The organism is Janthinobacterium sp. GW458P, assembly GCF_002127585.1.
Lineage (GTDB): Bacteria > Pseudomonadota > Gammaproteobacteria > Burkholderiales > Burkholderiaceae_D > Janthinobacterium.
On sequence record NZ_NEGZ01000002.1, the window covers coordinates 1 to 57671 of the forward strand.

Here is a 57671-nt window from a genome sequence, read left to right on the forward strand (position 1 = left end):
GGCAGGGGCGGCAGGCGCGGCGCCGGAGCCGGCGGAGCTGCTGCGCGCGCTGCGCTGCACGTAGGCGTTCGCCAGCGACAGGGCCTGGTCGGCCTTCACGGCATCGCTGACCATGCCCGACAGGATCAGGGTGTCGCCTGCCACGGTGATGTGGATATTCTTTTCATTCGGCAGCAATTCGCTCATGCGCGCCTGCAGGCTGCTGCTGTCGATGCCGACGGCCAGGTCGATGATGGTGGCGTCGTTGTTCTTGTTCCACAGGATCAGGTTGGTCGTGCCGACGGAGCGTCCCAGCAGGTAGACTTCGCTGGGGTTGAGCAGGATCACGTCGGCGATGCGCGGGTCGCCGACGGACATGCGGCTGGCCGCAAACGGCAGGCGCATCAGGGTCGACTTGCCTTCGGCCAGGCTCATTTGCGGCGCCATCTCGGTACGTCCGGCCCGCGATTCGCTTTGCGGCGGCGTGGCCTTGGGACGGGCGGCGGCGCGGCTGCTCCTGGCGGCGCCGGCTTCGGCGGCAACGGCGGTGGCGGTAGCGGCGACTGGTTCGCTGTGCGCCTGGGGCGCCAGGGCGCCGATCATGGCGAGGGCAAGCGCCAGGCTCAGTACCCGGCTTCCGCTTGCTGTGCAATTTGTGCTCATGGCATGACTCCTCTGGTGCAGGTTAGAATTGTTGGGAGCTGCGTTCCAGCCCCTTGATGACATCGATGCGGGGGCCGGCCTGCGGCGCTGGCGCGGCGACAGGACGGCGGCGTGGCGCCGGTTTGGCTTGCACCATGGCGGCGGGGGCCGCGGCGGCGACTTTTTCGTCGAGCAAGCTGGTCTTGGTGGCGCCATCCGTGTTGACGGGCTTGTCCTCGACCTGGTTGCGCAGCACCAGCGACAGGGTGCCCACGCTGCGCGCCAGGTCGAGTTTTTCCGCCTGCTCCGGCGTCAGTTCCAGGGTCACGGCGTTGACCACCTTGGGCTTGGTGTCGTCGCGGTTCGATTCCTGGGCGATGGCCAGCACGAGTATGCGTTCGAGCACGATCTTGGAAATGTTCGGATCGCGGTCCGGCGTCTTGCGGGCGCCTTCGCCCTGGGTGTTGACGAGGATGTCGACGAAGTTGCCGGGCAGGGCGAAGCCGGCCACGCCTACCACATCATTGACGCGCACGGTCATGGCGCGCTTGCCTTCGGCGACGACGGCGGACAGGCCGCCCTGGGTGCCCGGAGGCGCCAGCTTGCCTTCCATGATCGGTTCGCCATGCTGGATGCTGGTGCGCGTGACGCGCGTTTCCAGCAGTTTCGGATCGTTGATGGCGCCAGGCGGCAGCGCATTCGACGGCCAGTCCACCATGCGTACCATGTCGGGCGTGATGCGTGCCCCCAGGCTGATGTCGACCTGGGCCACGGCCACCTTGTTGATGTTGCCCGAGGCTTGGGCATTGATCCAGCGCGCGGCCACGATGACCGCGGCGAACGCCAGGATGACCGCAATGGCCATCATCGTCAGAGCGCGTGCGTTTCTCATTTTGCTTCCCCTTTGTGCTGGACCGCTGCCGGTCCGGTGTGTGTGCTTGCAAGGTCGTCATCGCTGCCGAAATAGTTTTCCCATGCCCAGAACAGGACTTCCGGGGACAGGCGTGCCGGGTGGTCTTCATAACGTGCCTGGTCGCAGACCTGCGCGAGGATGTCGCGCGGATAGCAGGCCAGCAGGGGCCGCTTGTAGAGGCTGTGCAGGTGCAGCAGATAGGTGTACGAGGCTTCGTCGTAATTGATGCCCAGCTGTGCGCAGGTGTTGCGGAACACGGCCAGGTAGTGGTAGGCGCTCAACGGACCCACATGGATCTTGTAGCCGATGCGGCGCAGGAAGGAGTCGTCGGCCAGCTGCTGCGGCGCCAGATTCGACGAAAACACCACGATCACGTCGAAGGGCACGGGGAATTTGTAGCCCGTGTGCAGCGACAGGTAATCGATGTGGCGCGCCATCGGCACGATCCAGCGGTTCATCAATTCCACCGGCGAGCAGCGCTGGCGGCCCAGGTCGTCGATGATGAAGATGCCGTTGTTGGCCTTCAGGTGCGGCGGCGCCTGGTACAGGCGGGCGCCCTGGTCGAATTGCAGGTCCAGCATGTCGAGCGTCAGTTCGCCGCCCGTCAGCACGGCGGGGCGCTGCGTGCGCACCCAGCGCGGGTCGGACGGTACGGAGCCCTTGTTCGACAGGGTGTGCAGCATGGGGTCGAGGAAGGGCAGGACTTCGCCGTCGACCATCACGGCATGCGGCAGGGCGATGGCGCCGCTGAGCAGGCCGTTCAGGCGCTCGGCCAGATAGCTCTTGCCGCTGCCGGCCGGGCCGTGGAAGAACAGGGCGCGTCCGGAGTTCATGGCCGCGCCCAGCTGGTCGAGCACCGCCGAACTGGCCACCACGTCGCGAAATTCGCGCAGCACGTCGTCGCGGGTGACATGCATGTGCGCCACGCTTTGCGCCAGCACCTGGTTGCTGTAGTCGGCCAGGGTGACGGGGGCGGGCCCGCTGTAGGCATTGCGGCGCATGTACTCGGCGGCGCGCAGGCGGCCCTGGTCGCCCAGCTGGTAGTACAGGTCGGCGTCGGTGCCGCTGCTGCCGTTGCGGCGCGCTTCGCACAGCTTTTCGGCACGCATGAAGGCGAGCAGCGGTTCGAGCACGCCGGCGCCCAGCTTCACGTGGGTCGACAACGCCGGCAGGCCAACCTGGCCGCGCAGGAAGAGTATTTTGACCAGCAGTTCGACCAGGAACAGGAACGGCAGTCCCGTTTCCTCGACCGTGCGTGGCGCGCGCCTGGCCGCCGGCTCGATGCCGCCGCCGTCGCTGCGTTCTGGGTAGGTGTCAGGCATGATGTGTACTCCTCTTGCTCGGATGGACGGATATCAGAAAATGAAGGGCAGCAGGCGGTACTTCACCTGGCGCATGTAGACGCGGTAGCGCACGTCGGTGGCCAGGAAGCGCTCTTCGCGCAGCAGGCGCGCCACCAGCATCGAGATCGTCGCGACATAGGTCACGGTATTGGCGGCCGAGGTATTGGCCAGCAGGTAGCCGCTCAGGGAAATCAGGTAGCTGGCATACAGCGGATGGCGGATGACGCGGTAGACGCCGCCCGTCTTGATGTCGCGCTGCGCCGCGACCAGGCCGAAGCTGCGGTTCAGCGACAGCAGGCCGGCGATCTGCAGCAGGCTGCCGACGGCCAGCAGGTAACGCGCGCCGGGCCAGATGGCCATGTCGGATGGCGCGAAGAGGAAGGGGGCGAAGGTGGCGCCGATGGCCAGCAGCCAGTCGCCCGCATCGGTGGAGACGCTGACGGGGGCCGAGCGCACGATGAAGAACAGGGCTGCCAGGGTTTCGGCGGCGCAGAACAGCAGATAGCTCCAGTCGCCGCTGTGCAGGTAGCCCACCACGTGGGCAGTGGCAAAGATCGTCCACAGGCCGGCCATGGTGATGCTGGTGAGCAGGCTGGCGCGTCGGGAGTGGCACAGGGTGGCGAGGGTATCCATGATCATGTCCTTTAGTGGGGGTGACCGGAGCGGCGCTTGTCAGCGCAAGCTCCACAGGTGCGTGTAATGCAGGAGTATCTGCAAGCCGGTGCCGCTGGCGATGGCAAAGGCGTAGGCCAGCTTGCCGGTCGCCGCCGGCGGCTCGGCGATCGTGGCGGCGCCGCCGGCCAGGCTGTGCAGCAGCGCGCCCAGCATCATGTGATAGGTGTTCTTCAGCACCTGGCGCAGTCGCTGGCCGGCCAGCGCGGCGGCCAGCGCCAGTACGCCGCCGCACAGGAAGGTCAGCAGGGCCGCTTCCAGCACGGCATCGGGGCCGAGGAAGGCGCCGCACATGGCCATCAGCTTGACGTCGCCGGCACCCAGGGCACGCAGCAGATACATGGGCAGCAGCAGGGCCAGTCCGGCGCCGGCGCCGGCCAGCGCCTGCAGCAGGCCCAGGCCGCCGAACGGGGTGTCGAACAGGCCGGCGCCGGACGGCACGAAGCTGTTCAGGACCAGTCCCGCCAGCGTGCCCCACAGCACCAGCCGGTTGGGGATGCGGCGCGTGCGCAGGTCGTGCCACAGCGCGGCGGCGAGCAGGGTGGCCAGCACGGCCAGGCACAGCAGCATGGGGAGGGGGGCGTTCATGATGTGAGCCCTCCCTTGCTCATGCAGGGCACCGTGGCCATGCTCACTGCGGGCGCCGCCGCCCGGCTGCCCAGCATGCGTCCCACCAGGCGCCATACCAGCGCGGCGCCGGCCGCGCCCACATAGCCGTCAACGGCGTAGTGCCAGCCCAGGTGGATGGAGCCGAGCAGGATCAGCACGGCGAAGGCGGACAGGGCGATCCCGGTGGCGCGGTTGACCCGCCAGCCCATCATGGCCATCAGCACGGCCGTGGCCACATGCATGCTGGGCATGGCGGAGATGCCCAGATCGCCGTTCGCTCCCTTGCTTTGATAGCCTTGCCACAGCATGTCCTGCACCTGCAGGGCCCAGACAGGGATGTGCTGGTTGGCTTCATGCAGGTAGGCCATCAGCGGCGCATACGGGTCGCTGCTGTGCAGGTGGCCGTAGTAGCAGGGGCCGACGGAGGCGAACAGCACGGCCATGATGCTGCCCAGCACGATCCAGGTCAGTGCAAAGCTGAGCAGGAACTGCATGCGCAGCAGCGGACGGCGGGTATCGAGGATGAGCCAGTACAGCACGGCGTAGAACAGGAAAAACCAGAAATGGTAGGAAAAGTTCAGCAGGGCCGTCACCAGCGGATGGCCCAGCAGCGGCTGCAGCCTTTCCCATGGGGCCACGCCGCCATGCAGGGCCATGTCCCAGCCGGACAGGGTGGCATCCCAGGTATAGGGGTGCAGGCGCGGGATGGCGGCCTTGAAGACGGTAAAGCTCGACGCGAAGATGGGAATCAGCAGCATGGCCGGCAGCGCGTGCAGCAGGCGCTCGTTGCTCAGGTAGCGGCGCAGGTCATGGTACAGGTAGTGGCACAGGCGGTGCGGGCGCTGCACCACCATGACGCGAATGGTGTAGCCGCACAGGATGAAGACGGGACCCGTGAGGATGGCGACGAGGAAGCCGGCCAGCACGTTGAGGATGTCCGATGGGCTGGGCAGGCTGCCGGCCAGCACGGTGGCCGCGGCGGCGTACAGCAGCACGATCAGCAGCAGGGCGCGGTGGGTGCGCAGCGAGGCGCGCAGGGTGTTCATGACAGGGCCAGGACCACTTGGTCCTTGACGTAGACAAACAGCAGCTTGACCTGGTCGCCGACCAGGGTGATCGTGATTACCAGCACTGCCGCGATCAGGCCCGCCAGCAGCGCGTATTCGATCGCTGTGACTGCCGACTCGTCGGATAAACGGCTGAAGAAAGATTTCACGATGGGCCTCGCTATGCGTTCGTCAAGGTGGGCGTGCCGGGGAATGCGGGGAAAAGTTGTCCGGGCCGCGCCTGGGCCGGCCCGGACAGTACCGCCTCAATTCGCGGCGGTGAGCTTGGTACCGATGGTGCTGAAGGTCTTTTTCAGCTGCGTGCCGACGATGGTGACGGCGGCGATGATCACGACGGCAATCAGGGCAGCGATCAGGCCGTATTCAATTGCGGTGACGCCATCTTCTTCGCGGATAAAGTTTTTGATGAGGTTCATGACAACTCCTGGTGGTGGTTGAACTACTACGGTGGATAAAACGGTTTGGCAACGTTGCTTGCGGGTGCGTCGGTCTGGCCGCTTCATGGGCTTTCTCCGAGTGCCAGCAGCCCGATGATGCACACCACAGCCATGAGTGCCGCCACCAGGGCATAGCGATAGAACGCAGCCTTTTCCTTGCCCTGTAAATAGGTGATCAGGGCTGTCGGAAGAAACTTGTCAAAACGCATGCTGTACTCCGTATCGTGGTGGGCTGCGGCGGTGATCTGCACTCCGGTAGTTCCACTATAGAAGTTGGCGTTTTGATCTACATCAGAAGAACCTCCTTTTATTGCAAGGAGGAACTGCTTGTTTTTTTCGTGACAATTGTCATGGTTGAGTTTGGCGCGCGCGGGCACGGGCGTGCCGGTGGCTGGCGCGGGGGAGGCGGGGAGGGAAGGCGCGGCCTGGCAGCGGCCGTGCGGGGGAGCAGCGGCGTCAGGCGCCGGGCGGCAGTTCGCCCAGGTGGTGCTTGGTGGCGTAGGCGTACAGTTCCAGGCGGTTGTACACGCCCAGCTTGCGGTAGATCGAGGTCAGGTGATTGCGCAAGGTATGTTCAGAGATGAACAACTGGTCGGCCAGCAGCTTGGCGGGCGTGCCGCTGCCGTGCACCAGGGCGGCGATGATCTTTCTTTCCTTCAGCGTCAGGCTGGCCACGGCGACGGCCTGCGCCGAGCCGCCGCCGGGCTGGGTCAGCTGCGTGAGCATGCGTCCCAGCATCGCGTGCTCTAGCCACAGCTCGCCGTGATACACCTTTTCGATGGCCTTGAGTACCATGTCCGCCGGGGCATCCTTGCTGACGATGCCGCGCGCGCCCTTGAGCACCGTCTGGTCCAGGATGGCCTGGTCATGGCTGGCCGTCAGCACCAGGATGCGCGTGCTGCCGCACTGCGCCAGCGCCGGCAGGATGGCCAGCGAGCTGATGCCGCCCAGGTCCAGGTCCAGCACGATCACGTCGGGCTGCAGCGCCTTGGCCAGCTCCAGCGCCTCGGCGCTGTCGGAGGCCGTGGCCACCACGCGCATGCCCGAATGCTCGCCGCCGATCAGCCGTTCCAGGCCCCACAGCATGGTCTTGTGGTCGTCCACCAGCATGACGCTGATGACGTGGCTGGGCGATGGCATGTGGCGGCTGTCATTCATATGGGAATCTCGATCTGGACGGAAGTGTTGCCCAGAAGGCTGTGGGTGACGCGGGCGGTGCCGCCCAGGGCGGCGGCCCGTTCGGCCAGCGAATCGGGCAGGAAATCGGGTACGTGCGCGGCCGCGCATTCGTTGTCGATGCTGATGTGCAGCGCCCCCTGCGCGCAGGTCAGCTTGACGGCGCCGTGGCGCGCCGACGTATGCTTGCGGATATTGCTCATGCCCTCGTTGACGATCTGGAATACCTCGGCGGCCAGGCGGTCATTGATATGCAGGTCGCCTTCGATATGCAGGGTGATGTCGATGCCGAAGAATTCGCGGATCTGCGTGGCCTGGCGGCGCAGCGCGACGAGCAGCTCCGGTTCGCTTTGCACCTGGCCGTTCTTGAACGTGCGCGCATAGCTGCGCAGGTCGGTGATCACCTGGCCCGACATGAGGATCAGCTTTTCCAGCTCCGGCAGCAGCGGATTGCCGGGCGTGGCTTCGTTGCGCAGGGCGGCCAGGCCGTGGCGCAGTCCGATGTATGGCTGGACGGCCGTGTCGTGCAGGTCGCGCGCGATCTTTTCCCGTTCGCGCGAGGCCGCTTGCGACGCCAGGCGGTCGAGCAGATCGATGTTTTCAATGACGGGAAACGCCTGCGCGCCGATATGGCTGAGGAACAGGGCGTCGGTCTTGCTCATGCTGGTGGCGGACACGACAAAGATGCGCCCCTTGCCGTTGCGCAAGGGAAGCGGCGCGCTGATGAAGGCGTGTGCCTCGAGCAGTTCGGCCAGGCGGGCGCCCGCCGCATCGTCATGGCGCAGCCAGCGCCCGTTGTCCGGGTCTTGCATGCGCGCCCCGCCTGACCAGGGCAGCCAGAGTCCGGCGGGCTGGTTGTACAGTGCAATCTTGTCATGCGGAAAGGTGAGCAAGGGGCTGGCCGCATCGTCGCTGAGGAGGGAACTGGTGTGCATGACGCCCGTTGCCGTTTGCAGCACGCTGCGCAGCGACCAGCCCCGCGTGCCCTTGTCCTGCATGATCAGCAGGCAGCTGCTGCCGTTGAAGTAGCTGCGCGTTTTCTCCAGCACCGAGGTGATGGTCTGGTCGACGCCGAAGCGGGGATTGGACAGCTGGCTGACATCGCGCAGCAGGGCCAGGTGGCTGCGCTGCGTGATGGCCGAGCCGCCCCAGTAGGCGATCATGTAGCCGAGCGCCAGCAGGAAGGTGGTGCGCAGCAGCAGGCGCGACAGTTCCGCATCCGATTCGCCGAACAGGGCCGTGGCGGCGAACAGGCCGGCCGAGGCCAGGGTCACGCGGGCGCCTTCCTCGAAGCCCCGCTGGAACGAGGAGGTCAGGATGGCAAAGAAAAAGAACAGGAAGAATAGATTGTTGTGGCTGCTGCTGGAAAACACGATCAGCGCATACCAGGCCACGTCCAGCCAGTACAGCAGTATATCGTGCGGCAAGCTCACGCCCAGCACCGCCAGCACGTAGAGCAGCAGGCTGTGCATGGTATAGGCGGAAAAGATCAGCCAGGTGATCTTGCTCAGTTTGCCTGCGCTTTCGGGATCGATGAACAGGGTCAGCAGGGTGGCGCTCGACAGCAGCAGGCGCATGCCATTGACCATGGTCGTATCCATGCCGGCGCCGGGCAAACCGGATCTGATGGGCGGGTCGAGGTTCACATGCGCTCCTGGCCCTGTCCCGCATGGTTTGGCCATGCGCAGGGATAGATACCACGGATAAATTCTTGTTGTTTTTGCTGCAATCAGCTATGAGTCTACGCACCCGCCGGAAAGATGTCTACTGGAATTCTTTGCGGCGCGTTGCATTTTCTACAGCGGCTGCACCATCACGCGGTTGCGCCCGGCGCGCTTTGCCAGGTACAGGGCACGGTCGGCGGCGCCGATCAGGTCGGGCGTTTCCAGCGCTTGATGCGGCTGCTGCGTGGCGATGCCGATGCTGACCGTAATGTGCTTGAGCGCATTGCCCGTTTTGGCATGCGGAATGCACAAGTCGGCCGCGCGCTGGCGGATCGCCTCGGCCATCCGCAGCGCCTGCGTGGCCTCCGTGTCGGGCAGGATGGCGGCAAATTCCTCGCCGCCATAGCGCGCCAGCAGGTCGGTGGGGCGCTGCAGCATGGCCGCCAGCTCGGCCGCCACGCGGATCAGGCAGCCGTCGCCCTGCTGGTGGCCGTAATGGTCGTTGTAATCCTTGAAATGGTCGATGTCGATCATCAGCAGCGACAGGGGGCTGCCGGTGCGCATGGCGCGCCGCATTTCCTTCTCGATGGCGACGTCGAAATGGCGCCGGTTGGCGATGCCCGTCAAGCCGTCGGAGAAGGTTTGCGAGCGCAAGACCATGGTTTGTTCGCGTAGCAGCTTTTCGCGGCCCACGGCGATGGTGACATCATTGATCTGGATCAGGCAGTGGCGCGGCGAAGCGGGTAAATTGATCGGTGTGACGGCGATCGCCTGCTGCATGCGTTCCTGGCCTTCGGCTATGCCGGCGGCCGCAGCGTGCGTGTACAGCGCAAACGGCGCCTTGTGCAGGGTTTGCGACAGCAGCGACTGGAAATTGTCGCGCAAGGCCTGGGTGATGGCGGAATCGATGCGCTTGTGCCGCAGTTCCGGATAAACGCTGAAGAAATCCTGGCCCAGCACCGCTTCGGGCGGCAGGGCCGAGTGGCGCGCCATCCAGCTGTTCCACAGCACGATGCGGTGCTGCTCGTCGAGCACGATGGCGCCCAGATTGATGGCGCCGATGATGCTTTCGAGCAGGGCGAGTCGATGTAAGGCATCCGGCATGATCTTCACGCCTGTCCCAGGACCTTGGCCAGATAGTGGCTGACCTGCTGTTTCAGGTCATGCAAGGCGGACAGGTCGAGCACGAAGGCGACATAACCATGGATCTGGTGCTTGGCCAGCACGAAGTCGATATGCAGCATCAGCACGACGGCCTCGTCGTCATTGCCGCCGAACGACGAGAGTATCTCCGCGCTGGTGCCCACGTGGTACAGCGGCAAGGAGCCATGCAGTTCGCTGTCGAACAGGTTGGCCAACGTCCCTACGCAGGAATTGAGGATGATATTGCCGATTTCGCTCATCGCTTCCTGTTCCATCTCCGTCAGCTCCTGCAGCGGCATGGCGTCGCCCACCATCAGGCGGACGATTTCCAGGCTCTTGTCTTCTGGGAACATCAGGATGGCTTCGGTGGCGAAGGCACCATCGTAGTGCTGGCTGACGCCGCAGATGCGTTCGCCATCCTTCTTGCTGCCCAGCAGGGCGGCAGCATCGGCACGGTTCAGGAAGGTGATGGAAGGCACCGACATGGTGACTTCCTCATTGACGATTTCGCTCATCGCGGCGGCGGCGTGGCCCACCCCGATATTGAATATCTCTACCAGGGCGTCGTTCTCGAGTTCGGAGAGATTGACCATGCTCACAATCCCAGGGAGTCGATCAGCTGATGAATGCGCGTTTCCGTGATCGGCTTTTCCATGAAGCCGACACCGAGTTCGCTGGCGCGGTTGCGGATGGCGTTTTGCACATTCGCCGTGACGAGAATAATGTGCGTCTGCGGACACAGCACACGCAGTTGCTCCGCTGCCGCCACACCGCCCATGCCGGGCATGTTGACATCCAGTAATATCAGGACAGGGCTGACGGTCTTGACTTTTTCCAGGGCTTCTTCACCCGTCGCCGCCTCAATTACTTGCCAGTCGGCATGTTTGCTGAGGATGAACTGATGCGACATCAAACGTGAAACCCGGCTGTCATCGACAACAAGTACCTGTTTACTGTGATTCATTTGCGATTCCTGAAACGTCATATCTGTCAATCGTTCCATTTTCGCATATTTTAACGGGCATAGAGAGTAATTGGACGCGGGATTGCCCTAGGGCAAGGTATTTGCACTTGCCTGTTGTGGCAAATCGCCTGGTCGGTCATCATGGCCGGCTGGCAGGGCTGACAATCCGTTAAAATAGCGCCATTCCTCACTTTAGCCCTCAATGCCATGACCCAAGACGAATTGAAGCAAGCCGTAGCCCGCGCCGCCATTAACTATGTAGTCGATGGTGAAATCATCGGCGTCGGCACCGGTTCCACCGCCAACTTTTTCATCGATGAGCTGGCCAAGATCAAGGACCGCATCAAGGGGACGGTAGCGTCGTCCGAAGCGACGGCGGCCCGCCTTGCCGGTCACGGCATTCCCGTCTTCAGCTTGAACGACGTCGCATCGATCGCCGTGTATATTGATGGCGCCGATGAAATCACGGCCAGCGGCGCCATGATCAAGGGCGGCGGCGCGGCATTGACGCGCGAAAAGATTGTTGCTTCCGTCGCGAAACAGTTCGTCTGCATCGCCGACGGCTCCAAGCTGGTGGACACGCTGGGCGCCTTCCCGCTGCCGGTGGAAGTGGTGCCGATGGCGCGCGCCGCCGTCTCGCGCCAGCTGGCCGCGCTGGGCGGCACGCCCCGTTTGCGCCTGAAGGCCGGCAGCACGGAAGCGTTCATTACGGATAACGGCGGCGAGATCATCGACGTCGTGGGCTTGAAAATTGCCGATCCGGTGGCGCTGGAACAGCAGATCAACCAGATCGTCGGCGTTATCGCCGTCGGCCTGTTCGCCGTGCGCGGCGCCAACGTTTGCCTGCTGGGCACGCCGGAAGGCGTGCGTACGCTGGCCTACTAAGACGATCGCCGGCGTTCGCCGGCGTTTGCATCTGACCTACACGGCGGCCCCTTGCGGGCCGCTTGTCATGTGCGCCTGGCGGTACACGGCCACGGTGCGCAGCAAGCCACCGAGGAAGATGCCGCTGAAGCCACCATAGGCGAGGCAGACGGGCATGATGAAGCCGCTCGCGTGGGCGTAGGCCGGCGCGATGGCCAGGGTCACGGCGACCGCATATTTCATGCAAAAAATACCCAGCATCAGGATCAACGGCGCCCAGCTGCCGGGGCGCTGCACGCTGCCCCGTTCGGGAATGGCGACGATGGTGTCTGTCTTGGTCAGCGACCATGCCAGCGCCGCGCCGGCCAGTGCCCCGGCGCTCCAGGCGAATGGCGCCACGCCGGCCAAGCCGAAACTGCCATGCACGCCGCTCAGGGACAGGGCCAGCATGACCAGGGGAATGATGCACAGCTTGCGCAAGCGCACTTCGCGCGCGCGGCTGGCCAGCACGCCGCGGTACACGAGAAAGCCCAGGATGGCCCAGACATACAGGGGAGTGTGGCTGAAGATTTGCTGCAACATGGTGTCCGCCTTGGAATGAGGTTGTCGATGGACGTACTGTGCCTGCCAGCGGCGCGAGCGGCGAGCGGGGTGCGACGAAACGGGGAGGCGCTGGCTTGAAACGGGGCGTCGGTGCCGTGAAACGGCGGGGGAGGGCGTGAAACGCAGGTGAAACTGCCCGCGGCGCGGCGGCCACGGGCGGGAGCAGTGAAAAACTTACTCGGTGGGTGGAACGTAGCCCATGGCCGCATCGGCGCCATCGCCGAAGAAATGCTTTTCCATCTGCGTGGCCAGGTATTTGCGGGCGCGCGCGTCGGCCAGGTTCAAACGGTTTTCATTGACCAGCATGGTCTGGTGCTTGAGCCAGGCCGCCCAGGCTTCTTTCGACACCGATTCGTAAATCTTCTTGCCCAGTTCGCCCGGGTACGGCGGGAAATCCAGTCCTTCGGCTTCCTTGTTGAGTTTGATGCAGTGGATCGTGCGGGCCATCTGTGCTCCTGAATCAGTGTAGAGATAAAGCGTGATTATAAGGCACTTTGCGCCTGCCCTCGCGGGGCCGTCGCGGCCCGGCCACGCGCCGTTTGCCGCGCCCTTGCGCTGGATCAAATTTGATCTGTGCCGCCCTAGCTAGTAAGATGCCTGATCGCGCCAGCCGCTGGCGGCGCCTCTTCCCAGCAAGTAGTAACAATTAACCAATATGGAATCCCTATGACCTCAGTGAAAGTCCATGGCATCGACGTCAGCAATACTGGCAGCTTCGCGCTGTTTGGCGGCATCAACGTGCTCGAATCGCGTGATCTCGCCATGCGCGCCTGCGAAGAATATGTGCGCGTCACGCAAAAACTGGGCATTCCCTATGTGTTCAAGGCCAGCTTCGACAAGGCCAACCGTTCTTCCATCCATTCCTACCGGGGACCGGGCCTGGAAGAAGGCATGCGCATCTTCCAGGACGTGAAAGCGGCGTTCGGCGTGCCCGTGATTACCGATGTGCATGAACCTTGGCAGGCGCAGCAGGTGGCCGAAGTGGTGGACGTGCTGCAATTGCCCGCCTTCCTGGCGCGCCAGACGGACCTCGTCGTGGCCCTGGCCAAGACCGGCAAGGTGATCAACATCAAGAAGCCGCAATTCCTCAGCCCTGGCCAGATGGCCAATATCGTCGAGAAATTCAAGGAAGCGGGCAACGACCAGTTGATCCTGTGCGACCGCGGCACCTGCCTCGGCTATGACAACCTGGTGGTCGACATGCTGGGCTTTGGCGTCATGAAGAAGACCTGCGACAACCTGCCCATCATCTTTGACGTCACGCACGCCCTGCAGCAGCGCGATCCCGGCGGCGCCGCCTCGGGCGGCCGCCGCCAGCAGGTGGCGGACCTGGCCCGCGCCGGCCTGGCCGTCGGCATCGCCGGCCTGTTCCTGGAAGCCCACCCGGACCCCGACAACGCCCGCTGCGACGGCCCCAGCGCCTTGCCGCTGGATCAGCTGGAACCGTTCCTGGCGCAATTGAAGGCGCTCGATGATCTGGTCAAGTCGTTCGCGCCGCTGAATATCAAGTAACTAGTCACTTGTTGCTGTTTGCCGCGCGTTCTGTGAGCAAAAACACCACCGGTTCCGGTGGTGTTTTTTTTTGCCTGCAGCGGCAGCGGACGCTGTTGTTTGGCATGCGTGTTGTGTTAACGCCCGATGGGGAGAATTTGTCGAAATTGCTTACTTGCAGCATTTTATAATGCCATTAATTGCTTTTGCCGAAAAGTCCTGGCAAGCCCGGTGTCATCACGTCAGATCGGAACATCATATGAATCGAATTCATCGCACGGTATGGAACCGCCGCCGCAACGCAGTCATGGTCGTGGCAGAACATGCCGGCAGCGGGGGCAAGCGCTCCGGCACGACGGGGGCGCTGCTGGCCAGCGTGCTGAGCGGCGTGATGCTGGGCGGCGCGGCGCAGGCGGCGGACCTTGCCGCCACGGCCTTGCCCAGCGGCGCCGTGGTGACGGCGGGACAGGCGCATGTCGGCCAGCAGGGCGCGGCCATGACCGTGACCCAGGCCAGCGGCAAGGCGGCCATCGAGTGGAACAGTTTTTCGATCGGCAAGGATGCCAGGGTCAATTTCGTGCAGCCGAATGCCGCTGCCGTGACCTTGAACCGGGTCCGGGGAAATGAAGGCTCGGTCATCGACGGCGCGCTGAACGCGAATGGCCAGGTGTTCATTTTGAATCCGAATGGCGTGCTGTTCGGCAAGGGCGCCAGAGTCGATACGGCGGGCCTGGTAGCGAGCACGCTCAATCTCGGCGATGCCGATTTTCTGGCAGGCAAGACCAGTTTCACCGGCAAGGGCGGCGCCGTCCGCAATCTGGGCAGTCTGAACGCCAGGGATGGCGGCTACATCGCGTTATTGGGCGCGCAAGTGCGCAATGACGGCGTGATCAGCGCCAGGCTGGGGACGGTGGCGTTGGCGGCCGGCAACAAGGTCAGCCTGACTTTCGACGGCGGCGCGCTGGTGGGCGTGGCCGTCGATGAGGCGGCGCTGGCCGCGCTGGTCGCCAATGGCAACGCCGTGCACGCCGATGGCGGCCTGGTGGTGCTGACGGCGAAAGGCGCCGACGGCCTGTTGAATACCGTCGTCAACAACACGGGCGAAGTGCGCGCGCGCACCATCAACGAGCGCGGCGGGCGGATTTTCCTGCTGGGCGAAGGCGGCGCCGTGGAAGTGGCCGGCAAGCTCGATGCCAGCGCGCCGCAGGGCGGCAATGGCGGCTTCATCGAAACGTCGGGGCCGGTGCTGCGCGTGGCTGACGGCACGCGCGTCGACAGCAGCGCCGTTGCGGGCCGCAGCGGCTCCTGGCTGATCGATCCCACCGATTTCACGATCGGCAGCGGCAGCGCCGCGCAAGGCGCGAGCGGCATCGGCGTCTATACCCTGCAAGCGGCGCTGGCTGCCGGCAATGTCACGATCCAGACGCAAGCGGCCGGCAGCGAAGCGGGCGATATCCACGTCAACGCGCCGCTGGCCTGGAACGCCAACCAGCTGACCCTGGAAGCGCATGGCGACATCAATGTCAACGCCGTCATGAGCGCCACCGGCAGTTCGACCTTGAACCTGAAGACAGGCTACAACTTCAATCCCGGCAGCCCGACGTTTAACACGAGCAAGAATGTGCTGGTGGGTATCGATGACGCCGGCGTCTTCAAGGGCCGCATCGATGTCGACCGCGCCGGTACGGGGTTGCTGACGATCAATAACATCGGCTATACCCTGATCAATGCGCTGGGCAGCGCCGGCAGCACCAGCAGCCTCGATTTGCAGGGCATCAACGGCGGCGCCGGCGGCCACTATGCACTGGCCGGCAATATCGACGCCAGCGCCACCAGCGGCTGGAACGGCGGCGCCGGCTTCGCTCCCTTATCCCTCTCCGGCGTGTTCGACGGCCTGGGTCATACCGTCAGCGGCTTGCGCATCACCCAGCCGTCCGGCACGTATGTTGGCCTGTTTGGCAGCAACAACGGGCGGGTGCGCAACGTGGCGATGTCGAATGCGGTGGTCAGCGCCAATCAGGGCGTGGGGGCGTTGATCGGATTGAACATGGGCAGCGTCTACAATAGCTATGCCGCGGGCAGCGTGACGGGGCCGGGCGGTTATGTGGGCGGCCTGATCGGTGCGATCTTCGATGGCACGCTCACCCGCCTGCATTTCGACGGCACGGTCAATTCGCAGGGCAATAACGTCGGCGGGCTGGCCGGTTACCTGGCGTACCACATCACCCTGGCCAACAGCTATGCCAACGCCACGGTGACGAATACGGCCGGCATCTGGACTGGCGGCCTGGTCGGGCAAAACGATTACGGCTACATCGTCAACAGCCATGCCGGCGGCATCGTCAATGGCAAGGGCGACACGGGCGGCCTGGTCGGCAATAACAATAGCGGCAGAGTCACCGGCAGCTACGCCACCGCCACCGTGACCGGCACCGCCAATACGGGCGGCCTGGTCGGCAAAAACGATAACGGCAAGGTCAGCGGCAGCTACGCCAGCGGCGCCGTCACCGGCACGAGCACGGTGGGCGGCTTGATCGGCCTCAGTAACGCCGCCGGCGGCACCGCCACGCCGGATAATGAAGTCAATACCAGTTATGCGAGCGGTACCGTCAACGCCAGCGGCGACAATGTGGGCGGCCTGATTGGCTTAAATTATGGCAACAACGTCGTCAATACCTATTCCCGCAGCGCCGTCAGTACCAGCGGCAATTATGTGGGCGGTTTGATCGGCAACAACCTGGGCACCGTCGACAAGAGCTACTCGACCGGCCTCGTGAGCAGCCCGGGCGCGGGCGTGGGCGGTTTGATGGGCGTCAGCATCGGCGGCGTCAGCAACAGTTTCTGGGACACGCAAACCAGCGGGCAGAACAGCAGTGGCGACGGCACGGGCAAGACCACGGCGCAAATGAAAGATAGCAATACATTTATCACCAGCAACTGGGATTTCACCTTCCACAGCGGGGTATGGGGACGCAAGGCAACGCTCAATGACGGCTATCCCGTCTTGCGCACGTTTGGCTACGTCGACCCGATCACCATCACGCTGAATAACCCGGCCCTGTCGAAAACCTATGGCGGGGCCAATCCGGTCCTGGCAGGCGGCTGGACGGTGAGCGGCTGCGACAACAACCTGGCGTGCGTGAGCGGCGTCGACTGGAGTGCGGCCTTGCTGCCCACGACCTCCGTCGGCACGCTCAATTACGGCGCCAGCCTGTTCACGCCGACCCTGGGCGCCGGCTATGGCAAGCTGAGCGATTATGACATCACCTACAGCATGGGCGCCCTGTCGATCACGCCGGCCGTGCTGACCATTGCCGGCATCGGCGCCGCCAACAAGACGTATGACCGCACGAACGCGGCCAGCATCAACGCCGGCACCCTGGTGGGCCTGGTCAATGGCGAAAACCTGTCGCTGTCGGCCAGCGGCACCTTCGACAGCGCCAACGCCGGCGCCCGCACGGTGGCGGCCAGCTTGCTGGTGGGTGACGGCAGCGGCGCCAACGCGGGCCTGGCCAGCAATTACATGTTGTCCACGCCGACCGTCAATTTGGCGGCGACCATCCATGCGCTGGAAGTGCATCTTGCCGGCCTGGGCAGCAAGGAATACGATGCGACCAGCAAGCTCAACGCCAGTTTGCTGCAGATCACGAATGTGCTCGCTGGCGACGCCGTCAACCTGAGCGGCACGGCGACCCTGGCGTCGCGCAACGCCGGCACGCAGGCGCTGGCCGGCTATGCGGACTTGATCCTGGACAATAGCAATTACACATTCTCGTCTGCCAGTCTGGGCGCCAGCGTGCTGGTGACGCCGCGCGCGCTCAGCGTGAATGCGGCTGGCGGCGCCACGCGCCGCTACGACGGCAGCGTGAATGCGGGCGCCGGCCTGCTGAACCTGGGCGGCGTGCTGGCGGGCGATACTGCCAGCCTGCGCGGCAACGCGGTGCTGGCAGGCAAGGATGTCGGTGCGCAAGCCATTACCGGCCTGGGTACCTTGAGCCTGGACAATGGCAACTACATGCTGGACGGTGCGCTGCCTGCCGGCAGCGTGGCCATCACGGCCCTGCCCATCAATGTGGCGGCAGTCACAGGCGCAAGCCGGGCGTTTGACGATACCGCGGATGCGGCCGCCAATTTGCTGGCCTTGAACGGCGTGCTGGCCGGCGACAGCGCCGTCCTGGGCGGCAAGGCGACGCTGTCTTCCAAGGAGGCGGGCAAGCAATCCATCGTCGGCTTGTCGGGCTTGACTGTGTCCAACAGCAATTACACGCTGGCCGGCGCGAATGCCAGCGGCACCGTGGAGATCCTCCCGCTGGAGCCGGAAACGCCGGAAGCGTCCAGGGCGAGCCTGGCCAGCACCATAGGCGAGGTCTCCCGCACCAGCGTCCCCGGCAAGCGCGAGGTCTTGCGCGATGCCGGCCTGTCGTTGCAAAGTGAGTTGATCCCGTTCGTAGCCGTTGCGCCCACCGTGAATAGCAGCGCCGTGCCGCTGGGCGCCGCCTTTGGCGCGAATGCGCCGCTGAGCGTGCTGTACAGCCCCGGCGCGAACGAGACGAGCGAAAGTCTTACCCTGGCGCAAACCCAGCGCCTGCTGCAGCCAGCCGGCGCCCAAGGCAATGGCGGATCGCAGCCATTGCGCTTGCCCGTCAGCCGCAATTCCCTGATGGAGATCGTCAATGGCGGCGTCAAGCTGCCCGATGGCGTGGACCAGTTGCTGTTTGTCGTGAAGGCCCAATAATGAGCATGCTTATCCGTACCGCCATCGTCTCCACCGCCCGCCGGGCGGCAGGCCAACGCACGGCCATGTCGCTGGCGCTGGGCCTGGCCCTGGGCGCGACCGCCATGGCGCAGGCCCAGCAGGTACCGACCATCGGCGACGTCGTGCGCCAGAGCCAGCCGGTGCCGCCGCCGGTGACGCCGCCGCCGTCCCTGCCTGCGCTGGGCGGCGTGCCGGCCGCGCCACCGCTGCAGGCCTTGAGCGGCGATGCCGCCAGCAAGGTCAGGGTGACGCAGTTCGTGCTGGAGGGCAACCACGCCATCGACAGCGCCACCCTGCTGGCGCTGCTGCAGCCGCAGCTGGGCCAGATGCTGACCCTGGCCCAGCTCGAAGAGATGGCCACCCGTATCACGCGCCATTACCGCGCCAGCGGCTACTTTGTGGCGCGCGCCTATATTCCGGCGCAGGAATTGACTGATGGCAAGTTGATCATTCGCGTGGTGGAGGGGCAATACGGAAAATTTATCCTCAGCAATACTTCGCGCGTGCACGATAGCGTCGTGCAAGGTTTGCTGGACCAGGCCAAGCGGCACGATGTCGTGTCGCTCGATACCCTGGAACGGGCAATGTTGATCATCAATGACACGCCTGGCGTCAAGGTGGTGCAGGCTGACGTGATGCCGGGCGAGCAGGTCGGCACCTCGGATTTCGCCATCCGCACCGAGGCCACGCCCGCCTGGGGCGGCTACGTGTTGCTGGATAACTATGGCTCTACGTACACGGGCAAGCAGCGCCTGCGTTTCAATGCCGACTGGAATTCGCCCAGCGGCCGCGGCGACCGCCTGTCGGCCAGCGGCATGGCCACGCGCAACAGTGGCTTGCTGAATGGCCGTCTTGGCTATTCGATGTTGCTGGGCACGGATGGCGCCCGCCTCGAAGGGGCGCTCAGCCGCACTACCTATGAACTCAGCGACGTGTATGCCGCGCTTGACGCCTCCGGCAACGCCAACGGCGTGGACTTGCTCCTGAGTAAGCCGCTCAAGCGTACCCGCGAGCACACGGTGGAAGCGGGCCTGGGCGTGGCGTACAAGGATTTAAAGGATGAAATCGGTGCCACCCGCACCTCGGTGGGCAAGCAGTTGAGCAGCATCAGCGCCAGCATCGCGGACCGGCGTATGCATGCCCTGCTGGGCTGGGATGGCTTGAGCCAGAGCAGCGCCAGCCTGACGGTGGGGCGCCTGCACTTCAAGGAAGCGGCTGCCGAAGCGCTCGATGCGGCCGGTGCCGATACGCAGGGCGGCTATGCCAGGCTGAATCTGGCGGCGTCGCGCGTCAGCATGCTGCCGTCGCAATTCCTGCTGACCACCAGCGTCAAGGCGCAGGCGTCGCTGAACAATAAAAGCCTCGATGGCGTCGAGCGCATGAGCATTTCCGGCGACGGTGGCGTGGCCGCGTATCCGATCGGCGAACTCAGTGGCGACCATGCGGCGCTGCTGCGCGCCGAACTGGCCCGGCCGCTGGCGGGCGGCGGCACGGCGCAGCTGAGCGGCAGCATCTTTAGCGACTATGGCTGGGCCAGGTCGGTCGCCGCGCCGGCCGGCGTCGCCGCCTCGCGCAAGCTGGGCGATATCGGCCTGGGCCTGAGCGCCATGGCTGGCGGCATCCTGCTCAACCTGCAACTGGTGCACCGCACGGCGGGCGGCGTGCCGAGCAGCGAATCGGCATCGCGCACGCGCCTGCTGTTCCAGGCAGGCTGGGTAAGGTAAGCCATCGGCTGCCCTTGTCTGCAATGCAAAAAGCCTGGCAATGCCAGGCTTTTTGCGTTTTCAGTGATGCCGATTACAGGGTCTTGATCAGCACCTGCGACTTGCGTTGCCAGTTATACATGTGCTGGCGGTCTTTCGGCAGATCGTCGACCGTGGCCGGCACGAAGCCCCGCTTCTTGAACCAGTGCGAGGTGCGCGTGGTCAGCACGAACAGTTTGTTCAGGCCGGCGGCGCGCGCGCGGTTTTCCATGTGTTTCAGGATGCGTTCGCCGTCGCCCTGGGCTTGCACTTCCGGGTTGACCGTCAAGCATGCCATTTCCGCCATCTTTTGCGCGGGGAACGGGTACAGGGCGGCGCAGCCGAAGATCACGCCGTCATGCTCGATGACGGAGAAATAATCGATTTCGCGCTCGATCAGCTCGCGGCCCCGCTTCACCAAAGTGCCGTCCGCTTCCAGCGGTTCGATCAGTTTGATGATGCCGCCCACGTCCTCGATGGTGGCCTGGCGCAGGCTTTCCAGGTTTTCATGGCTGATCATGGTGCCCACGCCATCATGGGTAAACAATTCCAGCAGGGCCGAACCGTCCATCGAGAACGGCACGATGTGCGAGCGCTCGACGCCGTTGTGGCAAGCCTTGACGCAATGTTTCAGGTAGAACGCCGTGGCGTCCGGCAGGAAGCCGGCCATCAGCACGGCTTCGGCCTGGTGCGACGACAGTTCGCGGATTTCCACGCCCGTGGCGTCTTCCATCATCGGTGTTTCCGTGATGAAGATCAATTTATCGGCGTGCAGGGCGATGGCGGCGCTGCACGCCACGTCTTCCATCGTCAGGTTGAACGCTTCGCCCGTGGGCGAGAAGCCCAGCGGCGAGAGCAGCACCAGGCCGTCCGAACCGAGGATGGAGTGGATGGTTTCAGCATCGACCTTGCGCGTGATGCCCGTCAGTTCCAGGTCCACGCCATCGATCACGCCCAGCGGCCGCGCCGTGATGAAGTTGCCTGAAATGATACGGATGGCCGCATGCGACATGGGCGTGTTCGGCAAGCCCTGGCTGAACGCGGCCTCGATATCGAGGCGCAGCTCGCCGGCCGCTTCCTTTGCGCATTCCAGCGCGGCAATATCCGTGATGCGCACGCCGTTGTGGAAGCGGCCTTCGACATTGCGCAGGGCCAGTTGTTCCGCCACCTGCGGACGCGAGCCGTAGACGACGGTGACATTGATGTCCAGCGCATGCAGCAGGGACAAATCATGGGCCAGCACCTGCAGCGCCCCGGCGCTGACGAGTTCACCGGGGAAGGCGACCACGAAGGTCTTGCCGCGAAAGGCGTGGATGTAGGGCGCGACTGAGCGCAGCCATTGGACGAATTGGGTAGGGTTTTCCATTAAGCGCATTATAATTCGCTGCGCGATGTGCGCGCTTAAAATACCTGTAAAAAAACAATGTCTTCAGCCAGCAATAAGTCTTCCCCTCCGTCCACCGTTGCAAATGTGCCCGCCAGCGGCGGTGTTGCCACGCCTGCCGCCGCGCCTGCGCCGGGCCGCCAGCGCCCGCCCGTGAGCCAGCAAAGGCCGCAGCCGCCGCGCGCGGAACAGCAGAAACAGCAACAGCAGCAGCGCGCGGGAGAGGGCAAGCCCCAGGCCGCGCGTCCGCCGCGCGAGGGGCAGGCGCCGCGCAATGACCAGGCCAGCCGCGAAAGCCGCGACGCTGCCCGTGCCGCGCGCGAGGCGGAAAAGGCCTTCCGCAATCCGCTGCCGCCGATTACCTATCCGGAGGACTTGCCCGTCTCGGGCCGGCGCGAAGAAATCGCCAGGGCCCTGACGGAAAACCAGGTCATCATCGTCTCGGGCGAGACGGGATCGGGCAAGACGACGCAGCTGCCGAAGATTTGCCTGGAACTGGGACGGGGACAGAAGGGCCTGATCGGCCACACGCAGCCGCGCCGCATCGCCGCCTCGTCGACGGCCAAGCGCATCGCGCAGGAACTGGGCACGCCGCTGGGCGAGACCGTGGGCTTCAAGGTCCGCTTTGCTGACACGCTGACGAAGGGCGCCTCCGTCAAGCTGATGACGGACGGCATCCTGCTGGCCGAGACGCAGACCGACCCCTTGTTGAAAAACTACGACACCATCATCATCGATGAAGCGCACGAACGCAGCCTGAACATCGATTTCCTGCTTGGCTATCTGAAGCAGCTGCTGCCGCGCCGGCCCGACCTGAAAATCATCATCACCTCGGCCACCATCGACGCCGAGCGCTTCGCGCGCCATTTCGGCACGCCGGAAAAGCCGGCGCCCGTGATCGAAGTGTCGGGCCGTTTGTACCAGGTGGAAGTGCGCTACCGTCCCGTGGAACGCGAGCAGGTGGCCATGCCGGGTGCCGCGAACACCGACAAGCCGGGCCAGCGCACGGCCGCCGCGCGTGAAAAGCGCGACCTGATGGATGCCGTCGTCGATGGCGTGGAAGAGCTGTGCCGCATCGGCTCGGGCGACGTGCTCGTGTTCCTGCCGGGCGAGCGCGAAATCCGCGACTGCGCCGAAGCGCTGCGCAAGCACCATCCGCCGCACGTGGAAATCCTGCCCCTGTTCGCCCGCCTGTCGGCCGAAGAGCAGGAACGCGTCTTCAAGACCAGCAATGCGCGCCGCATCGTGCTGGCCACCAACGTGGCGGAAACCTCGCTGACCGTGCCCGGCATCCGCTACGTGGTCGACGCGGGCCTGGCGCGCGTGAAACGCTACAGCTACCGCAATAAAGTGGAGCAGCTGCAGGTCGAGCCGATCGCCCAGTCGGCCGCCAACCAGCGCGCCGGGCGTTGCGGCCGCGTGGCCGACGGCGTCTGCATCCGCCTGTATGAAGAGCAGGATTACCTGCTGCGGCCGAAATTCACGGAGCCGGAAATCCTGCGCTCCTCGCTGGCCGCCGTCATCCTGCGCATGAAGTCGCTGCACCTGACGGACGTGGAAACCTTCCCCTTCATCGAGCCGCCGCTGGCGCGCGCCATCGCCGACGGCTACCAGTTGCTGCAGGAACTCGGCGCCGTCGATGAGGTCAATAAACTGACGCCGCTGGGCAACAAGCTGGCCAAGCTGCCGCTGGACCCGCGCGTGGGCCGCATGATCCTCGCCGCGCTCGATAACGCGTGTCTGACGGAAGTGCTGATCGTCGCTTCCGCCCTGTCCGTGCAGGACCCGCGCGACCGCCCGATGGAACACCAGCAGGCGGCCGACGAAGCGCACAAGAAATTCGCCGATGAAAAATCGGAGTTCCTCAGCTATCTGAAGATCTGGCGCTGGTTCGAGTCCGCCATCGAGCACAAGAAAACCAACCGCCAGCTGCAGGACAATTGCCGCACGAATTTCCTGTCGCAGATGCGCCTGCGCGAATGGCGCGACGTGCACTCGCAGTTGTTGACCATCGTCAAGGAGCAGGGCTGGCGCCTGAACGAAGCGCCGGCCACCTATGATAATCTGCACATGGCCTTGCTGACTGGCTTGCTGGGCAATATCGGCTTCAAGGGCGAGGACGAGCCGGGCGCGGGGTATCTGGGCGCGCGCGGCATCAAGTTCCACATCTGGCCCGGTTCCTCGCTGCTGAAAAAACCGGGCAAGTGGATCATGGCGGCCGAGCTGGTCGACACGACGCGCCTGTACGCGCGCTGCGTGGCGCAGATCCAGCCCGAGTGGCTGGAAAAGGTGGGCGAGCATCTGCTGAAGAAATCGTGGGGCGAGCCGCGCTGGGAAAAACGTTCGGCGCAGGTGACGGCGTCCGAACGGGCGACTTTATACGGGCTGGTGGTGTACAGCCAGCGGCGCATCAACTACGGCAATTTCAACTTGCCGGAAGCACGCGAGATCTTCATCCGCGACGCCCTCGTCGGCGGCGACTTCGACACGCGCGCGCCGTTCTTTGCGCACAATCATAAGCTGATCAAGGATATCGAAAACCTTGAACATAAATCGCGCCGACTGGACGTGCTGGTCGACGATGAACTGATCGCCGCCTTCTACGACCAGCTGCTGCCGGCGGACGTGTGCAATGGCGCCGGCTTCGAGAAATGGCACAAGGAAGCCACGCGCGAGAATCCGAAGCTGCTGTACCTGAACCGCGAAGAGCTGATGCGCCACGAGGCGGCCGGCGTGACGACGGACCTGTTCCCGAAAACCATGTCCGTGACGGGCCTGGAAATGGGCTTGACGTATCACTTCGAGCCGGGCAGCGTGCGCGATGGCGTGACCTTGAGCGTGCCCCTGTATGCCTTGAACCAGCTGCCGCGCGAGCGCTGCGAATGGCTGGTGCCGGGCATGCTGAAGGAAAAAGTGCATCTGCTATTGAAATCCTTGCCGCAAAAGCTGCGCCGCCACTGCGTGCCGCTGCCCGATTACGCGGCGAAATTCTGCGAGCGCGTGCATGAAGCGGGCGTGTTCGGCCGCGGCGACCTGGTCGACGCCATCATCCTCGACATCCGCACGCAGATCACGATCAACGTGCTGACGACGGATTTCAAGCCGGAAACCCTGCCGGCCCATCACTTCATGAATTTCAAGGTGATCGACGAGCATGGCCGCCAGCTGGACATGGGCCGCAACCTGGCCACCCTGCAGGCGGAATTCGGCGGCCAGGCGCGCCAGAGCTTCCAGAAGCTGGCCGAAGTGTCGGGCGTCTCCGGTGCGGGCACGCCCGGTGCCAAGGTGGCGGGCGCGCAAGTGGCGTCGCGGCTGCAGGCGCAAGCGCAGAACACCGCCGCCAACGCCAGGGGCGGCGCGCCGGCCAAGGGAACAGCCGCTGCTGCGACGGCGTCAGGCAATGCCACCGTCTCGCAGCACATGGGTTTGACGGCCTGGACCTTCGGCGAATTGCCGGAGCTGCTCGAAATCGTGCAGGGCAAGCTGACCTTGATCGGTTTCCCGGCCCTTGTCGACAAGGGCACGCATTGCGACCTGGAAGTGTTTGACGACCCGACCGTGGCCGCCCGCACGCACAAGGTCGGCTTGCGCCGTTTATTTGCGCTGCAGATGAAGGAGCAGATCAAGTACGTCGAGAAAAGCATCCCTGGCCTGCAGCAGATGGGCATGCAATTCATGGCCCTGGGCTCGCAGGAAGAGCTGCGCGAGCAAATCATCAACAAGGCGCTCGATATTGCTTGCTTGCAAGATCCGCTGCCGCTGGACGCCGCCTCGTTTGCCAAGCGCCAGGCGGAAGGCAAGTCGCGCCTGGTCCTGCTGGTCAATGAAATCGCCCGGTTGCTGTCGCAAGTGCTGACGGAATTCCACGGCTTGCCGAAGCGGCTGCAAAACATTCCCGCAGCGGCGGCCACGGATATCCAGGCGCAGCTGCAGGGACTCGTGCATAAGCGCTTCCTGACGGAAAATGAGTACACGCAGCTCGCGCATTTCCCCCGCTATTTGAAGGCGATCAATGTACGGCTGGAAAAACTGCGCGCCGATCCCGCCCGCGACACCAAGTTGATGGCCGAATGGCAATCGGCCGCCGCGCCGTACTTGCGCCAGGCCAAGGACCGCCAGGCCGGCAAGAACACGGACCCGAAACTGGTCGATTTCCGCTGGATGCTGGAGGAACTGCGCGTGTCCTTGTTCGCACAGGAATTGCGCACGCCGATGCCCGTTTCTGCCAAGCGTTTGCAGAAGGTATGGGAATCGATGCAGCGCTAGCTTGCTAAGTCCCAAGCAAATACTGGGGTCGTACCTTCAGGGTACGACCCCGGCCCTTGTCTGTCGGGTTTGCCTTTCTGCTCCATCAACTACGCTCGTCGCGCCCATCATCGCCGAGCGATGAGCGCGAGCCGCTCTGGCTGCTGGTGCCGGCGCGGCTGCCGCTCATGGAGGAGCCGGACAGGTTGCCTTCGCTGCCCGATTGCAGGCTGGCGCCGCCGCGCAGCTCGCTGCCGGACTGCATGCGGCTGCCCGCCATGCTGCCGTAGCGCGTGCCGCTGCCATAGAAGGCTTCCATCTGCTGGTTCCAGGCGTCGCTGCCCATGTCGGGCCAGTTGTTCTTGTCGAAGCCGGGCGCGTCTTTCAGCTGGCTTTTGTCCACGTTCAGCAGGAAGCGCTTGTTGACGGTGTCCAGGGTCAGGCGTTCCCAGGGCACGGCAAATAGCTTGTCGCCCATGCCCAGGATGCCGCCGAAGGACAGCACGGCGTAGGCGATCTGGCCCGTGCGCATGTCAAGCATGATTTCCTTGATATCGCCCAATTCCTCGTCGTTGTGATTGTAGACTTCGTCCCCGATCAGGGTATCGGCCCCCATCAGGGCTGGCCCGGGGCCGTCGTGGTTGCGGTACATGCCCAGGATGTCGCGGTCCAGGTAGCTCATGGTGTTCTCTCCTCTGGTGAAGTGCTGGTCGAACACCTAGCGTAAGCATACGCCCAGGGTCACGTTTGATCTGCCTCAATGGTGCCAGGGGCACTTTTATCCGTGCGCAAACGTACGGTGCCGTGGCCCAATTGCGGTACTCTATGCATTCTACGGAGGAGGCCGCGCATGCTGACGATGCAACGATGCAATGGGAAGAAGTTGCGGTACGCTCCACCACGACACGCGCGCCACGCACCATGGTGAAGCCCGCCACCAAGTGGCTGCGCGGGCTGCTGCGCGCCGGCAAAGCGCAGCAGCGCACGGCGACCCGGCTGGCCAAGGTGCTGTTCGGCCCCGTGCCGGCCAAGCCCAGGGCCAAAGTCCGCAGCAAGCCCGTGGCCAAGACCGTGGTCAAGACCGTGGTCAAGACCGTGGTCAACACCAAGGCCAAGACCAGGACTGCGCCGCGCGTCAGGCCCGTCGGCGAGGCCGTGCCCGCGCTGGCGCCGTTTGCCACGCCCCTGTCGCCGCCGCGCGTGCGCAAGCGAACGGCGCCCCCGCCGGGCAAGTGGCTCGCCGCCCACTATGCGCCCCTGCCGGAACTGGGACAGTTGCCGGGCCGTCGCCTGCCGTATTTTTTATACCTGCCCGAAAAGGCGCCCAGCGCCGCCATGCGCAGCCGGGGCCGGCCGCTGCTGGTGATGCTGCACGGCTGCGAGCAGAGCGCCACGCAGTTTGCCGAAGGCACGCGCATGAACCGCCTGGCCGAGCGCAAGGGCTATGCCGTGCTGTATCCGCAGCAATCGCTGCGCGCGCATGCGCGCCGCTGCTGGAAGTGGTACGACAAGCTGACGCAGGAGGGCGGCGGCGACGTGCGCCTGATCGTCGGCGCCATCGAGCAGGTGGCGGCCCGTTATGCGATCGACCGCGCGCGCATCTACATCTGCGGCATTTCCGCCGGCGCCGGCATGGCGCATATCGTGGCCCTGAACCATCCCCATCTGTTCGCCGCGCTGGGCCTGCATTCGGGCCCCGTGTTTGGCGCCGGGCATAATCTGATCGGCGCCCTGCAGGTGATGCAGCATGGCGCCGCCGCCCGCGCCGACGCGGCCATCGATGAAGTGCTGGCGCGCCAGCCCGCGTTCCCCCGCCTGCCCACCATCCTGCTGCAGGGACTGGCCGACAAGGTGGTGCGGCCCGTCAACCAGACGCAGCTGGTGCGCCAGAGCGTGCGCGTGAACCGCATGCCCGCCGACACCCTGGTGACGGCGCAGCGCCTGCCCGGCGGCGCGGCGGGCGGGCGCAATCCGGCCCATGCGTATGCGCTGCACGATTATCAGGTGGGCAAGGAGGTGCTGCTGCGCGTGGCGCAGGTCGAGCACCTCGCGCATGCGTGGAGCGGCGGCGACGCCAGCCTGCCGTTCAACGACAAGGCCAGGCCCGACGCCAGCAAGCTGCTGCTCGACTTCTTCGCCGGCCACCGCCGCCGCTAGGCCGGCGCGCCGCAACGGCGCCGCAGGCACTGGTACGCATCGTTCTTCGATTCCCCACAGGGCCCGTCCGCCCGCCGCAGGGCCGCGCCGGCGCGCCTGGCGCACCTTTTTCAGCCCCGCAGGCGCATATCGCCATGCCGGTGATTCCGCATAAGTGGTATTGTTGCGGTATTTAAAAATCACAAAAACAGGCGATAAAAACCCTAACTGGTATACAATTGGTACACGTTTTCAGTGTGAAGCCGTGTCCGCCGTCCCATGCCCCGACGGCTGGCACGCACTGACGGCAGCCACCCACGTTACGGAACGCGCCATGTCCATCAAGTCCAAGCAGTTGCTGTGGTTTTTTGCGTTTTTTCTCGTGTTCGAACTGAATATCTATCTGTCCAATGACATGATCATGCCGGCGATGCTGGGCATCGTCGAGGAGTTCCAGGCGGAGGAAAAGTTCGTCCCCCTGTCCCTGAGCCTGTATCTGCTGGGCGGCAGTTCGCTGCAGATTTTCCTCGGGCCTTTGGCCGATACCATCGGCAAGCGCAAGCTCGTGCTTACCGGCAATACCTTGTTCCTGCTGGCCACCTTGGCCGTGCCGTTTGCCGCTTCCATCGAGCAATTTCTCGCCGTGCGCTTCATCCAGGGCATGGGCTGCTGCTTCATCTTCGTCGGCTATGCCATGATCCATGAACTGTTCGACGACATGGCCGCCGTCAAGCTCAGCAGCATTCTGTCGAGCACCACCATCCTCGCGCCCCTGGCCGGCCCCATCCTCGGCAGCGCCATCATCAGCCGGCTGGACTGGCGCTTCGTGTTTTTCCTCTCGGGCCTGCTGGCGCTGCTGTCCCTGCTGGGCCTGTCCAAGACCATGCCGCGCACGGCGCCCACGCTCACGCGCCTGGACCTTGCCGCCATCGTGCGCAGCTATGCCGCCATTTTCAGCAACGGGCGCTTCATGTTCGGCATGTTCACGGCCGGGCTGGCCACCGTGCCCCTGACGGCCTGGATCGGCTTCTCGCCCATCTTCGTGCTGCAGGAAATGGGCGCCTCCTACGCCACCTATATCGCGCTGCAATGCGTGATTTTATCGGGCTTCGTCCTCAGCAGCATCGCCATCCAGCGCCTGCGCCAGGATTTTCCGCTCGTGCATCTGCTGCGCCTGGGCGGGCTGGTCGCGGCCGCCGGCATGCTGGGGGCGGGCGCGGGCCGCCATCACGTCGATGTGTTTGCCGCTTGCATGTTTGTCTATTCCATCGGCTTCGGCCTGTTCAACGGCGCCCTGATACGCAGCGCGATCACGGCCAGCAAGGAATCGATGACACTGACGACGGCCGCCATGAGCTTGCTGTACTGCATTTATCTGTCCGCCTGGCTGCAGCTGTACAACGTGCTGTGCCAGCGCTTCGGCTATGCGCTGGAAACCTATGCGCTGCTCAATATCCCCGTCATCGTGGTCATCGCCGCCTGCCTGCTGTTGTTTACGCGGGGCATGGCGGGGCGCCGGGAAAGCGGGGTGCGGCTGGCCCGGCACTGATGGCGCAACGATGCGCGTGTTCCCGACCTTGTTTTACCTCCTGCGACGTTTATTGACACTCTCCTGCGGAAAATGGTGCGCCCATGAAAATAGATGACCTGGCCTCAAAACACGATCAAGCAAAGATTTTCAACCTGGAATACGAGTTCCGCATCCACCGGCTGAAACTCGATTACATCACGCTGGCCGACGTCCGCCCCCCCGGCATTGATCTGGAACAATTGGCTGCGGAACACCGGGAGGGCATCGCCGCCCTGCGCAGCTTCGTCGCCCTGAACTTCAATCATTTCAATGCGGCAAGCTGTTCCTCGCTCAGCTGCATCCCCACGCGCGCCCTGGGCGACGACGAGCGCTACCTGCACCGCATCTGGATGGGCGGGCCGCTGCCGGCCATCGCCGCCGAGGCAATACAGCAGTGGGGCGCGGCGCTCGACGAGGTGCGGCACAACGGCGGCGCGCCGTATGTCTCCATCCTGTGGGCCTGGGATGCGCAGCAGCTGCGCAATGACGAACGCTTCAGCCCCACGGGCGGCGCCGGGCGCTACACGATAGGCCGCTACGCCATCGGTGGCACCACCCTGCACATCAACTCGCTGCGCGCGCTGGCGCTGGACTTCGCGCCGGCCCGCTTCGACATCCTCGATACCCTGCATGCGCAGCGCTACTTCGCCACCCTGTCTGATTATTTCCGCATCCTCATCATGTGCGAATACGGCGGCATCTACATGGATGTCGATACCATCCCCCACAATCCGGCGACGATTTTCCTGATGAAGCCGGAAGTGCCCGACTATTTCCAGCACCGGGATGATGACAGCGAAGAGCGCCGGCACGTCAGCTGGATGAATCTGTTTCTCGATGAAACGGGCATGTTGATCGCCAAGAAGAACGATGCGGCGCTGCGTGTGATCCAGCGCAATGTGAATCTCGCCTATGCGGGCATCGCTGCGCAGATTCCCCGTGCCTGCCCGCAGTTCGAGGCGCAGCTGTTCGGCCAGTTCTATGCCGAATGGAAGAAAAACCTGGGCGTGACCGTGCTCAGCCACGCCGAGTTCTACCAGCGCTACTGCGTGCTGTATGACGGCGCGCGCGAAGCGGTGGCGGGCGGCATCCGCGGCATGCGCTTGCTGGACGATATCATCACCGGCATGCACATCCCCTTGAGCGACGAGGAGCGCCGCGCGTATGCGCGCTGCGTGGCCCGGCTCGATGACATCGGCTGGCAGCTCGACGATCCTTTGATCTTGCCCAATATCGTCGACGTGTTCGACATCGAGGAAGTGCCGCGCATGGCGTATGCGGCCCAGCTGCGGGCGGATATCGACCACTTTCACTATTACTCGGTGCTGTCGGACGACCCGCTGCTGGACCGCGTGAACGACGTCTTTTGCCGCTACCTGCTGGCCCGCCGTTCGCAGCACATTGCCGCCGGCAATTTCTGGCGCCCCACCGTGGGCCGCCACGGCAGCCGCATGCCGGCCGCCAGCGAGGCTGCCCCGCCAGGTGACGAGGCGCAGGCGGGCCTGCTGTCGCATGCGCCGCTCAAGCTGGTGGCGGGCGAACTGCTGGGTGACGAGACGAAGAACCGCATGGCGAAACTGCTGTTTGCCACCAGTTATCTCGAATACTGCTCGTTTGGCAATAAACTCAATCTGCAGTTCGTCGAATTGCAGCGGCGGCAGAATATCGATCCCTACCTGGCGCACATCCACGGCCTGCATGACGAGGACGGGCGCTTCGTCGGCTTCTTCACGGCTGCGACGATGGCCGAATTCCAGGCTTGCGGCGCCGTGTCCTATTACCGCGACGACATGAAGGCGCTCGACGATGCGTATGACGCCTTCGTGCTCGCGCATGCGCGCGCCGACGACTGTTTCGTCAGCAGCCTGGCCATCGACGAAAAATACCGGGGCCAGGGCTTGTTCCGGCAAATGTTCCATGAAATCCGCGACCTGGCCGGCCGCAAGGGCTGTGCGCGCATCACCCTGACGGTGTGGGAAAAGAGCGAGGCGCTGCAAGTGTATCTGCACAAGGGCTTTCGCAGCGTGGGCACATTCGACTATGCCTACAGCCTGTTCTATGACCGGCTGCATTTCCTCGTGTATGAAGGAAACTGAGGAGGGCAACTGAGGGGGGGCGGGGCGGCAGGCAGCCGCCCCGCGAGGGTGCTTACAGGGCCAGGAAGGCCAGGCCCGCCACGGCCGTCGGCAGCAGGGCGCCCGCCAGCAGGCCGACGGCGCCGATCGATTCATCCTTGAAGCCGCGACGCAGCAGGGCCACGCCGGCCGGGTTCGGCGCATTGGCGATGACGGTCAGGCCGCCGCCGGCCACGGCGCCGGCCATCAGCATGTATTTCGCTTCGTCCGTCATGCCGACGATCAGCGAACCGAGGTAGGTGAGGGCCGCATTGTCCGTGATCGCCGTCAAGCCCAGGGCGCCGAAGAACAGGGCCAGCGGCTTCAGGCTCGAGACGATGGGCTGCAGCCACCATTGCTGCATGCCGCCCAGTACCACCAGGCCGCCGAGGAAGAAGCCGACCAGCAAACCTTCCTTGAGGATCAGCGGGCTTTGATAACGCTCATACGCCTGCACGAAGCCGAGGAAGAACAGGAACAGGCCGATGAACAGCACGGGATGATGCGCCAGGGTCACGACGCCGGCCAGCACGATCATGTGCACGAGGCTGACGGCCAGCGGCACTTTCGGCGCTTCCACTTCACCGGCCTTCGGCTTGATGTCGGAGGTGTTGCTGTGCAGGTATTTGCGCAGCAATATGCTCACGCCCGTGGCATTGACCAGCACGGCGATGGCGGCCTTCCAGCCGAAATGGCTGGCCATGTAGGCGCTGTCCCAGTTCCATGTGGTGGCCACCATCAGCACGGGCGGCGCCGCATATGAGGTGAGGGTGCCGCCGATGGAAACGTTGACAAACAGCACGCCCAAGGCGCCGTATTTCAGCCATTCAGGGATGCCCGGACGGAAGATTTGCGGCGCCAGCATCAGCGCGGCCAGGGTCATGGCGGCCGGTTCCGTGATCAGGGAGCCCGTCAGGGGCACGAGCGCCAGGCCCAGCCAGACGAGGGCCAGTTCCGTGCGCAGCGGCATCACGCGCGCCACGCCTTTCAGCAGGCGCTGCACGGCGTCGAGCACGGGGCGCGAGGCGGCCACGACCATGACGACGAAGACGAACAGCGGCTCCGTGTAATGGCGCGACTCCGCATATTCGATGGCCGCATCGCTGCCCGAGACAAAGGCCATGATGATGATCAGGATGAAGGCCCAGAAGCCGAACACGACTTCCACTTCGCCCAGCAAGTGCAGCAGGCCCGCATGGCGGGGGTGGCGCCGCGATAATGTTTCAAACGACTTGGCGGCGAAGGTGTGGATGAGCGCAAGGCCGAAGACGATGGCGCTGATGAGTTGGATGGTGGTCAAATGCGTTTCCTTATGGACGGAGGAAGCCGCCCGGTGCATTGCCGAGCGGTAAGGAGAGTGCTTATGGTACAGCAATCGATGCGGGAAACGGGGTTTTTCGGACGTGGCGGAGCGGCCCCGGGCACGCTCTCTGGCAGATAAGCCTTGCCAAAAGCAGGGCTGGATAGTACTGTATATGCATACAGTATTCATCTTCATATTCAATTATGCAACATTCCCAATTGATGGCGTCGCCGGAAGCCTTGCACCCGTCTTTATGGCGCGCATCGCAGCTGGGCCAGGGCGCCGCGCGCTGCCTGGACACGGGCTTTGCCGCCCTGTCGGCGCAGCTGCCCGGCGGCGGCTGGCCCAGCGGCAGCCTCATCGATCTGCTGGTGCAGCAGCCGGGCAGCGGCGAATTGCGGCTGCTGGCGCCCGCGCTGGCGCAGCTGCCGGGCTTGCCCATCGTGCTGCTGCAGCCGCCCCATCCGCCGCAGGCGCTGGCCCTGGCCGCGCAGGGCCTGGCGCCGTCGCAATTGCTGTGGCTCAAGAGCGCCGGCAGCAACGATGCCTTGTGGGCGGCGGAAAACATCTTGCGCAGCGGCACATGCGGCGCCCTGCTGTTCTGGCAATCGCACGTGCGCGCCGACAGCCTGCGCCGGCTGCACCTGGCGGCGCAGTCGGGCAACACCCTGTTCTGCATGCTGCGCCCCTTGCACGGCGCGCAGGATGCGTCGCCCGCGCCCTTGCGCCTGTCCGTGCGCCCGGCCGCCGGCGGCATCGAGATCGGCTTCATCAAGCGCCGGGGACCGCAGCGCGACGCGCCCCTGTTCCTGCCCCTGCAACCTCCTTCATTATTGCTGCGCCATGCGACTCTGGATCGGCCTGTACCTGCCCCGGCTCCCGCTCGAAGTGTTTTGCCCGCGCTGGTCGGCTGACAGCCTCGGCGTGGTGCTGGAGCAGGAGCAAGTGATGGCCCTGTCGCCGCTGGCGCGGGCGGCCGGCATCCGGCCCGGCATGCGCCGCGCGGGCGCGCTGATGCTGGCGCCGCAGGCGCGCCTGCACGAACGCTCGCCCGAGCTGGAAGCGCAGGCCCTGCAGGCGGTGGCGCTGGCGCTGCTGCAATATTCGCCGCTGGTGGCGCAGGGCGAGGAAGCGACCCTGCTCGTCGACGCGGGCGCCAGCCTGCGCCTGTTCGGCGGCGTGCGCGCCCTGTGCCGGCACATCGCAGCCAGCTTGCGCGCGCTCGGCTACACGGCCCAGCTGTCGTGCGCCCCCACGGCGCGCGGCGCCTGGCTGCTGGCGCGCGCCGCCACGCGCCGGGGCCGGACATTGAGCATGGACAGCCTGGTGCGCCGTCTCGACGGCCTGCCGTGCGCCCTGCTGCCGCCCGCGCGCCCCTGGTTGGACTGGCTGGACGGCATCGGCTGCCGCACTCTGGGGCAGCTGCGCCACTTGCCCCGGCCCGGCTTGCAGCGCCGTTGCGGCACAGCCTTGCTCGACATGCTCGACGACGCGCATGGCCACGGCGCGGAACTGTTCGTGTGGCTCGAGGCGCCGCCCACGTTCCGCGCCAGCCTGGAACTGTTCGACCGCGTCGAGCACGCCGACGCGCTGCTGTTCGGCGCGCGCCGCCTGCTGCAGCAGATGACGGGCTGGCTGTGCGCGCGGCAATTCGCCGTCGAGCGCATACAGCTGCTGCTGGCGCACGAGCGGGGCAGGGTGGCGCGTCCGCCCACCGTCATCGAGCTGGTCCTGGGCGAGGCGGTCTGGCGCGACGAGCATCTGTTGCGTTTGCTCAAGGAGCGCCTGGCGCAGCTGGCGCTGGACGCGCCCGTGATCGGCCTCACCCTGGAAGCGCTGCAGGTGCAGCCGATGGCGCCGCCCAGCGACAGCCTGTTCCCGGAGCCGGGCGGCACGCCGCAGGAGCGCCAGCGCCTGCTGGAATTGCTGGTGGCGCGCCTGGGCATGGACAATGTCCTGCAGGCCGCGCCGCGCGCCGATTACCGCCCCGAGGCGGCCAACCGGTGGCTGCCGCTGCCCGCCAGGGGCGGCGGGAAAAGCGCGGCGCCCGACTTGCCGCCCGGCTTGCCCGGCATGCCCCGTCCCGCCTGGCTGCTGGCCCAGCCCATCGCCCTCCTGATGCGCGAGCACCGGCCCTTCTATGGCTCGCCCCTGAAAATGGTGTCCGTTGCCGAGCGCATCGAGGCGGGCTGGTGGGGGCAGTCGCAGGCGCGCGATTATTTTATTGCGGAAGGCCTCGACCACGCCCATTACTGGGTCTACCGCGAACGCATCGCCGGCAGCGGAGAAGACGCCGCGCCGCGCTGGTTTTTGCACGGCTTGTTTGGCTGAAGGCGTTGTCCTGCTGAAACTGCCATGCTTGGCTATACTGGCTTTCTTGCGCCACGTCATACACTCAATAAGGATTTTCATGTCCCAACTTTCCGACTTCCCCATCACCCGTAAATGGCCTGCCCTGCATCCCGAGCGCCTGCAGCTGTACTCGCTGCCCACGCCGAACGGCATCAAGGTGTCCATCCTGCTGGAAGAGCTGGGCCTGGCGTACGAGCCGCACCTGGTCAGCTTCGAGCAGAACGACCAGCTGTCGCCCGCTTTCCTGTCCCTCAATCCGAACAACAAGATTCCCGCCATCCTCGACCCGGATGGTCCCGGCGGCAAGCCGCTGGCCCTGTTCGAGTCGGGCGCCATCCTGCTGTACCTGGCGGAAAAGACGGGCGAGTTCCTGCCGCAGGACGCGGGCTTGCGCTATGAAACCATCCAGTGGCTGATGTTCCAGATGGGCGGCATCGGCCCCATGTTCGGCCAGGTGGGCTTCTTCCACAAATTCGCCGGCAAGGAGTACGAAGACAAGCGTCCGCTCGAGCGCTATCTGGGCGAAGCGAAGCGTTTGCTGGGCGTGCTCGAGCAGCGCCTGCAGGGCCGCGACTGGATCATGGGCAGCCAGTACACGATTGCCGACATCGCCATCTTCCCGTGGGTGCGCTGCCTCGTGGGCTTCTATGGCGCCGGCGAGCTGGTCGGTTTTAACAATTTTCCCAACGTGCAGCGCGTGCTCGATGCGTTCCTGGCCAGGCCAGCCGTTGCCAGGGGCGTGGATATTCCCAAGCGTGGTTAAAGCAGGCGGCGGCCGGGCGGCGCTACAATGCGCGATCGGCCGCGCTGCGCGGCAGCTTTGATCTGAGACAATGAAATCCACCCGGCAAGACTTTCCCGGTGCGCACGGCCATGTGCTGGCGGCGCGCCTCGACGCGCCCGACGGCGCCATCCGCGCCTACGCGCTGTTCGCCCACTGTTTTACCTGCGGCAAGGACGTGCTGGCCGCGCGGCGCATCGCGCAAGGCTTGACGGAACACGGCATCGCCGTGCTGCGCTTCGACTTCACGGGGCTGGGCGCCAGCGAAGGCGAGTTTGCCGCCACGAATTTCTCGTCGAACGTGGACGATCTGCTCGCTGCCGCCGATTTCCTGCGGGCAAAACATGCCGCGCCGCAATTGCTGATCGGCCACAGCCTGGGCGGCGCCGCCGTGCTGGCCGCCGCCGCGCACGTGCCGGAAGCCACCGCCATTGCCACCCTGGCCGCGCCGAGCACGCCCGCGTATGTCACGCGCATGTTCAGCGCGCACCTGGAGCAGATCGCCGCCGAGGGCGAGGCGCTGGTGCAGCTGGAAGGGCGGCCCTTCCGCATCCGCCAGCAATTCGTCGACGACGCGGGCAGCCACAGTCTCAAGGCCCACATCGCCGGCCTGCGCCGCGCCCTGCTGGTGATGCACGCGCCGAACGACACGACGGTGAGCCTGTCGAACGCGATGGATATTTTCACGGCCGCGAAACACCCGAAAAATTTCGTCTCGCTCGACGATGCCGACCACTTATTGACTGGGCGCAATGATGCGGCCTATGTGGCCAACGTCATCGCCGCCTGGAGCGCGCGTTATCTGCAGGCCGTGCCTACGCCATGAGGCCTGCAGGCGCGGCCAGTTTTTTCCTGACAAGCAGAAACACGATGGCGCCCAGCGGCAAGGAGATGATGAATGTCCAGGGCTGGTAGGCGCTGGTGCCGGCGGCAACGCCAAACAGCTGGATGGCGATGGGCAGGAACAGGTACTGTCCCGTTGCCCAGTTGAACGACAGCTGGCCGAAGCCGATGCTGATGAACAGCAACCAGGGCCATTTCCTGACGGTCAGCTTGCTGCGCAGGCATAACCCCAAAGCAAACAGGATCAGCAAGGGGGAGAGGATGGCAGCGCCGAGCACCACATAGTGGAGCAGCGAATTGCCGCCCAGCGTGAAGGTCGCCTGCTGTTCCAGCGATGTGGTTTGTGGCGCCACGCGCAAGCCCATGATGGTGGCTTCAGTGCCATATTTTCTCAGCACGATGGTGCTGACGATCCATTTTTCAGGATAGGCATATTCGAAGCTGATACTCAGCAATTGCGGCATATCGCGCTGTTCGATGCGCTGGTAGCCCACCACCCTGACGGACTGGGGCTCGCCTGCGGGGAAGGTGGCGCTCAAGGTGGGCAGCGCCTGGCGGATCTGATCGCCGTTGTTGCCCGGCTCGGTTGCCATGCGTACATAGTCCAGCTGTTTTTCACGCAGCAGATCGCTGTAATGCCGCGCCAATTGCTGGTCTTGCAGCGGGACTTTCTGTTCAAAGTCCTTGATCAGGTCGGATTGCTGGCATCCGGCCAGCATGCAGAGCAGGAAGGGCAGGGCGCAGGTGCGCAGAAAGAGCAGGAGCATGGGTGAAGGAAGCAAGGGGACGATGAAAAACGCCGCCCCTGCAGGGGCAGGCGCGGCGCATGATGGCGTTCCGGTGGCGAAGGCTCAGTCTTCGTCAAACTCGGCCGAAAGATCCTTCCAGCCTTTACTTACTGCAAAGGCGGAAAATTCCTCGGGTGCTTCCAGGACGATCAGTTTCTTGTCTTGCAAGCCCAGGTCGCCGTGGCCGAAGTCGGGGCCCACGTAGCCGAGGCTGCGCAAGCGGGCCAGGATGTGGCCGACCAGGGTCTTGTCCTTGTACGCGCCCGCTTCGAGGGGGGCGGCGAAATCGACGTAGACGTCGATGATGCCGTAGCCTTCGTCGAAGATGCGGATGGCCTTGATGTCGTGGGCACGGCCGGAGCCGTCGGTGGCCTTGAAGGGGCCGCTGAGCTGGATGTCGGTGTCATTGTTCATGCCGCCAGCATACACCAAAAGCCGGCCCCGCATGGGGGGCGCGGCGCAAAATCACCGTGCTTATCCCCGCCTCAGCGCGCCTGCAGGATGGCCGACAGGCGGTCGCGCGTGCCGGCGATGCGCTCGAGCTGCGGGTAGCGCAAGCCGCCGTGGTAGTCGAGCGCCACCGTCTGGAATTGCTTGCCCTTTCTGACCAGCAAGTTGATCGGCTGCGGGCTGGCCTTGGCCGCCTGGATGGCCGCCTTCAGCAGCTTGGGCGTGTAAGCCGTGCCATTGACGGCGAGCAAGGTCGTGTTGCCCGATAAACCCGCCTTGAAGGCGGGGCCGTCCCACAGCAGCTTGCCCAGCTTGCCGTCCTTGTCGATCGTCAAGCCCAGCGAGTACGTCAGGTCCGTGCCCTTGCTGCGCTCTTCATTGGTTTTCATGAACGGCGTGGGCGCGTCGCGGTAGACGAGTTTCCAGCCGGCGCGGGCCAGGCCGTCGAGCGGCGCGCCGGGGCCGTGGCCGTCCAGGCGCGTGCGCAAAAAGGTGGCCCAGTCGTGCGGCTGCACGGCGTCCAGGGCGGCGACGACGTCCTCGAAGGTGTAGGGCAGGGGCGTGGTGCTGCCGTCCTGCACGCCAAAGAAACTGCGGGCGAAGTCGTCCAGCGAGCGGCGCTCGCCCGACAGTTGCCGGATGGTGGTGTCGACGTCGAGCCAGACCAGCGCGCCTTCCATATAGTAATCCTCGTCGCGCTGCCAGCTGCTCCAGGCCATGGGACGCCGGCCGTTGATGATGGGATCGTTCGTCGTGTCCTGCATGGCGCGCCAGCTGCGCCCGGGCATGACGTCGTAATGCGCGGCCGTCGCGGCAAACAGGTCGCGCATGTGGGCCGGGGCCACCAGGCCGGAGCGGGCCGCCAGCACATTGCCCCAGTACTGCGTCTGGCCTTCGTAGACCCACAGCAGGCTGTTCTGCAGCGGCGTGTTGAAGTCCGGCGTGTCCTGGCCGGCGGGGCGGCGGAACTTGCCGTTCCACGAATGCACGAATTCGTGCGGCAGCAGCACGCGGCCCGCCTCGTTCTTGTCCCACTCGCTGAAATAGCCGGGCTTGACGCCATTTTCGCTCGACTGCAGGTGTTCGCGGCCGATGCCGCCGAACTCGTCGCTCAGGGCCAGCAGGAAGTCGTAATGACGGTAATGGCGCGCGCCGAACAGTTTATAGGCTTGCTGCAGCATGGCCCGGTGTTGTTCGACTTGCTGCGGCGACGCTTCCAGGCTGTCGGGGCTGTCGGCCATCACGTTCAGCAGCACGGGCACCCTGGCGCCAGGGTCGAGGTCGATGCGCTCGACATGGCGTCCCGCAAAGACGGGCGAATCGACCAGGGTGTCGAGGTCCAGCGGCTCGAAATCGACTAGCTGGCTGGCCGGCGTGGCCGCCCGCGCGCGCACTTCCAGGGCGCTGGCAAATTCCCAGCCGGCCGGCAGGGTCAGGCTCGGCTGCACGAGGATGTCGCGCGCGGCGCGCCCGGCCGGATACAGTGTCATCGCATGCCATTGCACGCCCAGCATGGCGCCCGTCATGGTGATGCGGCCCTGGCTGGCGTCGACGGGCGAGAGGAACTGGTATTGCGCCTCCACGCTGCCGGCGCCGGCCGGCACGTCCACGTGAAAGGCGAACATGTTGACGGGATCGCGCCGCCATTCCAGGGGCTGGCCGTTGGCGGACAGGCGCAGGCCGGCCAGCTGGTTCAGGGGGCCGCTGGGCCCGTGGTTGCCGGGCACCCATTGCGGATACAGCAAGGTCAGCTTGCCGGGCGCGGCGGGGATGCTTGCGCGGATGCTGAACAGTTGCTGCGCCACGTTGCTGGCGTCCACGTGCAGCACGATGGGGGGAGCCGTGGACGAGGCGGCCTGGGCCGCAGTGGAAACGAGAAGGGAGAAGGACCAGGACAGGACGGCGCGGGAATAGGGCATGGGGCGGGGCATGGGGCGGGGCGGCTTCGGGGAGGCAAAGAGCGAGTCTAGCATTCTGTAAAAAATTCTTACAAATTTGGCGGCGTCTGGGGCGTTTTGCGCCAATTTCAAGGCCTTGAAGGCCGCTTGATCGTCCTTAGATTGGTAGCAGGCGGATGCTCACGGTGAGGTCCGCCCCTCTTATCGCTTCATTTGAAAAGGATATTTATCATGCGTACTTTTGACCTTGCCCCCCTGTATCGTTCCGCCATCGGCTTCGACCGCCTGGCACAGCTGCTCAACGAACAGCGCGCCGATGCACAGCCCAGCTATCCGCCATACAACATCGAACTGGTGTCGGAAGATAAATACCGGATCGTGATGGCATTGGCCGGCTTCTCGCGCGAAGAGATCGACATCATCACCGAACGCGACTCGCTGCACGTCACGGGCCGCAAGCAGAAAGATGGCGTCGAGCGCACGTTCTTGCACCGCGGCATCGCTGCCCGCGATTTCGAACAGCGTTTCCAGCTGGCCAACCACGTGAAGGTCACGGGCGCCACATTTGAAAACGGCATGCTGACCATCGACCTGGTGCGGGAAGTGCCGGAAGCGCTGAAACCGCGCAAGATCGAGATCGGCACCGGCAGCGACACCATTCCCGGCGCCACCGTCAGCACGCTGGAACAGCGCCAGGCGGCCTGATCTGATCGCGGCGCCCGCGGGGCGCCCGGGCAGCCTCTTTGCATGCAGTAAAATACTGGCCGGTTTATCCGGCCAGTGTCACGTCAGGCCGGTATGCCCTTCCATAGCCCGCCATGCGATGCGCGTGCGGAACGCAAGATTAAGCGATGCTTAAAGGCGCAAACGCCTGTTTCCAAATGGAAAAATGTTAAGCACTGCCTAAGACTCGTGGCCCACTATTGCATACATCAAAATCTCATTGAATGAGGAGCAATTCATGGAAAAGCAAACGAATACCGCATCCCTGAACATCAAACGCACCGTAGCCGCGCTGGCCGCGATCGGTGTCCTGGGCGCCGGCGGCGCCATGGTGGTGCATCAGAACAATGCCGGCGCGAATGCCGCCGCCGTTGCTTCTGCCGCCCCCGTGGCCGCTGCCGTGGCGCCTGCCGCCGCTGGCGCGCCGCTGGTGGCCTTGCCCGACTTTAGCCAGATCGCCGCGCGCAACAGCCCGGCCGTCGTCAATATCAGCGTGACGGGCAGCACCAAGGTGGCCTACGACCCCTCGGCCCAGGCTGGCAATGACGACTTTGGCAACGACCCCTTCTTTGAATTCTTCCGCCGCTTCCAGGGGCCGCAGGGCGGCCAGCGGGGCGGGCGCGACGTGCCGACGCACGGCCTCGGTTCCGGCTTCATCGTCAGCCCGGACGGCGTCATCATGACCAACGCCCACGTGGTGCGCGATGCGCGCGAAGTGACCGTCAAGCTCAATGACCGCCGCGAATTCCGCGCCAAGGTGCTGGGCACGGATCCGAAGACCGATATTGCCGTATTGAAAATCGACGCCAACAACCTGCCCGTCGTGCCGCTCGGCCATTCGAGCGACCTGAAAGTGGGCGAGTGGGTGCTGGCCATCGGTTCGCCTTATGGCTTCGACAGCACGGTGACGGCGGGCGTCGTCAGCGCCAAGGGCCGCTCCCTGCCCGACGACAGCAACGTGCCCTTCATCCAGACGGACGTGGCGGTCAATCCCGGCAACTCGGGCGGTCCCCTGTTCAACACGCGCGGCGAAGTGGTCGGCATCAATTCGCAGATCTACAGCCAGACGGGCGGCTTCCAGGGCCTGTCGTTCGCTATCCCGATCGACCTGGCCGGCCGCATCAAGGACCAGATCGTCGCCACGGGCAAGGCCAGCCACGCCAAGCTGGGCGTGACGGTGCAGGAAGTCAACCAGGGCTTTGCCGACTCGTTCAAGCTGGCCACGCCGGAAGGCGCGCTGGTGGCCAACGTGGAGCGGGGCAGCCCGGCCGACAAGGCGGGCCTGAAATCGGGCGACGTGGTGCGCAAGGTGAATGGCCAGCGCATCATCGGCTCGGCCGACTTGCCGGCGCTGGTGGGCACGTCCTTGCCAGGCGACAAGATCAGCATGGATGTCTGGCGTGACGGCAAGATCATCAGCCTGACGGCCACGCTGGGCAATGCGGCCGACAAGGTGGCCGAAGTGGCGAAAAACGACAGCGCCGCCGGCAAGGTAAAGCTGGGCCTGGCCCTGCGTCCGTTACAATCGGATGAAAAACGCGAGGCGGGCATCAGCGCCGGCCTGCTGGTGGAAGACGCGGGCGGCGCCGCCGCCAATGCCGGGGTGCAGCCGGGCGACGTGCTATTGTCGGTCAATGGCCGTCCCGTCAACACCGTCGAGCAGGTGCGCGACGTGGTGGAAAAATCCGCCAAGTCGGTGGCCTTGCTGATACAGCGCGGCCCCGATAAGATCTTCATTCCCGTGCGGCTGGGGTAATTTAACTAATTAGTGCCGGGGTCGCTCACTTCGTGATCGGAATGTGTCCCATTGGGACACATTCCCCCCGGCCTTTCGCCGTTGGGGTGAAAAATTGAACAAGGATCAGGCATGCGCTTATTGCTGGTAGAAGACGACACGATGATCGGCGAGGTGGTGCTCGACCTGCTGCGCGCCGAGCATTACGCGGTAGACTGGGTCAAGGATGGCGACATGGCCGACACGGCCCTGCAGACGCAGACCTATGACCTGGTGCTGCTGGACCTGGGCTTGCCGCGCAAGGATGGCCTCGACGTGCTGCGCTCGATGCGCTTGCGCAAGCTCGACACGCCCGTGCTGGTGGCCACGGCGCGCGACGCCGTCGAGCAGCGCATCGCGGGCCTGGACGCGGGCGCCGACGATTACGTATTAAAACCGTATGACCTCGACGAGCTGCTGGCGCGCATCCGCGCCCTGCTGCGGCGCGCCTCGGGCCGTCCGGAGCCCATCTTCGAGCACCAGGGCGTGTCCATCAATCCGCTGACGCGCGAAGTGATCGCCGATGGCCATCCCGTGAACCTGTCGGCGCGCGAATGGGCCGTGCTCGAAGCGCTGATCGCGCGTCCCGGCATCGTGCTGTCGCGCGCGCAGCTGGAAGAAAAGCTGTACAGCTGGAAGGATGAAGTCAACAGCAACGCCGTGGAAGTGTATATCCACGGCTTGCGCAAGAAGCTCGGCAGCGACTTGATCCAGAACGTGCGCGGCCTCGGCTACATGGTGCCGAAGGCATGAGGATGAAGGTCACGGTGACGCATTCGCTGCGCGGCCGCCTGCTGTGGTTTCTGCTGGCGGCCATCATCATGGCGGCGCTGGCGCAGGCCTCGATCGCCTACCGCAGCGCCCTGTACGACGCCGACCAGATCTTTGACTATCACATGCAGCAGATGGCCCTGTCGCTGCGCTCGGGCGCGCCGCTGGCCAACCATGCGGAAGCCTTGCCGGCCGATCCCGTCAACAATGACATGGTGGTGCAGGTGTGGACCCCGGACGGCGTGCAGGTCTTCCGCTCGATCACGCGCGCGGAATTGCCGCAGCGCGCCGTGCTGGGCTTTTCCAATGTGAAGGCCAACGGCACCACCTACCGCATCTTTTCCGTGCAAACCAGTTCCCAGACCGTGCAGATCGCCCAGGACATGGCCGTTCGCAAGCGCATGGCCGGCAGCCTGGCGCTGCGCACGGTCGGTCCCATCGCCCTGATGGCGCCGATCCTGATGCTCGTCGTCTGGTGGGTCGTCAGCGGTTCGCTGGCGCCCGTCTCGCGCGTGCGCAAGCAGGTGGCGGCGCGCCAGGCGGACGATTTGTCGCCCGTCTCGGAAGCGGGCTTGCCCGACGAAGTGCGGCCCCTGGTGCATGAACTCAATTTGCTGTTCGGACGTGTCAAAACGGCGTTCGACGCGCAGCAGCATTTCGTCGCCGACGCCGCGCATGAATTGCGCACGCCGCTGGCGGCCCTGAAACTGCAGGTGCTGAGCCTGGAGCGGGCCGAATCGCAGGAAAAGCGCAGCCTGGCGATTTCCCGCGTCAGCGCCGGCATCGAGCGGGCCACGCGCCTGGTCGAGCAGCTGCTGGTGCTGGCCCGCCAGGAGGCCAGCGCCGCCAGCGGCGACCAGCTGCAGGCGGTGGACTTGAACGACGTCGTCAAGCGCGCGCTGGGCGACATGGCCGGCATCGCGCAGGCGCGCAAGATCGACCTGGGCCTGCATCACATGGATGCGGCCAGCGTCGCCGGCCAGGCCGACGCACTCAACATCATGCTGCGCAACCTGGTCGACAACGCCATCAAGTACACGCCGCAGGGCGGCACGGTCGACATCGACCTGCGCGCCAGCCCCGTCGGCGTGACCTTGTCCGTGGAGGACAGCGGCCCCGGCATCCCGCCCGAGGAGCGCGAGCGCGTCTTCAGCCGCTTCTACCGCGTGCCCGGCACGGACGCCAACGGCAGCGGCCTGGGGCTGGCCATCATCAAGGCCATCGCCGAACGCCATGGCGCGCGCCTGGTGCTGGACAAGTCCGAGCGCCTGGGCGGCCTGTGCGTGCGCGTGGAATTCCCCTTGTCGGTGAAAAAATGAGGCAGATTTCCCTCAGCTTTGCCCTGGCGTGAGGCGTATCTTTAATCTGGCGCATTGACGCGCGCGTCGTGGCCCTATATTGTCTGCGAAACAAGCAGAACCAGACCACGGAGCGCAGCATGCAGAGAATCGGATTTTCAGGAACCCTCGACCCCATCACCAACGGCCACATGTGGGTGATCGGCGAGGCGCGTTCGCTTGCCGACGAGGTGATCGTCTTCCTGTCGCAAAACCCCGCCAAGAAACCGCAATTCCCCGCCGAGGACCGCAAGCGCATCATCGAGCAGAGCGCGCGCGAGTGCGGCTGGGAGAACGTGCAGGTGGTCATCGTCAAGGGCGACTACACGGCGCGCGCGGCGAAAAAGCACGGCTGCGACTACCTGATCCGCGGCATCCGCACGACGGCCGATTTCGACTATGAAAACCTGATCCAGCAAACGAATGTGGACGTGTTGCAGGGCGCCAAGACCATCTTCGTCATGCCGCCGCGCGACCTCGGCTCCGTCAGCTCCAGCTTTGTCAAGGCGCTGGAAGGGCCGGTCGGCTGGAACTGGACCATGAAGAAATTCGTCCCCGGCCCCGCCTACCACGCGTGGATACTCGACTGCCTGCGCAAGGAGTGGGAAGCGCTGTGGAACTACGCCGCCGCGTCGCAGGCCGGCATCGCGCTGTGTGATCACTGGTTCGCGCACCTGACGGGGCCGCAGGCGTATGGCGGCCCTGATCGCCACTACCACAACCTCGACCACCTGGTGCACGGCCTGTCCGAAATCCGCGTGTGGGCCGACAACACGTATGCCTCGAAACGCGACAGCGCGCTGGTGAAGAAGGCGTTCTGGTTCCACGATGCCGTCTACAGCCACGACGAAGATGCCCTGTATTCGAGCGAGGAGGCGAGCGCCCAGCTGTGGCTGGCCAGCGGCCTCGATGCGGACGACAACCTTGATGTAGCGCAATTGATACGCGTCACCGACCATTTCCAGGGGCCCGGCATCAGCCATGCGCTGAAGGACGCCATGCTCTGCGCCGACCTGGCCATCCTGGGGCAGGACGACGAGGTGTACCAGGCCTACACGCAAGCGATCGGCCGCGAATACGCGCATGTCGATCCCGTGCGCTTCAAGCAGCAGCGGGGCCTGGCCCTGCAGCATCTGTGCGGCAAGGCGCAGGCGGGCCAGCTGTTTGGCGACGCGTATTTCGCCGACCAGTACAACGAGCGGGCCATCGAGAACATGCAGAAAGAGATCGCGGCCCTGGCGGGCTGAGCATCGTCAGCCGCTTGCTGCCAGGGATGAGCTGTCGCAAATCATCGCTGGCTTGCCGCCCTAGCGGGCCGCCGCCCTGGCGCGCGCCGCGTGCAGCTTCTTGAAGCTGTCGATCAGGCGTTCGTGCCGGTCCAGGCCTTCCAGCTGCATGCTGGTCGGCGTCAGGCCGAAGAAGCGCACGCTGCCGTCCACCGAGCCCAGCGCCGCGTCCATGCGGGCGTCGCCATACATGCGGCGGAAATTGACGACGTAATCGTCCAGTTCCAGCTCGTCATCGAGTTCCACTTCCAGCACCACGTTCAAGGCTTGATAGAACAGCTTGCGCTCGACCGTGTTGTCGTTGTACTGCAGGAAGGCGCCCACCAGCTCGTGCGCTTCCTCGAATTGCTGCAGGGCAAGGTTGATCAGCAGTTTCAGTTCCAGCACCGTGAGCTGGCCCCAGTCCGTATTTTCGTCAAATTCGATGCCGATCAGGGTGGCGATGTCGCCGTAATCATCGAGTTCGCTGTTTTCCAGGCGGTCGAGCAGCGCTTCCAGGCTGGCGTCGTCCAGGCGGTGCAGGTTCAGGACATCGGCGCGGAACAGCAGCGCCTTGTTGGTATTGTCCCAGATCAAATCTTCGATCGGATACACCTCGGAATAACCGGGCACGAGGATACGGCAGGCGACGGCGCCCAGCTGGTCATACACGGCCGTGTACGCCTCTTTGCCCATGCCGGCGAGGATGCCGAACAGGGTCGCCGCTTCCTCGGCATTCGAGTTCTCGCCATGGCCGGAGAAATCCCACTCGACGAAAGCGTAATCGGCCTTGGCGCTGAAGAAGCGCCACGAGACGATGCCGCTCGAATCGATGAAGTGCTCGACGAAGTTGTTCGGCTCGGTGACGGCTTCGCTGGCAAACGTCGGCTGCGGCAAGTCGTTCAAGCCTTCGAAGCTGCGGCCCTGCAGCAATTCCGTCAGGCTGCGCTCGAGCGCCACCTCAAAGCTCGGGTGCGCGCCGAACGAGGCGAACACGCCGCCCGTGCGCGGGTTCATCAGGGTGACGCACATCAGCGGATACACGCCGCCCAGCGACGCATCCTTGACCAGCACGGGGAAGCCCTGTTCTTCCAGGCCGGCGATGCCGGCCACGATGCCCGGGTATTTCGCCAGCACTTCCTGCGGCACGTCGGGCAGGGCGATCTCGCCTTCGATGATTTCGCGCTTGACGGCCCGCTCGAAAATTTCTGACAGGCATTGCACCTGTGCTTCGGCCAGGGTATTGCCGGCGCTCATGCCATTGCTGACATACAGGTTTTCAATCAGGTTGGACGGGAAATACACGGTCTCGCCGTCGGACTGGCGCACGTATGGCAGCGAGCAGATGCCGCGCTCCGCATTGCCGGAATTGGTGTCGACCAGGTGCGAGCCGCGCAGCTCGCCATCAGGGTCGTAGATGCCCAGGCTGTACGCATCGAGGATTTCCTTGGGCAGCGCATCCTTGCGGCCAGGCTTGAACCAGCGCTCGTTCGGATAATGCACGAATGGCGCGTTGGCGATGTCTTCGCCCCAGAACGCGCCCGCGTAGAAATGGTTGTTATTGAGGCGTTCGATATACTCGCCCAGGGCCGACGCCAGCGCGCTTTCCTTGCTCGCGCCCTTGCCGTTGGTAAAGCACATGGGCGAGTGCGCGTCGCGGACATGCAGCGACCACACATTGGGCACGATATTGCGCCACGAGGCGATTTCAATCTTGATGCCCAGGTTCGCCAGCACGCCCGACATATTGGCAATGGTCTGCTCCAGCGGCAGATCCTTGCCCACAATATAGGTGTTCGCTGCGCCGGCCGGATTGAGCATCAGCAAGGACTGCGCATCGGCATCCAGATTCGCGACTTCTTCGATGACGAACTCGGGTCCCTCCTGCACCACTTTTTTCACCGTGCAACGCTCGATCGAGCGCAGGATGCCCTGGCGGTCCTTGGCGGAGATATCTTCCGGCAACTCGACCTGGATCTTGAAAATCTGCTGGTAGCGGTTTTCCGGATCGACGATGTTGTTCTGCGACAGACGGATGTTTTCGGTGGAAATATTGCGCGTATTGCAATACAGCTTCACGAAGTACGCGGCACACAGTGCCGATGAGGCCAAAAAATAGTCGAACGGGCCAGGCGCCGAGCCATCGCCCTTGTAGCGGATGGGCTGGTCGGCGATGACCGTAAAATCGTCGAACTTGGCTTCGAGACGCAGCTTGTCGAGAAAGTTGACTTTAATTTCCATGAGGTAATCCAATACTGTGCTTATGAGTTAGCCGCTATTATCCGTGCTTTCCGCCGCAGGGCAAAGAAAGTTGGCCGCAGCCACGCCGCTCGCTTTGGCCTGCAGGGATGGCTCAAGCGTGGCCCGGGGAGCCGCGGCGATGCATGGCGCCAGTTCGGGCATGCAATATAATGTCCGAGTTGAGTACACGAATGTGGCAAAGTGATGAACGTGACAATTTTCAGGCGGCTTGCAATTGCCTTGATGTTGCTGGTGCAGCCCTGGTGCGCCATGAGCGCGCCGCTCAGGATTGAAACCATCCACGGCCCGCCGTGGGGATTCGTTGGCAGCGATGGCCGGCCCACCGGCATGATGTACGAAATCGGCAATCGCATCGCAGAAGTGGCGGGCTTCGCCTACACCAATTCCCTGATCCCCTATCCCAGAACCGCCGCCGATATTGAAAACGGGAGCGCCGACTTTACCATACGTTTCGGCAATGAGCAGATGACGCGCGGCGCCGTGCCGGTCGGCGTTGTCGTGTCGATGCCTGTCATCGTGGTCGGCCCGGCGGGGAAGCACTACCGTCATCTGGATGAATTGCGCGGCAAGACCGTAGGCATCGTCCGCACCAGCAAATATGTGGAGCAATTTGACACGGACAATGCAATCCAGAAGTATTCTGTCAATGACTACGTGGCAATGGCAAAAATGTTGTCAATGCGACGTCTGGATGCGGGAATAGGCTCCAGCGTGGGCTTGTATTACGGCGCCTATATGGCCGGCATCAAAGCGGCAGACCTGGGTGCGCCGCTCGTCCTGGGCAGCAACGATTTCATCCTGTTTTTTTCCAGGAAAAACGCACGCCCGGAAACCCAGTTGGCATTAAAAGAGGCGCTACAAAAACTCACCAGCAGTGGCGAGATCAGGCAGATCATGGGCAAGTACACCAAATCGTTCAGCATGGATCTGCCGCAGAAATAAGCTGTGCGCCAGATCCGGCGCGTCGAGACAATTGGAAACAACAGCGGCTGCCCATGCCGGCGCAGCCGCTGTTTTCTTATGCGGACACGGTGGTCAGAACTTCACCCACAGCCGGCCGAAATACGAGGCGCCGTTCAGGCCGAACTGCACGCTGTCGTACTTGAAGCCGTTGTCCGTCTCGTCCGCGTTTTGCGTGGTGGGCTTGACGTTGAAGATGTTATTGCCGCCGAAGGTCAGCTTGGTGTTCTTGTTGATGCTGTAGGTGAAGCTCAGGTCGGCCGAGGTCTTGGCCGCGTAGTGGGCGTTGGGCACGCCGTTGGCCGTGCCGCTGAAGGTGCCCAGGGTTTGCGGACCGAAGTAGATGATGCGCAGGTCGGACTCCAGCTTGCCCGTGACGTAGTCGAAGCCCAGCGTGGCTTTCGAACGGGGGCCGCCCTGTTCGATGAACAGGCGCTCGCGTTCGGACAGCAGTACGTCAGCATAGCCCGCCAGCGAATCGGGCGTCTTGACCTTCGTCACTTCCGTCTTGCTTAAATTTAAGGCCAGGAAGGTGTTCAGGCGGTTGCCGGCCAGCTCGCCCTTGTGCGAGGCCGTCAGGTCCAGGCCGCGCGTGCGCGTGTCGACGGAATTGACGAAAAATTGCGCTTCCGTCACGCCCAGCAGGGCCAGGCGCGCGGCCAGGTCAGGATAGTTGCCCGCATTGAAGCGGCCCGACAGCACGATGCGGTCCTTGATCTTGATGTTGTACAGGTCGGCCGTGACGGAGATGGCCTGCGTCGGCGTCCAGGTGGTGCCGAACGTAAAACTGGTGGATTTTTCTTCCTTCAGCTTGGGGATGCCGGCCGCGTTGGCGACGGCGCCGCCGTTCGGCGCCAGCACCACGTCGGTGGCGATGCCGCTGACGAAGTCGGTGAAGGTGGACGAGAAATACACCTGCTGCAGCGACGGCGCGCGGAAGCCCGTGCTGGCCGAGCCGCGCAGCAGCACCGTCGGCGCCACTTTATAGCTGGCGGCCAGCTTGCCCGTCACGGTGGAGCCGAAATCGCTGAATTTTTCATAGCGCAGGGCGGCCTGGGTTTTCAGGCGTTCCGTCCAGTCCAGTTCCACGTCCGTGTAGGCGGCGATGCTGTGGCGCCTGGCCTTGGTCACGTCGCCGGGCTGGAAGCCGGGAAAGCCCTGGCTGCGGCCGTTGCCGCCCACGCCCACGCCGTCGGCGTCGATGTAGGAGCCCGGTTCGCCGGCCATGATCTTGTATTCCTCGCTGCGGTATTCGGCGCCGAAGGCCACGTTCATGCCGCGCATTACCGTGTCGTAGTAGCGGCTGAAATCGGCGTTGCTGGTCAGCTGCTGGAACGAGAAGCCGCCCGCGTCGAAGCTGCTGGCGCTGACGCCCTTGCCGCCGTTCAGCAGGTCGAGGTTGGCGATCGAGGCGTTCAGGGTATGGCTGATGTCGTAGCGCATCTTGTTATAGCCATAGGTTTGCGAAAAGTCAGCATGCCATTCGCCGATCTGGCTGCGGTGGCCGATGGTGGCGTACTGGTCGTCGATCTTGCCGTTAATAAATGGCACGAAACCGTCCGGGTACATGGCGGCCGAATTGCGCGCAGGGATGTCGTCGCTGCCGATGCCGCCGCGGCCGAAGGCGGCGCTCGATGCGTCGCGCGTCTGCGCGCCGGCCGTGAAGTACAGCTTGCCCGTGCCGCTGGTGGCATAGTCGCCGTTCACGTACAGGGTCTTGTTCCTGGCCTTGGTGTCGCCGATGATGCGCATGCTGTCCGCGTCGGCCCGGTTCGAACGGCCCCGGTCCAGGTATTCGCCCGTGATGGCGAGCGTGCCCTGGTCGCCCAGCGCGATGCCGCAGTAGGCGGAGGTCATGTAATTCTTGCCGTCGCCGGCCGAGTACTGGCTGTAGCCGGCCACCGCTTCGCAGCCCAGGCTTTTCTTCAGTTCGATGTCGATCACGCCGGCGATGGCGTCCGATCCGTACTGGGCCGCGGCGCCGTCGCGCAGCACTTGCACGTTCTTGATCGCCAGCAAAGGAATCGCATTCATGTCCGTGCCCGTGTTGCCGCGGTTGCGTGCGCCAAACAGGTTGACGAGGGCCGTCGTGTGGCGCCGCTTGCCGTTCACCAGCACGAGGGTCTGGTCGGAACCGAGGCCGCGCAGGGCGGCTGAATCGACGAGGTCGGCGCCATCGGCGCCCGTCTGGCGCGTGGAGTTGAACGAGGGCGAAATGTATTGCAGCGATTGCGCCAGGTCAAACTGCCCGCCTTGCTCGGCCACCCTGGAAATCGGAATGATATCGACCGGCACCATGGTGTCGGTGGCGGAGCTGGCGACCCGGCGCGAGCCGACCACGCTGACCGTTTGCACGGGACCGTCCGTGGCGGCCGTGTCGCCGCTCTGTGCCATGGCGGCGGGACTGAACGCGGCCAGGGCGGCGCTGCCGTACAGGCTGATGAGGATGGCTTGACGCAAGGTGGTGAGGGTGGGCACGCGGTGTCTCCAAGTGGCTGATGAGCAAGATTCGTGACTTGATTCTAGTGCCTTCATTTCAGCATTCACCAGCGATACTTTGTTTTGTTATTACAAATTTACTGTAACTGTTGTTTCCTGGTTGATTATCTTTTGGCCGCTGCCCCGCTTGCCTTGTACCGGTGCGCGCTGCCCCGTTCAGGTGCTGCGTTGCACCATGCCGCCCACCCAGATTGCGTCTGCGCCGTAGTGCACCTCGATCAGGCACGGCTGCTGCATCACGTGACCCTGATGCAGGCGCAGCGACTGTTGCAGATGCGCTGACAGGGCGCCCGCCGCCACGCCCGTGGCGCTGTCTTCCCGCGCCGGATCGCGGTGATTGAAGTTGCGCCCCTCGTATTCGTTCTCGCCCGTGCGGCAATACGCGTAGCAGCCGCTGACCTGGTGCAGGGCGCTCCAGTCGGCGATCAGTTCCAGATTGGGCCGCAGCGCGCGCAGGGTGGTGCGGTCGGCCACTTCCAGCAGCAGCTTCGGGCTGCCGACGGAGGCGATCACGGGCGGCGACAGCAAGTGCATGTGCTGGCCCATGAGTTCCGACGGCACATATGTTTCCACCGTGACGGCCGGCGCCGGCTGCGAAGTCAGGCCAATGAATATCCCTTCCGCGCGGCGCAGCAGCCGCAGTGCTTGCCCGCGCATGGCGGTGGTTAGCGTCAAGTTTGCCGGGGCGCCGGGCGCCGTCAGCAGCACGTGCGCGGCCGCCAGCGTGGCGTGCAGGCACAGGGGGCTGCGCGTGTGCGGATAAAAATAGTCGAGCACGATGCCGCCGTCCGCCTGGCGGTCGAGGAAGACGCAGGCGCTCACTTGCCGCTCGCGGGCGAAGGCCTGGCGCTCGGCTTCGCTGCCGCCGTCGTTTTCCACGACCAGCGCCGCATTGCCGCCGCCGGGCGCGGCGCCGAAACATTTTAATAAGTGGACGATCATGGCGCTCGAGGCAAAGGGTAAAACACCAGCATAAACGATAAGGGCGATTCCAGATGAGTATAATATACTGTGTTTGCATACAGTATTGAGGTGGATCATGTGGGGCGCAGTCTTACCCGAGTATGCTGAGTTGTACTGCCTGAGCAATTTCAGCTTTTTGCATGGCGCCTCGCATGCGCAGGAACTGGTGGCGCGCGCAGTCCAGCTCGGTTACAAGGCGCTGGCCATCACGGACGAGTGTTCGCTGGCCGGCGTCGTGCGCGCCCATGCGGTGGCCAAGCGGGCCGGTTTTCCCCTGATCATAGGCGCGCATTTTCACCTGACGCAGGCCGACGGCAGCGCGGGCCCGTCGCTGCTGGCGCTGGTGCGCGATGCCGACGGTTATGGCAATCTGTCGGAACTGATCACCATGGCGCGCACGCGGGCGGCCAAGGGGCGCTACTTGCTGACGCCCGACGATTTCGCCGCGCCGTCGGCGCAGTTCGCCCATTTGCGGGGGCTGCCCGGCTGCCTGATGGTCTTGCTGCCCGGCTATCCGGCCCGGCCCGAGGCGCTGCGCGCGCACGGCGCGTGGATGGCGGCCACCTTTGGCGGCGAGCGCAGCTGGGTGGGCCTGAACCTGCTGCAGCGGGCGCAGGATGACGCCCACCGCGGCGCCGTGCAGGAGGCGGGGCAGGCGCTGGGCTTGCCCGTGGTGGCCGTCGGCCACGTGTGCATGCACGTGCGCTCGCGCAAGCCCCTGCTCGACACCCTGTGCGCGATACGCGTGGGTAAACCCGTGGGCGAGTGCGGCTATGCGCTGGCGCAAAACGCGGAGCAGCATCTGCGCGCCCGTTTGCGCCTGGCCAATGTGTATCCGCCGCAAGCGCTGGCGGAAACCGTGCGCCTCGCCAGCCTGTGCACATTTTCGCTGGACAGCCTGCGCTATGACTATCCCGGCGAACTGGTGCCGCACGGCCACACGCCGGCGACCTATTTGCGCGAGGAAACATATGCGGGCGCGCGCGTGCGCTTTCCGCTCGGTATTCCGGCCAACGTGCAGCAGCAGATCGAGCATGAGCTGGAACTGATCCGGGATCTTTCCTACGAAGCGTATTTCCTGACCGTCTACGACATCGTGCGTTTTGCGCGTGCGCAAAACATCCTGTGCCAGGGCCGGGGCTCGGCCGCCAATTCAGCCGTCTGCTATTGCCTGCACATCACGGAAGTGGACCCGGCGCGCGGCAATTCGCTGGTCGAGCGCTTCATGTCGCGCGAACGCAACGAGCCGCCCGACATCGACGTCGATTTCGAGCACCAGCGGCGCGAAGAAGTCATCCAATATATCTACGACAAATATGGCCGCGAGCGGGCCGCGCTGGCGGCCGTGGTGATCAGCTACCGGCCGAAAAGCGCCTTGCGCGACAGCGGCCGGGCGCTGGGGATCGACTTGGCCATCGTGGAAAAAGTGGCCAAGGCGCACCGCTGGTTCGACGGCAAGCACGATCTGTTGAACCGCCTGGCCGAATGCGGTCTCGACCCGCAGGCGGAACTGTCGCAGCAGTGGGCCTCGCTGGCGCAGCAGCTGCTGGGCTTTCCCCGCCATTTGTCGCAGCATCCGGGCGGCTTTGTGATTGCGCAAGGCAAGCTGTCGCGCCTGGTGCCGATAGAAAACGCCGCCATGGCCGGGCGCAGCGTCATCGAGTGGGACAAGGATGACCTGGAAGAGCTGGGCCTGATGAAGGTGGACGTGCTGGCGCTGGGCATGCTGTCGGCCCTGCGCCGCGCCCTGGAGCTGGTGGGCGCGCGGCGCGGCGAGCAGTTCCGGCTGCAGGATATTCCCGCCGAAGACCGCGCCACCTACGACATGATGTGCGAGGCCGATACCATCGGCGTGTTCCAGATCGAGTCGCGCGCGCAGATGAGCATGCTGCCGCGCTTGCGCCCGCGCAAATTCTACGACCTCGTCATCGAAGTGGCGCTGGTGCGCCCCGGGCCCATCCAGGGCGGCATGGTGCATCCGTATCTGCAGCGGCGCCAGCAGAAGGAAGCCGTCGTGTATCCGAAGGGACTGGAAAAGGCGCTGGGGCGCACCCTCGGCATCCCGATTTTCCAGGAACAGGTGATGCAGGTGGCCGTCATCGCCGCCGATTTCAGTCCCGGCGAAGCGGACCAGTTGCGGCGCGCCATGGCGGCGTGGAAACGCAAGGGCGGCATGAACAATTACCAGGAGCGCATCGTCAATGCCATGGTGAAGAATGGCTATGAAAAAGAGTTTGCCGACGCCATCTTCAGCCAGATCGAGGGTTTCGGCGAATACGGTTTTCCCGAGTCGCACGCGGCCAGCTTCGCCCTGCTGACCTACGCCAGTTCCTGGCTGAAATGCCATGAACCGGCCGCCTTCCTGTGCGCCTTGCTCAACAGCCAGCCCATGGGGTTCTACAGCCCCTCGCAACTGGTGCAGGATGCCCGCCGCCATGGCGTGCAGGTGCTGCCCGTCGACGTGGCCGTCAGCGGCTGGGAGGCGGCGCTGGAAGGCGAGGGGAGGGCGCCGGCCGTGCGCCTGGGCTTGAACAGCCTGTTCGGCATGCGCGCGCAGGCGGCCGGGCGCATCGAGGATGCGCGCGCCATCGCCGCCTTCGCCGACGTGGCCGACCTGGCGCGGCGCGGCGGCCTGGACCGCCATGACTTGCAGGTGCTCGCTGCCGGCAACGCCCTGCACGCGCTGGCCGGCCACCGGCGCGTAGCCCTGTGGCAGGCGGCCGGCGCCGTGCCCGACAGGGATTTACTGCGTTCCACCACGCCGGAGGAAGACTTGCCCGTGCTGGCCGCACCGACGGAAGGCGAGGGCATCGTCAGCGATTACCGCGCGCAAGGCCTGACCCTGGGCCGCCACCCGCTGGCGCTGCTGCGCAAGTCATTGCTGGCACAGCGCTTCCTGCCCGCATCCACCCTGATGACGTACACGAGCGGGCAAGTGGCGCGCGCCTGCGGCATCGTCACCGTGCGCCAGCGTCCGGGCACGGCCAAGGGCGTCGTCTTCATGACCCTGGAAGACGAGACGGGCACGGTCAACGTCATCGTCTGGCCCGACCTGGTGGAAAGCCAGCGGCGCGAGGTGCTGAGCGCGCCGCTGCTGGGCGTGTACGGCGTGTGGCAAAGGGAGGGCATGGTGTGCAACCTGGTGGCCAGGCGCCTGGTCGACATGTCGCATTTGCTGGGGCGGCTGCGCACGAGCAGCCGCGATTTCTGCTGAGAGTTGCCGGTGGGGCAGAGGGCATGGCATTATTTGAAGATGACAACATTACCCGAACCGATCATGCGTCCCGCCCTGGTAGCCGACGCGCCCGCCATTGTCGCCCTGATCGACGACCTGATGCCCTTTCTGACCCTGCACCCGGACGGCGCGGGGGCGGAAAAATTCATCGAGCACTGCCGCCAGCCGGCCATCGAAGGCTATCTGTCCGATATGCGCTATGCCTACCAGCTCGCGCATATCGACGGCGAGCTGGCCGGCGTGGTGGCCATGCGCGACAACACGCATCTGTTCCACATGTTCGTGCCGCGCGCGCTGCACCGGCGCGGCATGGCGCGCCGCCTGTGGCAGGCCGCCCGCGATGCCTCGCTGGCCAGGGGCGATGTGACGGCGTTTACCGTCAATTCCTCGGCCTACGCCTTGCCCCTGTACGAAAGCCTGGGCTTTGTTGCCACCGGGCCCAAGGTGGAGACGGGCGGCATCGCTTTCGTGCCGATGCGCATGGATTTATAAAAATCACCCAACGGCAAGGGCCGGGGCAGACCCGGCGGGGGCATTTTTCCCAGTGGGAAAAATGCCGATCCCGAAAGAGCGACCTACCACCTGACAATTTTGCCCGGATTCATGATGTTCTTCGGATCGAGCGCGTGCTTGAGGGCGCGCATGGTGTCGATGCCGCCTTCGCCATGTTCTTCCACGAGGAAGGCCATCTTGTGCATGCCCACGCCGTGTTCTCCCGTGCAGGTGCCGTCCATGCCGATGGCGCGCGTGACCATGTCGCTGTTGACCTTTTCCGCGCGGGCGATGTCGTTTGGGTCGTCCGGGTCGACCAGCATCTGCACGTGGAAATTGCCGTCGCCGACGTGGCCGATGATGGCGTAGACGAGGCCCTGCGCCTCGCAGTCAGCCTGGGTGGCGAGAATGCATTCGGCCAGGCGCGAAATCGGCACGCAGCAATCGGTGGAAATGGCGCGGCTGCCGGGGCGCATCTGCAGCAGGGCGAAATAGGCGTTGTGGCGCGCGGCCCACAGGCGCGAGCGGTCTTCGGGGCGGCTGGCCCATTCGAAATCGCTGGCGCCATGTTCCGCCGTGATGGCTTGCACCAGCTGCGCCTGCTCGGCCACGCTGGCCGGCGTGCCGTGGAATTCAAACAGCAATAATGGTTTTTGCGGCAGCGCCATCTTGTCGTAGGCATTGATGGCCTTGACGCCGTTTTCATCGAGAAACTCGACCCGCGCCACGGGAATACCCATCTGGATGGTCTGGATCACGGCGCTGACGGCCTCGCCCGTGCCGGGAAACGAACAGACTGCCGCCGAGATCGCCTCGGGCAGCGGATACAGCTTTACGGTCACTTCCGTGATGATGCCCAGGGTCCCCTCGCTGCCGACGAACAAACGCGTCAGGTCGTAGCCGGCCGACGATTTTTTCGCCCTGGTCCCTGTCCTGATGATGCGCCCGTCGGCCGTCACCACAGTCAGGGCCAGCACGTTTTCGCGCATGGTGCCGTAACGCACGGCGTTCGTGCCCGAGGCGCGCGTGGCGGCCATGCCGCCCAGCGAGGCATTGGCGCCCGGGTCGATGGGGAAGAACAGGCCCGTGTCGCGGACGTCGTCGTTGAGCTGCTTGCGCGTGACGCCCGCCTGCACGGTGGCCGTCAGGTCTTCATTGTGCACGGCTACCATGTGATTCATTTGCGACAGATCAATCGTCACGCCGCCATGCAGGGCCAGCACATGGCCTTCGAGCGAGGTGCCGCTGCCGTAGGCGATGACAGGCACGTCGTGCGCGCTGCACAGCTTGACGGCGGCCGCCACTTCTTCGGTGGAATGGGCGAAGATGACGGCGTCGGGCAGCATGGGGGGATAGCTCGACTCGTCGCGGCCATGGTGTGCGCGCATGGCTTGCGTCATGGAAAAGCGGTCGGCGAAGATCAGGGAAAGTACGGCAGCAAGGGATGGGGGCAGCGGTTTT

Annotated in this window: 46 protein-coding genes; 20 read left to right on the forward strand and 26 right to left on the reverse strand. The window is 64.6% G+C overall.

Annotated features, from left to right (window positions below; all coding sequences use genetic code 11):
- From CBW50_RS02185 to CBW50_RS02250, 14 genes are all read right to left on the reverse strand, one after another.
- Positions 1 to 642 (reverse strand): pilus assembly protein N-terminal domain-containing protein (locus tag CBW50_RS02185; RefSeq protein WP_253251895.1); only part of this gene is annotated, 642 nt, incomplete at its 3' end.
- A gap of 22 nt (positions 643 to 664) precedes the next feature.
- Positions 665 to 1513 (reverse strand): Flp pilus assembly protein CpaB, encoded by an 849-nt coding sequence (cpaB, locus tag CBW50_RS02190; protein ID WP_086144006.1) that lies wholly within the window; start codon positions 1511 to 1513, stop codon positions 665 to 667.
- Positions 1510 to 2856, reverse strand: coding sequence for an ATP-binding protein (locus tag CBW50_RS02195; RefSeq protein ID WP_216356302.1), 1347 nt, complete (start codon positions 2854 to 2856; stop codon positions 1510 to 1512). Before CBW50_RS02195 ends, cpaB begins: the two co-directional genes overlap by 4 nt.
- A gap of 33 nt (positions 2857 to 2889) precedes the next feature.
- Entirely contained in the window at positions 2890 to 3510 is a 621-nt protein-coding gene (locus CBW50_RS02200; protein ID WP_157792386.1) for an isoprenylcysteine carboxylmethyltransferase family protein, read from the reverse strand.
- Positions 3511 to 3549: 39 nt separating this feature from the next.
- Positions 3550 to 4137, reverse strand: coding sequence for a prepilin peptidase (locus CBW50_RS02205; RefSeq protein WP_216356303.1), 588 nt, complete (start codon positions 4135 to 4137; stop codon positions 3550 to 3552).
- Positions 4134 to 5204 (reverse strand): phosphatase PAP2 family protein, encoded by a 1071-nt coding sequence (locus CBW50_RS02210; protein ID WP_086144009.1) that lies wholly within the window; start codon positions 5202 to 5204, stop codon positions 4134 to 4136. The genes CBW50_RS02205 and CBW50_RS02210 overlap by 4 nt, the downstream gene beginning before the upstream one ends.
- Positions 5201 to 5374, reverse strand: a complete 174-nt coding sequence (locus CBW50_RS02215) for a Flp family type IVb pilin (RefSeq protein ID WP_099375021.1) — start codon at positions 5372 to 5374, stop codon at positions 5201 to 5203. The genes CBW50_RS02210 and CBW50_RS02215 overlap by 4 nt, the downstream gene beginning before the upstream one ends.
- 96 nt (positions 5375 to 5470) lie before the next feature.
- Positions 5471 to 5641 carry a Flp family type IVb pilin gene (locus CBW50_RS02220; RefSeq protein WP_076568067.1) on the reverse strand — a complete coding sequence of 57 codons (171 nt, stop codon included), beginning with the start codon at positions 5639 to 5641 and terminating at the stop codon, positions 5471 to 5473.
- An 83-nt stretch (positions 5642 to 5724) separates the two neighbouring features.
- Entirely contained in the window at positions 5725 to 6039 is a 315-nt protein-coding gene (locus tag CBW50_RS28605) for a hypothetical protein (protein ID WP_139842378.1), read from the reverse strand.
- A gap of 79 nt (positions 6040 to 6118) precedes the next feature.
- Positions 6119 to 6820, reverse strand: a complete 702-nt coding sequence (locus CBW50_RS02230) for a response regulator transcription factor (RefSeq protein WP_226935369.1) — start codon at positions 6818 to 6820, stop codon at positions 6119 to 6121.
- Positions 6817 to 8484, reverse strand: a complete 1668-nt coding sequence (locus CBW50_RS02235) for a sensor histidine kinase (RefSeq protein ID WP_157792387.1) — start codon at positions 8482 to 8484, stop codon at positions 6817 to 6819. The genes CBW50_RS02230 and CBW50_RS02235 overlap by 4 nt, the downstream gene beginning before the upstream one ends.
- A gap of 150 nt (positions 8485 to 8634) precedes the next feature.
- On the reverse strand, positions 8635 to 9606 hold the full coding sequence (locus tag CBW50_RS02240) for a diguanylate cyclase (RefSeq protein ID WP_086144210.1): 972 nt from the start codon (positions 9604 to 9606) through the stop codon (positions 8635 to 8637).
- Positions 9607 to 9611: 5 nt separating this feature from the next.
- On the reverse strand, positions 9612 to 10238 hold the full coding sequence (locus tag CBW50_RS02245; protein ID WP_086144013.1) for a chemotaxis protein CheC: 627 nt from the start codon (positions 10236 to 10238) through the stop codon (positions 9612 to 9614).
- Between the two features lie 2 nt (positions 10239 to 10240).
- Positions 10241 to 10609 (reverse strand): response regulator, encoded by a 369-nt coding sequence (locus CBW50_RS02250; protein WP_086144211.1) that lies wholly within the window; start codon positions 10607 to 10609, stop codon positions 10241 to 10243.
- A 207-nt stretch (positions 10610 to 10816) separates the two neighbouring features.
- On the opposite strand from CBW50_RS02250, the gene rpiA reads away from it, so the two are divergent.
- The gene (rpiA, locus tag CBW50_RS02255) at positions 10817 to 11494 is read left to right on the forward strand and encodes a ribose-5-phosphate isomerase RpiA (protein ID WP_086144014.1); all 678 of its coding nucleotides are present in this window, start codon (positions 10817 to 10819) and stop codon (positions 11492 to 11494) included.
- A 36-nt stretch (positions 11495 to 11530) separates the two neighbouring features.
- Here rpiA and CBW50_RS02260 read toward each other — a convergent pair whose 3' ends face one another.
- Together CBW50_RS02260 and CBW50_RS02265 are read right to left on the reverse strand one after the other, a co-directional pair.
- Positions 11531 to 12055 (reverse strand): DUF6622 family protein, encoded by a 525-nt coding sequence (locus CBW50_RS02260; protein ID WP_086144015.1) that lies wholly within the window; start codon positions 12053 to 12055, stop codon positions 11531 to 11533.
- Between the two features lie 195 nt (positions 12056 to 12250).
- Entirely contained in the window at positions 12251 to 12523 is a 273-nt protein-coding gene (locus CBW50_RS02265; RefSeq protein WP_034750797.1) for an oxidative damage protection protein, read from the reverse strand.
- A 219-nt stretch (positions 12524 to 12742) separates the two neighbouring features.
- On the opposite strand from CBW50_RS02265, the gene kdsA reads away from it, so the two are divergent.
- The 3 genes from kdsA to CBW50_RS02280 all read left to right on the forward strand — a co-directional run bounded on the left by kdsA (position 12743) and on the right by CBW50_RS02280 (position 20047).
- Positions 12743 to 13588 carry a 3-deoxy-8-phosphooctulonate synthase gene (gene kdsA, locus CBW50_RS02270; protein ID WP_086144016.1) on the forward strand — a complete coding sequence of 282 codons (846 nt, stop codon included), beginning with the start codon at positions 12743 to 12745 and terminating at the stop codon, positions 13586 to 13588.
- 238 nt (positions 13589 to 13826) lie between these two features.
- On the forward strand, positions 13827 to 18302 hold the full coding sequence (locus CBW50_RS02275; protein ID WP_172404653.1) for a YDG domain-containing protein: 4476 nt from the start codon (positions 13827 to 13829) through the stop codon (positions 18300 to 18302).
- Complete coding sequence (locus CBW50_RS02280) at positions 18302 to 20047, forward strand: ShlB/FhaC/HecB family hemolysin secretion/activation protein (RefSeq protein WP_086144018.1); 1746 nt, start codon at positions 18302 to 18304, stop codon at positions 20045 to 20047. The genes CBW50_RS02275 and CBW50_RS02280 overlap by 1 nt, the downstream gene beginning before the upstream one ends.
- Before the next feature lie 73 nt (positions 20048 to 20120).
- On the opposite strand, the gene argA is transcribed toward CBW50_RS02280, so the two are convergent.
- The gene (gene argA / locus CBW50_RS02285) at positions 20121 to 21431 is read right to left on the reverse strand and encodes an amino-acid N-acetyltransferase (RefSeq protein ID WP_046685875.1); all 1311 of its coding nucleotides are present in this window, start codon (positions 21429 to 21431) and stop codon (positions 20121 to 20123) included.
- Positions 21432 to 21488: 57 nt separating this feature from the next.
- On the opposite strand from argA, the gene hrpA reads away from it, so the two are divergent.
- Positions 21489 to 25715, forward strand: a complete 4227-nt coding sequence (gene hrpA, locus CBW50_RS02290; protein ID WP_139842379.1) for an ATP-dependent RNA helicase HrpA — start codon at positions 21489 to 21491, stop codon at positions 25713 to 25715.
- 85 nt (positions 25716 to 25800) lie between these two features.
- On the opposite strand, the gene CBW50_RS02295 is transcribed toward hrpA, so the two are convergent.
- Positions 25801 to 26376, reverse strand: a complete 576-nt coding sequence (locus tag CBW50_RS02295; RefSeq protein ID WP_086144020.1) for a PRC-barrel domain-containing protein — start codon at positions 26374 to 26376, stop codon at positions 25801 to 25803.
- A gap of 185 nt (positions 26377 to 26561) precedes the next feature.
- On the opposite strand from CBW50_RS02295, the gene CBW50_RS02300 reads away from it, so the two are divergent.
- The 3 genes from CBW50_RS02300 to CBW50_RS02310 all read left to right on the forward strand — a co-directional run bounded on the left by CBW50_RS02300 (position 26562) and on the right by CBW50_RS02310 (position 31496).
- Entirely contained in the window at positions 26562 to 27851 is a 1290-nt protein-coding gene (locus tag CBW50_RS02300; RefSeq protein ID WP_226935367.1) for a PHB depolymerase family esterase, read from the forward strand.
- Between the two features lie 313 nt (positions 27852 to 28164).
- On the forward strand, positions 28165 to 29379 hold the full coding sequence (locus tag CBW50_RS02305; protein WP_086144022.1) for an MFS transporter: 1215 nt from the start codon (positions 28165 to 28167) through the stop codon (positions 29377 to 29379).
- Positions 29380 to 29462: 83 nt separating this feature from the next.
- Positions 29463 to 31496 (forward strand): GNAT family N-acetyltransferase, encoded by a 2034-nt coding sequence (locus CBW50_RS02310; RefSeq protein ID WP_086144023.1) that lies wholly within the window; start codon positions 29463 to 29465, stop codon positions 31494 to 31496.
- Between the two features lie 52 nt (positions 31497 to 31548).
- On the opposite strand, the gene CBW50_RS02315 is transcribed toward CBW50_RS02310, so the two are convergent.
- On the reverse strand, positions 31549 to 32814 hold the full coding sequence (locus CBW50_RS02315; RefSeq protein WP_076568055.1) for a putative Na+/H+ antiporter: 1266 nt from the start codon (positions 32812 to 32814) through the stop codon (positions 31549 to 31551).
- A 206-nt stretch (positions 32815 to 33020) separates the two neighbouring features.
- Here CBW50_RS02315 and imuA point away from each other — a divergent pair, with 206 nt between their 5' ends.
- The 4 genes from imuA (at position 33021) to CBW50_RS02335 (ending at position 36776) form a co-directional block, all read left to right on the forward strand.
- Positions 33021 to 33731: a translesion DNA synthesis-associated protein ImuA gene (gene imuA / locus CBW50_RS02320; protein WP_086144024.1), complete on the forward strand. Its 711-nt coding sequence runs from the start codon at positions 33021 to 33023 to the stop codon at positions 33729 to 33731.
- The gene (locus tag CBW50_RS02325; protein ID WP_086144025.1) at positions 33661 to 35148 is read left to right on the forward strand and encodes a DNA polymerase Y family protein; all 1488 of its coding nucleotides are present in this window, start codon (positions 33661 to 33663) and stop codon (positions 35146 to 35148) included. The genes imuA and CBW50_RS02325 overlap by 71 nt, the downstream gene beginning before the upstream one ends.
- A gap of 79 nt (positions 35149 to 35227) precedes the next feature.
- Positions 35228 to 35932, forward strand: a complete 705-nt coding sequence (locus tag CBW50_RS02330; RefSeq protein WP_086144026.1) for a glutathione binding-like protein — start codon at positions 35228 to 35230, stop codon at positions 35930 to 35932.
- A 70-nt stretch (positions 35933 to 36002) separates the two neighbouring features.
- Positions 36003 to 36776, forward strand: coding sequence for a S9 family peptidase (locus tag CBW50_RS02335; RefSeq protein ID WP_086144027.1), 774 nt, complete (start codon positions 36003 to 36005; stop codon positions 36774 to 36776).
- Here CBW50_RS02335 and CBW50_RS02340 read toward each other — a convergent pair.
- The 3 genes from CBW50_RS02340 to CBW50_RS02350 all read right to left on the reverse strand — a co-directional run bounded on the left by CBW50_RS02340 (position 36766) and on the right by CBW50_RS02350 (position 39950).
- Positions 36766 to 37560: a hypothetical protein gene (locus CBW50_RS02340; protein WP_086144028.1), complete on the reverse strand. Its 795-nt coding sequence runs from the start codon at positions 37558 to 37560 to the stop codon at positions 36766 to 36768. The two genes, CBW50_RS02335 and CBW50_RS02340, sit on opposite strands and share 11 nt — an antisense overlap.
- 84 nt (positions 37561 to 37644) lie before the next feature.
- Positions 37645 to 37995, reverse strand: coding sequence for a hypothetical protein (locus CBW50_RS02345; RefSeq protein WP_034783462.1), 351 nt, complete (start codon positions 37993 to 37995; stop codon positions 37645 to 37647).
- A gap of 71 nt (positions 37996 to 38066) precedes the next feature.
- Positions 38067 to 39950: a M61 family metallopeptidase gene (locus CBW50_RS02350; RefSeq protein WP_086144029.1), complete on the reverse strand. Its 1884-nt coding sequence runs from the start codon at positions 39948 to 39950 to the stop codon at positions 38067 to 38069.
- Between the two features lie 210 nt (positions 39951 to 40160).
- Between CBW50_RS02350 and CBW50_RS02355 the strand changes: the two genes are divergently transcribed.
- The 5 genes from CBW50_RS02355 (at position 40161) to coaD (ending at position 45781) form a co-directional block, all read left to right on the forward strand.
- Positions 40161 to 40634, forward strand: a complete 474-nt coding sequence (locus CBW50_RS02355) for an Hsp20 family protein (RefSeq protein ID WP_086144030.1) — start codon at positions 40161 to 40163, stop codon at positions 40632 to 40634.
- Positions 40635 to 40890: 256 nt separating this feature from the next.
- Entirely contained in the window at positions 40891 to 42408 is a 1518-nt protein-coding gene (locus CBW50_RS02360; RefSeq protein ID WP_086144212.1) for a Do family serine endopeptidase, read from the forward strand.
- 111 nt (positions 42409 to 42519) lie between these two features.
- Positions 42520 to 43179 (forward strand): response regulator transcription factor, encoded by a 660-nt coding sequence (locus CBW50_RS02365; protein WP_071322464.1) that lies wholly within the window; start codon positions 42520 to 42522, stop codon positions 43177 to 43179.
- A gap of 2 nt (positions 43180 to 43181) precedes the next feature.
- Positions 43182 to 44516 carry an ATP-binding protein gene (locus tag CBW50_RS02370; protein WP_086144031.1) on the forward strand — a complete coding sequence of 445 codons (1335 nt, stop codon included), beginning with the start codon at positions 43182 to 43184 and terminating at the stop codon, positions 44514 to 44516.
- Between the two features lie 119 nt (positions 44517 to 44635).
- Positions 44636 to 45781, forward strand: coding sequence for a pantetheine-phosphate adenylyltransferase (gene coaD, locus CBW50_RS02375; RefSeq protein WP_086144032.1), 1146 nt, complete (start codon positions 44636 to 44638; stop codon positions 45779 to 45781).
- 60 nt (positions 45782 to 45841) lie between these two features.
- Here coaD and CBW50_RS02380 read toward each other — a convergent pair whose 3' ends face one another.
- Positions 45842 to 48040, reverse strand: coding sequence for an OsmC domain/YcaO domain-containing protein (locus CBW50_RS02380; RefSeq protein WP_086144033.1), 2199 nt, complete (start codon positions 48038 to 48040; stop codon positions 45842 to 45844).
- 204 nt (positions 48041 to 48244) lie between these two features.
- Between CBW50_RS02380 and CBW50_RS02385 the strand changes: the two genes are divergently transcribed.
- The gene (locus CBW50_RS02385) at positions 48245 to 49003 is read left to right on the forward strand and encodes an ABC transporter substrate-binding protein (RefSeq protein ID WP_086144034.1); all 759 of its coding nucleotides are present in this window, start codon (positions 48245 to 48247) and stop codon (positions 49001 to 49003) included.
- Positions 49004 to 49096: 93 nt separating this feature from the next.
- On the opposite strand, the gene CBW50_RS02390 is transcribed toward CBW50_RS02385, so the two are convergent.
- Both CBW50_RS02390 and CBW50_RS02395 read right to left on the reverse strand, forming a co-directional pair.
- Positions 49097 to 51499 (reverse strand): TonB-dependent siderophore receptor, encoded by a 2403-nt coding sequence (locus CBW50_RS02390; protein ID WP_086144035.1) that lies wholly within the window; start codon positions 51497 to 51499, stop codon positions 49097 to 49099.
- 177 nt (positions 51500 to 51676) lie between these two features.
- Entirely contained in the window at positions 51677 to 52462 is a 786-nt protein-coding gene (locus CBW50_RS02395; protein ID WP_172404654.1) for a PhzF family phenazine biosynthesis protein, read from the reverse strand.
- A 97-nt stretch (positions 52463 to 52559) separates the two neighbouring features.
- Here CBW50_RS02395 and CBW50_RS02400 point away from each other — a divergent pair, with 97 nt between their 5' ends.
- Together CBW50_RS02400 and CBW50_RS02405 are read left to right on the forward strand one after the other, a co-directional pair.
- Positions 52560 to 55697 carry an error-prone DNA polymerase gene (locus CBW50_RS02400; RefSeq protein ID WP_086144037.1) on the forward strand — a complete coding sequence of 1046 codons (3138 nt, stop codon included), beginning with the start codon at positions 52560 to 52562 and terminating at the stop codon, positions 55695 to 55697.
- 39 nt (positions 55698 to 55736) lie between these two features.
- Entirely contained in the window at positions 55737 to 56210 is a 474-nt protein-coding gene (locus CBW50_RS02405; RefSeq protein ID WP_226935363.1) for a GNAT family N-acetyltransferase, read from the forward strand.
- A gap of 83 nt (positions 56211 to 56293) precedes the next feature.
- On the opposite strand, the gene CBW50_RS02410 is transcribed toward CBW50_RS02405, so the two are convergent.
- Positions 56294 to 57610, reverse strand: a complete 1317-nt coding sequence (locus CBW50_RS02410; RefSeq protein ID WP_086144214.1) for an FAD-binding oxidoreductase — start codon at positions 57608 to 57610, stop codon at positions 56294 to 56296.
- Positions 57611 to 57671 lie beyond the last annotated feature (61 nt).

Bases quoted from the DNA above. Each gene is read 5' to 3' on its own strand.
- CBW50_RS02230 (WP_226935369.1), bottom strand. From the start codon at position 6,820: ATGAATGACAGCCGCCACATGCCATCGCCCAGCCACGTCATCAGCGTC.
- CBW50_RS02265 (WP_034750797.1), bottom strand. From the start codon at position 12,523: ATGGCCCGCACGATCCACTGCATCAAACTCAACAAGGAAGCCGAAGGA.
- argA (WP_046685875.1), bottom strand. From the start codon at position 21,431: ATGGAAAACCCTACCCAATTCGTCCAATGGCTGCGCTCAGTCGCGCCC.
- CBW50_RS02200 (WP_157792386.1), bottom strand. From the start codon at position 3,510: ATGGATACCCTCGCCACCCTGTGCCACTCCCGACGCGCCAGCCTGCTC.
- CBW50_RS02345 (WP_034783462.1), bottom strand. From the start codon at position 37,995: ATGAACAATGACACCGACATCCAGCTCAGCGGCCCCTTCAAGGCCACC.
- CBW50_RS02260 (WP_086144015.1), bottom strand. From the start codon at position 12,055: ATGTTGCAGCAAATCTTCAGCCACACTCCCCTGTATGTCTGGGCCATC.
- CBW50_RS02275 (WP_172404653.1), top strand. From the start codon at position 13,827: ATGAATCGAATTCATCGCACGGTATGGAACCGCCGCCGCAACGCAGTC.
- kdsA (WP_086144016.1), top strand. From the start codon at position 12,743: ATGACCTCAGTGAAAGTCCATGGCATCGACGTCAGCAATACTGGCAGC.
- CBW50_RS02195 (WP_216356302.1), bottom strand. From the start codon at position 2,856: ATGCCTGACACCTACCCAGAACGCAGCGACGGCGGCGGCATCGAGCCG.
- CBW50_RS02355 (WP_086144030.1), top strand. From the start codon at position 40,161: ATGCGTACTTTTGACCTTGCCCCCCTGTATCGTTCCGCCATCGGCTTC.
- CBW50_RS02330 (WP_086144026.1), top strand. From the start codon at position 35,228: ATGTCCCAACTTTCCGACTTCCCCATCACCCGTAAATGGCCTGCCCTG.
- CBW50_RS02210 (WP_086144009.1), bottom strand. From the start codon at position 5,204: ATGAACACCCTGCGCGCCTCGCTGCGCACCCACCGCGCCCTGCTGCTG.
- CBW50_RS02220 (WP_076568067.1), bottom strand. From the start codon at position 5,641: ATGAACCTCATCAAAAACTTTATCCGCGAAGAAGATGGCGTCACCGCA.
- CBW50_RS02335 (WP_086144027.1), top strand. From the start codon at position 36,003: ATGAAATCCACCCGGCAAGACTTTCCCGGTGCGCACGGCCATGTGCTG.
- CBW50_RS02370 (WP_086144031.1), top strand. From the start codon at position 43,182: ATGAAGGTCACGGTGACGCATTCGCTGCGCGGCCGCCTGCTGTGGTTT.
- CBW50_RS02280 (WP_086144018.1), top strand. From the start codon at position 18,302: ATGAGCATGCTTATCCGTACCGCCATCGTCTCCACCGCCCGCCGGGCG.
- CBW50_RS02385 (WP_086144034.1), top strand. From the start codon at position 48,245: ATGAACGTGACAATTTTCAGGCGGCTTGCAATTGCCTTGATGTTGCTG.
- CBW50_RS02295 (WP_086144020.1), bottom strand. From the start codon at position 26,376: ATGAGCTACCTGGACCGCGACATCCTGGGCATGTACCGCAACCACGAC.
- CBW50_RS02350 (WP_086144029.1), bottom strand. From the start codon at position 39,950: ATGCCCTATTCCCGCGCCGTCCTGTCCTGGTCCTTCTCCCTTCTCGTT.
- CBW50_RS02360 (WP_086144212.1), top strand. From the start codon at position 40,891: ATGGAAAAGCAAACGAATACCGCATCCCTGAACATCAAACGCACCGTA.
- rpiA (WP_086144014.1), top strand. From the start codon at position 10,817: ATGACCCAAGACGAATTGAAGCAAGCCGTAGCCCGCGCCGCCATTAAC.
- coaD (WP_086144032.1), top strand. From the start codon at position 44,636: ATGCAGAGAATCGGATTTTCAGGAACCCTCGACCCCATCACCAACGGC.
- CBW50_RS02410 (WP_086144214.1), bottom strand. From the start codon at position 57,610: ATGACGCAAGCCATGCGCGCACACCATGGCCGCGACGAGTCGAGCTAT.
- imuA (WP_086144024.1), top strand. From the start codon at position 33,021: ATGCAACATTCCCAATTGATGGCGTCGCCGGAAGCCTTGCACCCGTCT.
- cpaB (WP_086144006.1), bottom strand. From the start codon at position 1,513: ATGAGAAACGCACGCGCTCTGACGATGATGGCCATTGCGGTCATCCTG.
- CBW50_RS02365 (WP_071322464.1), top strand. From the start codon at position 42,520: ATGCGCTTATTGCTGGTAGAAGACGACACGATGATCGGCGAGGTGGTG.
- hrpA (WP_139842379.1), top strand. From the start codon at position 21,489: ATGTCTTCAGCCAGCAATAAGTCTTCCCCTCCGTCCACCGTTGCAAAT.
- CBW50_RS02205 (WP_216356303.1), bottom strand. From the start codon at position 4,137: ATGAACGCCCCCCTCCCCATGCTGCTGTGCCTGGCCGTGCTGGCCACC.
- CBW50_RS02300 (WP_226935367.1), top strand. From the start codon at position 26,562: ATGCAATGGGAAGAAGTTGCGGTACGCTCCACCACGACACGCGCGCCA.
- CBW50_RS02310 (WP_086144023.1), top strand. From the start codon at position 29,463: ATGAAAATAGATGACCTGGCCTCAAAACACGATCAAGCAAAGATTTTC.
- CBW50_RS02240 (WP_086144210.1), bottom strand. From the start codon at position 9,606: ATGCCGGATGCCTTACATCGACTCGCCCTGCTCGAAAGCATCATCGGC.
- CBW50_RS02400 (WP_086144037.1), top strand. From the start codon at position 52,560: ATGTGGGGCGCAGTCTTACCCGAGTATGCTGAGTTGTACTGCCTGAGC.
- CBW50_RS02245 (WP_086144013.1), bottom strand. From the start codon at position 10,238: ATGGTCAATCTCTCCGAACTCGAGAACGACGCCCTGGTAGAGATATTC.
- CBW50_RS02380 (WP_086144033.1), bottom strand. From the start codon at position 48,040: ATGGAAATTAAAGTCAACTTTCTCGACAAGCTGCGTCTCGAAGCCAAG.
- CBW50_RS02250 (WP_086144211.1), bottom strand. From the start codon at position 10,609: ATGAATCACAGTAAACAGGTACTTGTTGTCGATGACAGCCGGGTTTCA.
- CBW50_RS02395 (WP_172404654.1), bottom strand. From the start codon at position 52,462: ATGATCGTCCACTTATTAAAATGTTTCGGCGCCGCGCCCGGCGGCGGC.
- CBW50_RS02405 (WP_226935363.1), top strand. From the start codon at position 55,737: ATGACAACATTACCCGAACCGATCATGCGTCCCGCCCTGGTAGCCGAC.
- CBW50_RS02325 (WP_086144025.1), top strand. From the start codon at position 33,661: ATGCGACTCTGGATCGGCCTGTACCTGCCCCGGCTCCCGCTCGAAGTG.
- CBW50_RS02305 (WP_086144022.1), top strand. From the start codon at position 28,165: ATGTCCATCAAGTCCAAGCAGTTGCTGTGGTTTTTTGCGTTTTTTCTC.
- CBW50_RS02340 (WP_086144028.1), bottom strand. From the start codon at position 37,560: ATGCTCCTGCTCTTTCTGCGCACCTGCGCCCTGCCCTTCCTGCTCTGC.